We start from the raw sequence: 48,177 nt of genomic DNA on the forward strand, positions 1-48,177 counted from the left end.
ATCATGATTCGCTTAGTTTTGAAATATCGAGAGAGATATTTCAAAACTTATTGACAAAAGGCTTGGGTTAGGGCTAGAATCGAGCTGTATTAATTTTTAAATATGAATACGAATATTTAAAAACTTATATGCAGAATAGGTTACTTGATACGGAGGGACTATTTTATGAGAATATTGGTGTATGGGGCCGGAGTTTTGGGAAGTTATTTAGCCCATGTGCTGGTGCGCGGAGGCAACAATGTGACCATGCTGGCCAGAGGAGGGCGGCTGGATGAATTGCAAAAGAACGGGAATGTCATCCGGCATTATTTCCAATTCCGTACCACGGCTGATAAGGTAAATGTGATCAGTGAATTGCAGCCAGAGGATATCTACGACCTTGTTTTTGTAGTGATGAAATATCCGGATTTCCGAGCGGTACTGCCTGCTCTTGCAGCGAACCATAGCAGTCATATAGTCCTCGTAGGGAATAATGCCAGCCCCTCAGAGATGCGCGATTATCTGGAAACCCACAGTTCGGTGAAGAAACAGGTTGCCTTCGGGTTTCAGTTGAGTGCTGGCTGGAGGGAGAACGGCCGGGTGAACTGCGTACGAGCTCCAAAGGTGCAAATGACCATTGGCGGTTTAGGTGAGGAGCTTTCTTGGCGGGCGGTGATTGACCAAGCTTTTGTGAACACGAAATATAAATTAGTCTACCATAACCATATGGATGAATGGCTGAAAAGCCACTTTGTGATGATCCTGCCTCTGAATTTCATTGCCCCTTCTTATAATGGGGACTTACGCAAGGCTATAAAAGACAACATGCTGCTTCATCATGTCATAGCTGCTGTAGATGAGGGCCATCAAGTCTTGGAGAAGCTCGGATATACTGTTGCACCTGCGAGTCAAATCAAATTGGCCCGGGAACAACGGAAAATGTTCTATATCCTGCTGAAGCTTATGCTGTCCACCCCTGTCGGCAAAATTCTCCTGGGTGATAAAGCAGTGTCCGCTGACGAGATGTCTGCATTATATCAAGCCTTCAATGATTTAAAGAGCAGAGCGAACATTCCCACACCTCATTGGGATACGCTCGAAAATTATTCTCCGCTCCCGCAGAGGTAACCCTTCCGCAACAAAAATCCCCTTCAAGCTCACTCTTCCACATACTGATGTATGGGTTTGAAGGAGTGACTGCTTGAAGGGGATATTATCCAGCCTTACTGGCCTTATACGTAAACTGTATAATCGTGGTGCTGCAGCAGAATCTTCGCCCGCTCCATATCATTCTCCTGGCGGAAGGACAGGCGCATAATGCCCGGAACATCCTCCCGGCTCTCGATAATCTGAACATTACTAAGGTTGATGCCCTGATCACCCAGTTCCGTAGCGATCCGTCCGATAATCCCGGGATGATCGGGAACATCGATATGCAGATCGAACAACGGAGTAATCATTCCTTTGCGCCGTTCCGGCAGTTGGCTGCGGAAACCACCTGCTTCAAGGAATGCTTCTTCAATGCCTTCCCCATCCGCATTCTCCAGCAATTGAACGAATGACGAAACCTCATCATTCCAATCCCTCAGCAGCCGAAGCATAACTGAGCGGTTGTTCAGCAGAATATCACGCCAGATGATTGGATCACTGGACGCAATTCTTGTAATATCACGGAAGCCCCCTGCCGCCAAAGTGCTGTACAGGGAATCAGTATCGTCATATGCGCGGATCTGATTCACCAGCGCAACTGCAATAATATGCGGCAAATGGCTGATGGCCCCGACAATCTCATCATGGCGCTCGGGATTAAGCCGGACAATCTGCGCTTTGGTATGTAGAAGCAAAGCTTCAAGGGCCTGATACGCTTCCTCCGGCACTCCCGGCGGTGGTGTCAGGACATAATAGGCATTCTCGAACAACAGTGAAGATGCAGCCTCCACACCGGAGCGTTCCGACCCGGCCATTGGATGCCCGCCAATAAAATGCACCCCGGGCAGGTTCAGTGAAACCGCACAGGCGGCAATCGTGGCCTTGGTGCTGCCAACATCTGTAATGATACAACCGGGCTTCAAAGGAAGCTTACTAAGCCGTTGCAAGTAATCTTCTAGCATGCCTACAGGCACGCACAAAAAAATGAAATCAGCGTCCAGCGCCGCTTCCTCAAGAGAAAGTGTGGCTTGATCGACCACGCCTCTGCTGACGTACTTTTTTGCCGATTCAGGACGGTGGGCATGGCCCGTAACGGTCAGACCCTCCTTGCCTTTGAAGCAAAGGGCCAGTGAGCCTCCGATCAGACCGACACCGAAAATTGCTATTTTTGTCGTCATGTTCTTTGAACTACCCGCCTTCTGTAGATTCGTCTTGTCAGTTGGTCCTTAGACCTGTACTCCCTGTTCCTGGAGCGCCTGTTCCAGCGCAGTAATGAACGCCTTATTCTGTTCCGCCGAACCGACGGTGACACGAATATAGGTAGGGTACAGCTTTTGTCCTGCTCTGACAATGATTCCCTGCCGCAGCAATGCATCAAAAACACCATCAGCCGGTTTCCGTACATCCACCATAATGAAATTCCCATGTGCCGGGAAGAATGCAAGGTCCAGCCGTTTGAATTCAGCTTGGAGCTGTACGATACCTGCACTGTTAAGACGGCGGCACTCCTGTACATACTCCTGATCAGCCAGTGCAGCCAATGCTCCGACCTGAGCCAGACGTGTAGTATTAAACGGCTCCCGAACCTTGTTAATCAACGAAATAATCGTCGGACTCGCCACCCCATAGCCGATACGAAGTGCAGCCAGGCCATAAATCTTGGAGAATGTCCGGAGTACAACCAGGTTCGGATAGGATTCAAGCAGCTTGATTCCATTGGAATACGAAAGATCGGTCACATATTCAAAATATGCCTCATCCAGAACAACCATCACCCCTGCCGGTACAGCATTCAGGAAAGTGACAAGCGCTTCCTCCGGTACAATCGTTCCGGTTGGATTATTGGGATTGCAGATCCAGATAATTTTGGTGCGCTCTGTAATGCGGGCCAGCATGGCGTCCAAATCATGTGTACCATTTACCAGAGGCACTTCAATGGAGACGGCGCCTTCAATATCAGCATTGCTTTTATATACGGAAAAGGTCTGATCTGCCATAATCGTCTCGTCTCCCGGCAGGAAAAACGCACGGGCAATCAAGGCGATAATCTCATCGGAGCCGCAGCCAAAGATGATATTATTGCTCTGAACACCAAGATGATCAGCCAGTGCAGCGGTCAATTCGGCCGCCGAGCCGTCAGGATAGAGATTCAGATGATCAAGCTCTGCCATGATCGCTGCTCTTGCACTTGGTGAGGAACCATACGGGTTCTCGTTCGAAGCCAGCTTAATGACATCGTTTAAACCAAGCTCTTTCTTTACTTCCTCAATAGGCTTTCCCGGTTTGTACACAGGAAGGTTAACGATATTCGGTTTCGGGTTCATGAAAGGTCCTCGCTCTCCATAAATATTACAACGGGTACAGGTCTGCCAGCAGACGTTATGGTTTCAATTGTGCCACAAATTCACGAATTTGCAACAGGCCATCACTTCGGGTAGCCGGATTATCCAGAAGCGGTATGACATCCTCGACCTTGCGGACAATAGCACTGCCTACTACTACTCCATCACAGATGCGGGCAAACCGCGCCACCTGCTCGGCGGTCGATATACCAAAACCTACCGCCACAGGAAGATCAGTAGCTTGACGGACAGATGCTATGAATTCATCCACTCCGGTATGAAAAGAAGAACGTTCTCCTGTGACTCCAAGCGAGGAAACGCAGTAGACGAAACCACTGGCCCCGGAGACAATACGGGCAATCCGTTCGCTGGAGGTAGGTGCTACAAGCGGAATCAGATTTACTCCGGCAGTCCGGCTCCGCTCACGCATGTCCGCTGACTCTTCAACCGGGAGATCAGGAATAATCAGACCACTGATCTCATGGGCATCAAGCAGAGAGAAAAAGTTGTCCAGTCCCATTTGCATGACCGGATTGTAATAAGTAAAAAGGATAAATGGCAGTTTGCTTCCAGCCTGGCGTGCTTTTAACGCGGTTTCCATGCAGGTGCGAAGATGTATATTGCCGCGCAGCGCTCTGGAAGAGGCCCGCTGGATCACCGGACCGTCCGCCAGCGGATCAGAATAAGGCACACCCAGCTCCAGGATATCTGCGCCTGCCGCTTCCAGCTCAGCGATGATCGCAAGCGTCGTCTCCAGATCCGGATCGCCTACAGTCAAGAAAGGAATTAGCGCCGTCCGGCCCTCCTCTTTCAGCTTACGGAAGGTCAAATCCATCCGGTTCGTTGTTTCGGTTGTCATCACTTACCCGCTCCTTCTGTGTAGGCCATAATCGACTCAACGTCTTTATCGCCGCGTCCCGACAAACAGATTACCACGATATCGTCCTTGGTCAGAGTCGGTCCGAGCTTCGTTACATGCGCGATAGCATGGGCAGATTCAAGAGCCGGAATAATACCTTCTGTTACGCAAAGCAGCTTGAGGGCTTCCAGGGCTTCATCATCCGTAACCGGCACATATTGCGCCCGATGAACATCCTTAAGATAGGAATGCTCAGGGCCTACTCCCGGATAGTCCAGTCCGGCCGAGATCGAATGTGCCTCCTGTACCTGTCCATGTTCATCCTGAAGCAAATAACTAAGTGAACCCTGGAACACCCCTTGGGTACCTTTACTCATGGTAGCCGCGTGGAACGGAGTATCAACGCCTTTGCCGGCAGCTTCCACCCCGATCATCCCCACCTGCTCATCCTCCATGAACGGGTAGAACATACCGATCGCGTTGCTGCCTCCTCCTACTGCCGCTACCAGAAGATCCGGCAGCCTTCCTTCGGCCTCCAGAATCTGCCGCCGCGTCTCATCGCCGATAATCCGCTGGAAATTGCGGACCATCATCGGGTATGGATGAGGGCCTACAGCAGAACCCAGCACGTAGAAGGTGTCCTCAACGTTGCTCACCCAGTAGCGAAGCGCTTCATTCCCAGCGTCCTTGAGTGTCCGCGAACCGGAGGTCACAGGAATGACTTCTGCCCCTAGCAGCTTCATACGGAACACGTTCAAAGCCTGACGGCGAGTGTCCTCTTCACCCATGAACACCTTGCATTCCATCCCTAGCAGAGCCGCTACTGTGGCCGTGGCAACCCCATGCTGGCCTGCTCCGGTCTCGGCGATCACTTTGGTTTTACCCATCAATTTGGCAAGGATGCCCTGGCCAATTGCATTGTTGATTTTGTGTGCTCCGGTATGGTTAAGGTCTTCACGTTTTAAATATATTTTAGCCTCTCCCAGATGCTTACTGAAGCGCTCAGCATAATACAGAGGGGTCTCACGTCCAGAGTATTGCTTGAGCAGATAATCTACTTCCTTCTGAAAAGCCGGATCTGCGGAAAACCTGTTGTAGGCCTCCTCCAGCTCGATCAGTGCATTCATCAACGTTTCAGGAACGAAGCGGCCTCCAAAAGAACCAAAACGTCCATTCTTGTCCGGTACTTGTATCATGATTGCTTCACCCTTTCCACAAAAGCTGTTATTTTAACGATGTCCTTCATTCCATCGCTCTCTACTCCGCTTGAAACATCCACACCATATGGAGCATAGCCATTCAACAGTTCACGCACATTATCCGGATGCAGTCCACCCGCTACAAATAAGGGCAGACCATATTCAGAAGCTTTCTGTTGATACGCTGGAATCCTCTCCCACTCAAACGTTCGACCCAAGCCGCCGCTGCCGGCCGGGTCATATGTATCCAGCAGGAGGGCATCTATCGTACCGGCATATTGCTGCAAAGTATGAGGGCCGTTCCCGGCAGAGTTAGCTTCACTATCGGCTACAGAAAGAGCCTTCCATACCTGCACCTGCGGAAAAGCTGCTTTGACGGCCCGGCAATAGTCTGCACTCTCCTGGCCATGCAGCTGAACAACATCCAGTGGCACCGTAGAAAGTATTGAGGCTAGCTCATCAAGTGAAGGATTCACAAACACTCCAGCCGCAAGGGGGGGCTTCCCGTTCTCCCATCCAGCAAGTTCAGCTATGAGCTCTGATGCATGCTCAGGACTGACCTTGCGACGGCTCTCAGCAAACACAAATCCCACATAATCCAGAGGTAATCGCTTCATAGATTTTAGCACTTCAACGTCCTGAAGTCCACAGATTTTTACCACCGCCTCAGCCATGTGCGGCACGTTCCTTTCCTTCCGGCAGCGAACCCAGCAGTTCGTTCACTGCTTGTTCCACATCCGGCTGGCGCATCAGATACTCTCCCACCAGAACACCGATCGCTCCTGTAGTCTTCAGATAATCGATATCAGCAGGTCCGGCTATTCCACTCTCGCTGATCACAGGAACTGTGGCGGGAAGAAGCGCAGCAAGTTCCGCTGTTGTGGCTAATGCGGTTTCGAATGTTCGCAAATTCCGGTTGTTGATGCCTAGCAGAACCCCCGGATGTTCTACCTTTCCGGTCGCCAGAACCATTTCCAATTCGCTCCGGTCATGAACCTCAATCAGTATATCAAGTCCCAGCTCCGCCGCTATGTCGGTGAAGGAAATTAGTTGTTCTGGTGTCAGAATCGCTGCTATCAGCAATATGGCATCCGCCCCCAGGAGACGCGCTTCGTAGATCTGACGTTCGTCAATGATGAAATCCTTGCGCAGCAGTGGAAGATTTACGGCTTCCCTTGCCTGCTGAAGATATGCGCTGCTGCCCTGAAAATAGTCTTTATCCGTAAGGACTGATAAACAATCCGCTCCTCCCGCTGCATAGCCCTGAGCTATGGATACCGGATCGAAATCCGCCCGGATCAGTCCTTTGGAAGGCGAAGCCTTCTTCACCTCGGCAATTAGCCCCATAGATCGGTTCCGCGATTTTGTAAGCGCGTTGCGGAACCCTCTCGTTGGTGGCAGTACTGCAATCTGCCGCTTGGCCTCTTCTATAGAGAACGTCTTACTTAAGGCTTCTACTTCCTTGACTTTGGTGGCGACAATCCGTTCAAGATACATAATCAAGCTCCTTCGTCATGGCTTTAAGCTGCTCCAGCTTCAGCAGCGCAGCACCGGAATCCACTACAGTTCTAGCCTTATCTACACCTTCTTTTAACGTATCTGCAAGTCCAGCTACATAAATGCAGGCACCTGCATTGGCAAGAACAATATCACGGTATGGATTCAGTCCGCCTTGCAGCACTCCGGTGATTATAGCCGCATTCTCCGCCGCGTCACCGCCAAGCACATCCTCCAGCGGATGCGTGCTTAATCCCAGTTCCTGTGGATTGATCTCATACGTGGTTACTACACCATTCTTCAGTTCGGACACCTGGGTGGGTGCTGAAATACTGATCTCATCCAGACCATCCAGACTGCTCACAATCATCGCCCGTTTGGACCCCAGCTCTTTCAGGACATTAGCTACAATTTCTGTTTTGTCCCGGTCGTAGATACCCATCAGCTGACGGTCAGCCCCTGCCGGATTGGTTAGCGGCCCCAACATATTGAACACCGTGCGGAACCCGAGTTCTTTTCGGGGGGCTGCGGCATGCTTCATCGATGGATGATAGATTTGGGCAAACAGGAAACAAATACCTATACTTTCCAAACACTGAACGGCCTGATCTGCATTTAGATGAATATTGACTCCAAGCGCCTCAAGCACATCGGCGCTGCCCGCTCTGCCCGATGCGGAACGGTTTCCGTGCTTGGCTACTCGGACGGAAGCTGCGGAAGATATTATCGCCGAGGCCGTGGATATATTGAACTTATGAATGCCGGAGCCTCCGGTTCCGCACGTATCCAGAAGCTGTGAGCGTTCTGTAAGCACATGTGTGCTGAATCCCCGCATCGCTTCCGCGAAGCCGGTGATCTCTTCAACTGTTTCCCCCTTGATCCGCAGCGCGGTCAGCAGAGAGCCTATCTGTACCGGTGAGGCCGATCCTTCCATAATTGTACCCATAATCTCGCGCGCCTGCACGCGGTTCAGATTCCGGCCCTCGATCAGAGCGGCTATTCCTGCTTGAATCAATTGGCTTGCATCCATCGTTATCTCCTCCTCATCATTATCCTTTAGATTCTATATTGGGTCATCCCTGATTTTAGATTCTATATTGGGTCATCCCTGATTAAGGGGTATATTCATACATGTAATCCTGGTTGATAACCTGCTTTTCTTTGATCTCTGACGGGAACATAGCCTCTGCCATCCGAATGGCCTTCAGCATCCCTTTAGCTTTGTTGACCGTCTCTTCATATTCCTTCTCCGGTACAGAATCCCAGACAATTCCCGCCCCAGCCTGAACATAAGCACGTCCTTTACGGAAAATAATGGTACGGATTGTGATACAGGAGTCCATGTTTCCGGAAAATCCAAGATACCCTATAGCTCCGGCGTATGCACCTCTTGCTTCCTGTTCCAGCTCTGCGATAATTTCCATCGCCCGCAGCTTCGGCGCACCGGAAACCGTGCCTGCCGGCAGACAGGAGAGGAAAGCATCGAAGAAATTCTTACCCTCGTCAAGTGTGCCTGACACATTGGAGACCATATGCATCACATGCGAGTATTTCTCTATTTCCATGAAGGAATCGCATTTCACCGTACCAAATTTTGAAACCCTCCCGAGGTCATTACGGCCGAGATCCACCAGCATCAGGTGTTCCGCCCGTTCCTTCTCATCCTCAAGCAGTTCAGCGGTCAGGGCCCGGTCCTGTTCTTCATTCTCCCCGCGGGGCCGGGTTCCGGCAATCGGACGGGTCTCTACACGGTTTCCATCGACTTTGACCAAGGCCTCGGGTGAAGTGCCCACGATAATTTCCTCATCCATTTTCAGATAATACATATAAGGCGAAGGGTTGAGCGTACGCAGCATCCGGTAGACATGCAGGGGTGATACTTCAGTTTCAATATGCAGCCGCTGGGACAGCACTACCTGAAAAATATCCCCGGCCCGGATGTATTCCTTCGCCTGTTCCACATTGCTGATATATTGTTCTTTGGTAAGATTAGAATGAATCTCACCAAGTTCGATGTCGTGGGGAATGCTGCGCCGGTTAACGTTCTCTTTGGGACCTTCCTTCTGCAGCTCTTCAGCCATATCCTCTAAGCGGCGGCTCAGCTCCTCATATCCGGCTCGGATATCGGAGTCTGTATCGCCATCCTTGATGTGCAGGTTTCCCACCAGCAGAATTTGCTGCTTCACATGATCGAACACAATAATACGGTCGCAGAACATGAACCGGATATCATCCATGTTCAAATCGTCCACTGCATGGGACGACAGCTTTTCATAATACTGCAGCAAGTCATATCCGAAGAATCCAATAGCACCGCCGGTAAAAGGAGGCATCCCTTCCAGCTTGGGACTGCGGTAGGAGCGAAGCAGTGCTTTCAGTTCTTCAACAGGTTTGCCGAGCACCTGTCTCTTCTCTCCGCCGACCTCAACATGGATCACGCCCTTTTTACCGGAAATCATCAGGAAGGGCTCACTGCCGATAAAAGAATACCGCGCCCATTGGATCCCGCCCTCTACACTTTCCAGCAAAAATGCCCGGTCCTGCTCGGCAAAACGCGAGAATAACCGGATGGGTGTCTCCATATCGGCGAGCAGCCTTTTCACTACAGGAATCAAATTATATTCCCGCGACAGAGACAGCACTTCTTCTACTTTTGGATGGGTCACTTGGGATACCTCCTTGGGATGTTGGTTTATATTGTCCGAAATACAGAAAAACCTCTACCGAAGTAGAGGTTTGTGTAAGTAAGTATATGAAAAAGCGCAAAGGACCGGCATAAAACCATCTGAATGGTTGCACTACTCTCATTAATGAATACAACTATAGTGCAAAATTAGCACCAAAGGGTACCCAAAAAAGAGATCTGCAAACAAACGGTATGCCTGTACTCAACTAAAATCCTGCACTCTGCTCAACTATACTCATCTCATCTAAACTAAACTCTGCTTCACTCGGCTAACTACACTATACATGATGACTTTGGTCTATGGCAACCCCGTACAGATAATTTGTTACTTCTTCTGTTAGAGATCCGGACGGAGCCTCTGGGCTTCATTTAGATAGACATGGCGGATATCCCGTTGTGACTTGTCCGTGTTCACCTGTACCATCAACCGGATGCACATAGGCAGGCCGCCTTTGACGGGTATTTCCACGGAGCACATCAAAGGCACCAGATCCCAGCCTTCAATTTCACGAATAGCACGTGCCGGAAAGGTAGCATCCAGATCACCGGTGACAGTAATCCATACACTACAGATATCTTCCGCAATGACATCATTACGCTCTACAATTTCGCGCAGCAGTACAACCGTTTCACGCAAAATCTCGTTTTCCTCATTATTGGATACGGTCGTTGCACCGCGAATACCCCGGTTCACCATGGGCTTCCCTCCTCCTTAAGCTGCGAGATAACCTCACGGACGGCACTTTGCTGCACATCATTTACGATACTGACAACGCCGATTGAATCCGGTACGATAAAAGTCATCTTGCCTTCCTTGAATTTCTTATCATGCATCATTGCTTCCATTAATTCATCCTCACTGTACTCCGCAGGCAGTCTTACAGGCAGCCCCAGTGCGGACAGCATCGAAACGGTATCCTCATAAATGGCTTGATCCCGGCCTAGCTTGGCAGCTAAAAGCGCAGACCCGGCCATTCCGATAGCGATGGCTTCACCGTGGAGAAATACTCCATATCCACCTACCGCTTCTATAGCGTGCCCGATCGTATGTCCTAGATTCAGAATCGCTCTTTGCCCATGCTCGCGCTCGTCATTACCAACAACTTCAGCCTTGATTGCACACCCTCGTTCCAGAGCGTAACCCAGCGCCTCTGCATTTAGAGCAAGGAGCGCAGAAGCATGCTCACGGCACCAGTAAGCAAACTCACGGTCCAGAATCAGACCATGCTTCACCACTTCGGCTAATCCGGAAGAGACTTGGCGCGGCGGTAGTGTACTCAGGGTATCCAGATCATAGACTACCATCGTGGGCTGATAAAAAGCTCCGATCATGTTTTTCGCCAGGGGATGGTTAACCGCTACCTTCCCACCCACACTGCTGTCGTGAGCCAGAATGGTAGTAGGAATCTGAACGAACCCTATTCCCCGCATGTAGGATGCGGCGACAAAGCCCGCCAAATCCCCAACTACACCGCCACCCAGTGCAAGTACCGCCGAACTGCGGTCCAGACCGGCCTGAATTGCCGTAGTAATAACATCTTCATACACAGCCAGGGATTTGGACGCTTCACCAGCTTCAATAACGTGGCTAACTACAGAATATCCCTGTTCCCGCAGGGAGGCCTCCACCACCGGAAGGTAACGTGGAGCCACTTCACTGTCACTGACGACGAGCAGTGGACTTCGGAGCGGGAATCCAGCCTGAACACATTGCCGCCCGATGTCCCGAAGGAGTCCGCTGCCAATATGGATCGGATAGGAACGTTCACCTAAGTCTACCGTAATGCTGCGCACCATCAGTAGCTCTCCAGTTGCGCCTGGTAGCTATTATAATTGGCTCTGATTTCCTCGATGGAATCGCCACCAAACTTATCCAGAAATGCCTTGGCGATTTCCCAGGCAACCACATTCTCAAGAACTACACAAGCAGCTGGTACAGCACAAGCATCGGAACGTTCCACCTGAGCAGTGAATGGCTCTTTGGTATCAATATCTACACTCTGCAGCGGCTTATACAGCGTCGGAATGGGCTTCATGACTCCGCGGACCACAACCGGCATTCCGTTAGTCATTCCGCCTTCAAAGCCGCCCAGACGATTGCTTGCCCGGTAGTATCCCCGGGAAGCTTCATACATGATCTCATCATGAACCTGGGAGCCCCGCAGCTTGCCTGCTTCAAAGCCAATGCCGATTTCAACACCTTTGAAGGCATTGATGGACATTACTGCTCCCGCTATGGCACTATCCAGCTTACGGTCATACTGCACATAGCTGCCCAGACCAACAGGCAGGCCCTCGACGATACATTCCACAATACCGCCAATGGAGTCGCCTTCCTCCTTGATCTTGTCTATGTAAGCTTCCATCTTCTGCTCAGTCTCTTTATCCACCACTCTCACAGAAGAAGCTTCAGTCTGCTCAATCAACTCATCAATAGGCAGATCATTGGCAGGCGCCTCAATCTCACCGATACGGATGACCTGTCCTGCGATCTTTACTCCGAACGCTGCGAGTAGCTGACGGGCCACTGCCCCAACTGCTACTCTTGCTGCCGTTTCACGGGCACTGGAGCGCTCCAGAACATTACGCAGGTCAGTCAGGTTATACTTCAATCCGCCATTCAGGTCCGCATGTCCAGGACGAGGACGGTTGACGCGTCGCTTCTCTTCATCGCTGCCAGGGATAGGTTCGATATTCATAATATTCTTCCAGTGAGTCCAATCCTTATTCTCAACCACCAGAGCCACCGGGGCACCTGTTGTATTACCATGGCGCACACCGCCGACGATTTCTGCAGTATCCTTCTCAATCTGCATCCGGCGTCCACGCCCGTACCCTTTTTGCCGCCGCTGCAGTTGAAAATTGAGCTCTTCAAAATTAAGTGTCAAATTGCTGGGCAGTCCTTCAATAATGGCTGTTAGCTGGGGGCCGTGCGTTTCCCCCGCTGTTAAATAGCGTAAACTCATGCTGCGTTCCCCCTTCACACTTTTAAACTGTAAACCGCTAAAATGTTAAATGTCTTTGCTCATTATAGTATAGGGAATCCGCTTTGACAAGAAAGGGATACGTCCGGCATACCCTCTATCAGCACGAAAAAGAACAGCGCCGTCCCCACTCTTGCGAGTAAAGACGACGCTGTATTCTAACCTGACCGGCCCCTGTATCAGCTGCCGATTTTGCGGACGGACGGCATGCATGCTGACTTGCCCTCTTCGAGCATGAGCAGACTTTGCAGCTGCCGCTCTTCGACACCAAGAATTTGCCCGCATTCACGGACGGTCAGGAAGCCGCGTCTGTAGGCATCAATGACCTTGCTTTTATCCATTGGAATGAACGACCTTTCGTATGGCGCACGTAATCATTTCTACTATCCAGTATCACTGAAACCATGCGAAAGTATACGTATTCATAATGAAAGCCTAACCTGGCCGTTACAGCGGGTTTATTTCTTGCGGTAAAAGAACGTCTCCGTCGACTCGAATCCGTATTGTGCCGGTGTGAAAATCTGTTCTGTACTGCCCACGAATAAATATCCGCCCGGGCGCAGGCTTGCCGAGAACTTGTGGTACAGCTTATTTTTGGCCTCTTCCGTAAAATAAATCATAACATTGCGGCAGATAATCAAATCGAAGCCTTCATCAAACTTGTCCAGCAGCAGGTTCTGCTTGCGGAAGTCTATATTTTTTTTGAGACCTTCACTGACCTTGAACACAGGCCCTTCCGGTGTAAAATAGCGGCCGGTTACATCCTTCGGCACATCCTTCAGCGAACGCTCCAGATAAATGCCCTGCTTTGCTTTGGCCAGCGCACCGTCATCAATGTCCGTCGCCAGAATTCCAGTCTGGGCCAGAATATTTTTATCCGAGAGGATCATGGCCAGTGTGTAAGGCTCTTCACCAGTTGAGCAGGCGGCACTCCATAGTTTCAGTCTGCGGCCCGAACGCTGCAGCTCAGGCAGAATGGTATCCCGCAGAACCTCCCAGCGGTTAGGATTGCGCCAGAATTCCGAGACATTGATGGTCATACGGTCCAGAAATTCATAGAACAGTGCTTTATCCTTCATCATTGCTGCAAAGAAATCACTAAAAGACGGATAGCCATTCTTCGTACGCAGCGTGGTCAGACGACGTTTCATCTGCGCTTCCTTGTACTGGGCCAGATCAATACCGGTGCTCTGCTTGACATTATGAATAAAACCAGAGTAATCCCGGTCTTCTGCAGTTGATGTTTCTTCTCGTTCAGCCATTCATTTCCCCTGCCTCCCGCCTGAAACTACATCCAGGCTGCGATGTCTTTAGTGTAATCTGCCAGCTCAGCCGGAGCAAAGAAGTTGGCAATTTCACGCTTTGCGCTTTCCGGTGAATCCGAACCATGAATCAGGTTCAGAGGGGTATGACTGGCAAAATCCCCACGGATCGTACCCGGCAGAGCTTCCCCAACCTTGGTTTTACCGATCATGATACGGGATAACGCTACTACATCATCGCCTTCCCATACCATGGCGAATACAGGCCCAGAGGTGATAAAACGTACCAATTCAGGAAAAAAGTCTTTCCCTTCATGTTCTGCATAGTGCTTCTTCGCCTGCTCTTCCGTAACGGAAATCAGCTTACCGGCAACCAGCTTAAATCCCTTATCCTCCAGTCGGGCCACAATTCGCCCGATCAGTCCGCGTTGTACTCCATCCGGCTTAATCATCAGATACGTTTGCTCCATAGAGTCACTCTCCATTTTCTGTTATTCCGAAAAAAAATTAGCTGTTTTTTTGATAGTATCAGAAAGCACGCCATCTGTGAACGCTTAATATTTTTAGCATTTCAATTAGTAAGCTCTGCCTGTCACAAAAAAAGCGATATCCTTCAGGTTCCGCTTTGTTCTGTTGCTTGGAAGTTGATCCAGCGCCGCAAGAGCCTTGGAAATGTAGCGGGATGCCAGCTCCTCTGCTCTGGATATGCCTTCGCCTGACAGAATCAGATCTATGGCGCGTCCGACACCGCTATGTCCTTCACGGATAGATGCCAGTTCTGTAAGCAGTGCACCGCGAATCCGATGGTCCTCCAGGCTGTATATCACCGGCAGGGTGATATTGCCCTGCCGCATATCACTGCCCGGCGGTTTGCCAATTTGTTTTTCCGTCCCGGAAAGATCGAGCAGATCGTCACGGATCTGGAACGCCATACCAACGTTATATCCGTAATCGTAGAGCAGTTTAGCCGTATCCGGCTCGGCATCGGCGGCTAAAGCCCCCAGCTGGCAGCTGATGGCAATCAGCAGGGCAGTCTTGCGGCGGATGCGCCGGAGATAATGGCGTACACTCTGCTCGCTGTTGAAGAAGTCACGGATCTGCTCCATCTCTCCGATAGACATTTCCACCATCGCTCTGGAGAGGATTTGGTGTATTCTCGGATTACTCAACTCTGAGGTCATCACTAGCGCTTTCGCATAAATGTAGTCCCCGGTGTACATGGCAATTTTGTCGCCCCATTTTGCTTTGACTGTCAGTTCCCCGCGCCGCAGCTCTGCATCATCAATCACATCATCATGTACGAGCGAAGCGCTGTGGATCAGCTCCAGAGGAATGGCAACCCGCTTCAGCTTCTCCAGATCATATTGTCCGAATTTGCCGCCCATCAGCACAAAGACAGGGCGCAGCCTTTTGCCGCCTGCCTTCAACAGATGCAGGGATGTCTCTGCCAGCAGTTCATCGTCGCCCTGCACGCTGCGGTAGAGTTCCTTTTCTATCTGATCCATATCTTTGTTCAGCAGTCCAAACATTTGAATTCGTTTCATTCTTTCACCCGTGTCAGCAGATTATGGCTCCAAATCTCCATCTTCACTTCCCGCGGCAATAAGCCCAGCTCATAGGCGTAACGGAAATAGAGACTCAGACCCTCCTGTTGCCTTTCCCCAAAGTCATAACTCAAATTACGGAAGTAACCGTCCCAAAAGGCTGCTGTCCCCCCGATAGCTGTGCATGCCTCACGGATAATGGGTGCGAGGTTCCGCTGGCCGAGTGTCTTACTCTCCACAAAGGCTTCGGCTATTTCAGCAATCGCCTTAGGCCTCGTTTCGGCTGCCTCCCGGTTAACAGCCCAGACGGCAAAGGTCATGCCCAGTCCGGTCCATTCCTTCCACAGCTCTCCAAGATCCGTAACGATATAGCCCTGATCCTGCCAAGAAGCCCTGATTGCATTGTCGCCAATGAGCAGGCTGGCATCAGCCTGTGCCATCATCTTGTCCAGATCAGGGACAGCACTAATATATTCCGGCTTGCCGCCCATCGCTTTCTGCAGCAGGATTTTTAGCAAATTGACCGATGTAGCGGAGGTGTTAGTAACGGCAATTGTTCCCGAAGCAATCTGCGCAATCGGCACCCGTGAGAACAGCAGGATGGATTTTACTGGACCATCAGAACTTACAGACAGATCCGGCAGCAGCAGCAGACGTTCGCTTGCGGCTGCATATGCGAAGGATGAGAGTGCTCCTACTTGGATGTTTCCGCTGGCCATACCCTGATTAAGAATGGCTGGTACCTCACTCACCATCTCTGCGGAGAAGCTTAACCTCGATGGGTGAAAATTATGAAATACCGGCCATGAGTTCGTATAGCTGATTTTACCGATAACGGTAGGTTTCGGATGACTCATCCTTCATCCCCCCATCTGCGAAATAATGAATGCTCAATGTTCAAGCTATCGAGCACCTTGCCCACCATAAAGTTAATCAGATCCTCTATGGTTGTGGGGCCATAATAAAATGCGGGCATCGCTGGAATCATTTTCACCCCAAGGCGGGACAGCTTCAGCATATTTTCCAGATGTATCGCATGCAGCGGAGTTTCCCGGGGTACAAGTACAAGTGGACGCCCTTCCTTCAGCATGACATCTGCAGCCCGGGTCATCAAATTATCAGAACTGCCCTGAGCTACAGCAGACAGTGTTCCCATGGAACAAGGCATAATAATCATGGCTTCGGTTCGGAAGGAGCCACTGGCAATAGAAGCGCCGATATCGGCAATCGGGTGATAATGCAGAGAACCGGGATAGTCTCCGAACTGTTCGTTCAGAAACCCTTCCCGGTCTGAGGCGGCAAAGCCGAGCTCTTCCTTAAATACACGCCACCCGGCGTTGCTTACCACCAAATGGACCGAGTGCCCCAGCGAAAGCAGGACCTTGGTCAACTGGACGCCATAAATTCCGCCGCTCGCTCCCGTAATGCCCACGACAAAGTTTTTCGCTTTAAGCTCATTCATTTGTAAAACTGCACCACCAAGTCAATCAGAGTAAATGAAAATACTACGATGCTCAGTACACCATTCATGGTGAAGAATGCCGTCTGCAACCGGCTAAGGTCGCTCGGAGACACAATAAGATGCTCATAAAATAGAATAATGTAGGCAATAAGCATCCCTGCTACATACCACCAGCTTAAGTCGGTAATGAACAGCAGCGACACAAAACCAGCACCCGTAAGAATATGAAACACCTTCGCAATGGTCAGTGCTCTGGGTACGCCGAAACGGACAGGAATAGAGTACAGTCCTTCGCTCTTATCAAATTCAACATCCTGACAGGAGTAAATGATATCAAATCCAGCCGTCCAGAATACAATCGTGAAGTAGAATACCATGGAAGTCCAATCCACCGTACCGGTAACGGCAACCCAGCCCCCAAGAGGAGCCAGAGCGATCGTCAGGCCTAGAATCAGATGGCATGCCCAGGTGAAACGCTTGGTGAACGAATAAAAAACAAGAAGGAATACGGCGATAGGCAGCAGCTTGGCCGACAAAGGATTCAGCTTAAATGCGGCCCAGAACAGCAAAAAGAATGAGAACGCAATAAACAGGGTCACCTCGCCAACCTTGAGCAGCCCGGCAGGAATGGCTCTTCCGGCTGTACGGGGATTTTTGGCGTCACTAATCCGGTCAATTAACCGGTTCAGTCCCATAGCTGCACTGCGTGCGCCGAACATTGCAATAACAATCCAGCCGATTTGCCCCCAGGAAGGCAAGACCCCGAACATCACTACCGAACCAAGCAACGCGCCCATGAAGGCGAAGGGTAAAGCAAATACGGTATGTTCAAATTTAATCATTTGTAAAAAAATGCCGATTTTCTTAAGCATTACAATTCTCCTTGAGCCCAATATGTAGTGCAGCGATGCCTCCGGTCAAGGGGAAGGATTCCACTTTTTGCAGTCCGGTTTCACGGAAAATCACTTCTAGTTGCATTCTGTCCGGGAACAAGGCGAGTGATTCAGGAAGCCATTTGTATTGTTCATATCTCTTCGCAAAGAGTTTGCCAAGGAGTGGAAGAACACGCTGGAAATAAAAATAATAGATGCCTTTGAACGGCTGCTTCATCGGTTTGGACAATTCCAGACATACTACCATGCCTCCCGGTTTTACCACACGTTTCATTTCGTTCAAGACCTGAACCGGATCTGGAACATTGCGGAGTCCAAAGCCTATCGTTGCATAATCAAACGAGTTATCGCCGAAAGGAAGCTCCATGGCATTGCCCTGTACCAGTGAAATCTGGTTCTGAAGATGACGCGCTTCCACTTTACGCCGGCCCACTTCCAGCATCCCCGCACTAAAATCAAGCCCCATAACAGAACCGTTCCCGCTGGCTTCTGCGAGCGCGATGCTCCAGTCACAGGTGCCGCAGCACAGATCAACCGCAGAGTCTCCGGGCTTCATCCCCATCTTACGCATGGTGAACTTACGCCAAGCCTTGTGCCTGCGGAAGCTCAATATGTCATTCATCAAATCATATTTACCAGCAATGCTCTCAAAGACGGAATGCACAAACTGTTCCTTGGGTTTGGTGCCTTGATCACTGAGTGTGGTCGTTTTCTCTATTGTCATTCCCTAACCCTCCACGGCAGCTTGACCGGAAATTTTCATATGCAGAAGAAGGCGGTCAAGCGCAGCACTGAGTTCGCTGAACAGGCTTTCGTCCTTGACACCCTGCAGCAACCCCTGAATGGACTGGACCGACCCATGCAGCTTGTCCGTCAGCAACGAGTCACATTTGTATTTCATCTTGAGCTTTTTCCAATCCTTAAGGTCTATATCTTTCTCGAGCAGCCGCCGCCGTTCATCTTCTGCTGCAGACTCCAATACCTTCAAGTAGCAATAGCCATCCACAGCATTTTCCGTATCATCCCCACGGCGTAACTCCAGCAGGACGGTCTCATATTGGCTAAACTCGGCAAGCAGTCTCTCCCACAACTCTTTAAACGGTTCCTCAATCATCGGTGTAAAAGAAAGAAACAGCCTCATATTGAGCTGTACCGTGTGTCGCAAATATTGTTCCGCGGAAAGGATCATGGATTTCATCTTGCTGTACAGATTGGCCTTCATCACGTTAACATCCGCAACGGCCGTACTTAAAATACCCACCATTTCAATCTGCTCACGCTTGGCCAGCAGATGATAAAACCAGCTGCTGAAGTAATCACCGGCCAGTACCTTAAGCTGCCGGGATCGCATGAGGTCTCTGTCAGGCTCCTCCTGTGTACGATCAATCGACTCATGGGTATCCAGCCCCAGCTGAACCAGTCCGGTTACGAGCGTGAACAGTTCTACGCCCTTCAGATCGGCAGGTGAACCGTGACTTAAAAAAATATATAACAAATGACCACGCCCGTCTGAAAACGGCGGCAAATCCGTATGCCGCTGAATCATGTCGTAGTCTGTGTAAGGTTTAGCCAGTTGCGGTATGCGGTACGGTTTCATTTCAGCCTCCGGAGCCATTGACGTTATGACAATCTTTGTTCACAATCTTGTCTATTATATCACATGTTTTTTGGTCACGCACTGTGGGCCCGTCTAGTTTATTTTACCCAGATCAGGGATAAATGAACTGCCTCTTCCATAGCTCACTCTCGCTGATACGCAGCCCGCTCTTAAGGGATTCCGGCAGTGGACGGCCTGCGGCTGTCTGGAGAGCTTCCTGCAGTCCGGGTGACCATTCGTTGCGCCGGATATCTCCAGCGAGCAGTAGACGACGGCTCTCAAGCCATTTGTCCTCGGCAACAATCCGAAGCAGCAACTGATCCACATTTACTGTCTCCTGAAAGGCAAAAGAAATGGCCAAGGCCATATTCTGATAAATTTCCTGCGGTTCAGATTCATTGCCAGTCACCTTCAGATCCAGAGAGAGAACTCTTCCCTTCCAACCCACACGGTCAATGGAGAGGGTAAGAGGAAGCTCCCCAAGTAAATCTACAAGGTTATTGCTCCCCAGAACCGTGCCCTCTTCGCCGAAGACCTCCACTGCTCCGTATTTATGCTGTAAGGAAGGCTCAAGCGAGGCCAGCTGCGGAAGAAGAAGCACGGTAGCCGCAGATATGATCAATGCTGTTCCAATTAGCCAGCTCCTGTTCATGACAAGCCCCCTTATCATTCATAGTTGCCGCCTCCTGGAACGAATATTCGGGAATTGAGACATGGCTATCTTTAGTTATATTTTGAAAAAAAGCAGGCTATGCCTGCTTTTCAGCTTTCACTTTCCAATTGTCCGTGTTTGCTCCATATTTCGGCTTTGCCGCGGATTTTCATAGCTGAGGTATGATCCGTGAATTGGGCAATGAGCACTTCGCCCTTGTCCAGCTTTTCTGTATGATGAAACCGTGTATCCAATCCTCGGGTAAGCCCAATAACCTGTACACCGTTCTCTTTGGCTTTGATTACAATGTAGTCGCTGCCTGCCGGGGCGGGATTTACGCCATTATTCTTTTCGGTCATGTAGAACCCTCCTAAAAGTTTTTGTGAGCATATACCCTTTCAACAACAAATGCCGCCTTGGAGGGCGGCATCGTTATTACTCAGAAAGACTATGGGATAGATATGTAGAAATCTCTATTTGATTCCGTCTTTAAGAGCTTTACCCGGTTTAAATGCCGGCACCTTGCTCGAAGGAATTTCGATTTCTTCACCAGTCTGCGGGTTACGGCCTTTACGTGCGGAACGTTCGCGCACTTCAAAGTTTCCGAATCCAACCAGCTGTACTTTATCTCCGCTTTGCAGAGCTCCTGTGATCGCTTCAAAAACGGCATCTACCGCTTTAGTAGCATCTTTCTTGGGAAGTTCAGTTGCTTCTGTAACTACGTTGATCAAATCTGATTTGTTCATGTCTTCTCACCTCCCTGGGCAAATTTCCGGTATCATACACTGTTTCCGTTTCAACGCAAAATATACGTGATAATCCCGTTATGACTAGATATCGGCGCTACTCTTCCTAGAAGCGCAACAAACTTATAGTAATACAGCCCACTAAGAATTTCAAGGCGTTAGTCAAAAAAGGAGAAGAAAGTAGCATATTTGTTCTCTAAATGCTTAATTCTCTTAATTATTTCAAGTAGAAACGGCTACGCTATCCTTAAAAGGATGGTATCCGTTTCAGGGAGAAAGATAAGGATTATTTATTGCGCGAAGCTATAGATTCTTATCTTTGCACAAAAAACAGAGCAGGATTTCTCCCGCTCTGTTCACTTTGAGCCCAATGATTTTTTACAGAATGATCGCAATCAGTCCACCAGAGCCTTCATTGATGATCCGGCCCAGTGTTTCCTGCAGCTTATAGCGGGCGTTATCCGGCATCATAGCGATTTTCCCTTGAATGCCTTCACGCACGATGGAGTGCAGCGACCGGCCAAAAATATCGGATTCCCATATCTTAATCGGATCGTTCTCGAAATCCTGCATCAGATAGCGCACCAGCTCTTCACTCTGCTTCTCTGTACCGATAATCGGCGAGAATTCAGATTCAACATCCACCCGAATCATATGAATGGATGGGGCTGTTGCCTTCAGCCGGACTCCGAAGCGCGAGCCTTGGCGAATCAGTTCTGGCTCATCCAGCGCCATTTCGGCGAGTGATGGAGCAGCGATCCCATAGCCTGTGGTTTTTACCATTTCCAGCGCTTCCGAGAAGCGGTCATATTCACGTTTGGCATGTGAGAAATCCTGCATCAGCTGCAGAAGGTGGTCTTTCCCGCGGATTTCAACACCTACAATCTCCATCAGAACCTGGTCATAGAGTTCCTCAGGCGCATACAAGTCGATCTCCGCCACACCCTGACCCATATTCATGCCGCTGAGTCCGGCCCTGTCAATGAAGTCATATTCCGTGAACTGTGCCACCAGCCGGTCAACATCACGCAACCGGCGGATATCCTTCACCGTATCACGGACAGAATTCTCGTAACTGGTGCGCAGCCAGTGGTTCTCGCCAAGTACCATTACCCAGCTTGGAAGATTCACATTCACCTCGTGAACCGGGAATTCATAAAGGACTTCACGCAGGACGCCTGTTACATCATCTTCCGTCATATTCGCTGCACTGAGCGTCATGACCGGAATATCATATTTGGCGGCCAGCTCACTGCGGAGCTGCTGCGCTTCATCACTGCGCGGCCGGGTCGAGTTGATCACCAGCACAAACGGCTTGCCAACCTCTTTCAGCTCAGCGATTACACGCTCTTCGGAATCCACATAGGAGTGACGCGGAATTTCAGCTATGGTACCATCTGTAGTCACCACTACACCCAGTGTGGAATGCTCCTGAATGACCTTGCGGGTGCCAATTTCCGCTGCTTCCTGAAAAGGAATCGGCTCCTCAAACCAAGGAGTGGAAATCATCCGAGGACCGTTTTCATCCTCATAGCCTTTAGCACCTTCAACCGCATACCCTACACAATCTACCAGCCGGACATTGACCTCCAGCCCTTCCGCCACCTTAATCTGCACCGCATTGTTCGGCACAAATTTCGGCTCTGTTGTCATGATTGTTTTCCCTGCCGCGCTTTGCGGAAGCTCATCCACCGCTCTAACCCGATCCGCCTCATTCGTAATGTTTGGCAAGACGATCGTTTCCATAAAGCGTTTGATGAATGTTGATTTCCCTGTGCGAACCGCACCGACGACGCCAAGATAAATGTCTCCGCCGGTACGCTCGGCAATGTCCTTGAAAATATCCACTTTTTCCAAAAGAGATCCCCTCCTCATATTACTCCGAAGAAAAAATGCCTGAAGAGCATCGACTTCGCGTTCCGCCGGCTTTTCTGACCTTTGCAGGACACCCACCGGACTGACATTGTCCGCCATGGAGCCTAGCTGCTGACTTAAGGGCGGAACCTGCATTGCCCCACGCTTAACTCCGAATGCTCGGACATGCATTTGGACTAGTATCATCATATGTATCCAGAACGGATTTATGACCCGCTACCCGCGCAATTTAAATCGGAATTTCGTAAAAATCAGCCACTGCGCCTGCAGAGCGTCATGACGCCCGGAAGCCTTCTCAGCTAGCATATGAGGGAAAGTAGAGGGATAGAACTCTTTTTGGAAGAGAGCCTGTTAGTGTCTTTAGAGTAACGGAGACTGGGGGACTGGCTGACCGCCCACCCAGAAATAAGGCAAGGATTTGACAGGTACATAATAAGAAGCCTGCTCCAGTTGAAGACGCAGGTCCGTATGATCTTTAGGAGAAGCGGAGTTTTGGTGTATCGCCGACAGAATATCAACACCGTAATCTACATATACAGTGCCTTTCTTATCCATGAAAAATGGCAGCGGCTGGCCGGAATAGATGCTGCTCAGCGTGATCAAATCCGTGCCCGCCTGCCGGGCATCAATCGCGAACAAACCCGGATAGATCTCCTCCCCTGCCGGGAGGCTTCCTCCATGAGCAGACTTATACCGGTTGATAAGGCGCTGGACATCATTCACCTTTTGAACAGTAACCAAGTCCATCAATTTTACCTCTGGATCGCTCTCTTCATTCAATATAAGAAAGTAGGCGCTGCCACCCTTCTCAAAGGCTGCTGCCGGAATTTCATCCAGATATCCCGTTTGCTGCAGCTTCTCCAGATCAATCAAAAATTTCTCATATCTCGGTGTGGCCTCATCTGCATTAAGTATGGGCAGTAATCCTTCTTTTTGCTGGTAATCATTCACTGCAGCCTGCACCCGCATTACGCTTCCGCGGTAGCTGCTTCCCGCCCTCTCCTTCTCAGGATACATACAGCCAGCAAGCGAGCATACCCAAAGAATGGACACCGCCCATAGAACTCCTCTTATGTTGGGTCTATACTTCTTGTCACGCCTTATGCAGCTCTCCATGCCCGTATCCCTCCGTTTCTTACGGTTGTCGTAAAAGTGCTACCAGAGTTCATCTTCTTCCCCGCGACGGGCAGCTTCAAGCTTGCGCCTTACAGCTGCTTTGAGCGGGTCCTCGGGAGTATATACGCTCAAATCGTTCCATACCGCCGCTTGACAGGCCAGACGAATACCTTCGTCCAGCAGGCCGCCCAGTTTTCGCTGCTCGGCATCACCGGGAGGCCTTAGCCCAGATGTATATTCTTCGGAAACCTTAACTTTACACATCAGACAGCCGGCCTTTCCACCGCAACGGGTAGTAATGGAGACCCCTGCTTTACGTGATGCCTCCAGCAGAGAAGTTCCATGCGTGACAACAGCTGTTCGGCCTTCCGGCTGAAACGTGACAGTCCATCCCTTTTGCCGTTTCATGATGCAGCTTCCTTCCTTCACATGATGTTATGTTAATGAATCCACCTGAAAAGCCTGACAGTTGCGCAGCTTCAACTGAATGTAAATGCTTACATAATCGAAGCAGCTCCACCCAGCAAGCCTATAATCATAATGACAAAAGCGATTACAGACAAAATCCCCCTTAAAAGCCCTTTGGTCTTACTGCGGGCAAAGGTAATCAGAAACACGGACAATCCCATGATCAGGATTGCGATAAGGGACAACCACATTTTCGTCATCGGGTCCATATCCAGCGCTCCCCCATTCGGCTATTTTGGATTGCGAATATTATAGCATGAAACTCTACCCATTTCTGCAAGAAGAAATGGCCGGAAATGACAACCTGGCTATGAGATATCCTTATTATTTCAGCCGAAATAAGAGCAGAGATTCACGGAATTTGGAGGATTCCGGAACTTCTGCTCTTTGGTTTGAAGCGCCAACCTATTTTTTCATCATCATTTTCATTAAAGACTCCATTGTGCCTGAATTCGCGCCGCCTTTTTTGACAGCATTAATAATATCCTGCACAGTAGCTTCACTAACTGGCACCTTGGCCATTGCTGACACCTGTTTGATCAACTGGCGGAGCTGGGCTTCATTCTGCGTTGTTCCCGGCTTGACCGTACTGGCCAGCTTCTTCACGGCGCCTTCCGTAATGTTCTTTCCCGCTTTTTTGTTAATAGCGTTCAAAGCATCCTTGGAAAAATCTCTGCTCATTCTTCATCCCTCCTCCGTCAATCCCCATTTACAACATATGAGAATTTCCGGCAAAAGGTGAACGTTCCTCAGGAATGCCATTGCTCCCAGGTTTCCTGGGATATAGCTTCCATTTCTGTCTTGCGGTCTCTGCCCATTAAGGCTTCTACCGCCTTACGTGGGGATCTGCCTTTGAACAACACATGGTAAATCTGATCCGTAATTGGCATTTGCACTTTAAGCTTAAGCGAAATCGCAAAGGCAGCTTCCGTTGTACGAATTCCTTCGACCACCATACCCATGGATTCTAGCACCTCCGCTAGAGGTTTACCCTGACCCAACATTGAGCCCGCCCGCCAGTTGCGGCTGTGCTTGCTCGTAGCTGTTACAACCAGGTCGCCGAGCCCTGCCAGGCCGGAGAACGTAAGGGGATTTGCGCCAAGCTCAACGCCAACACGGGAGATTTCAGCCAGTCCACGGGTAAGCAGCGCGGCCTTGGCATTGTCTCCGAAGCCCAGACCGTCAGACAAGCCTGCACCTAGTGCAATAATATTCTTCAACGCTCCGGCCAACTCAACGCCAACCTGGTCCCGGTTCGTATATACCCGGAAATCATTATTGATGAAAAGCTCCTGAGCAGCGGCTGCGCGACCTTCATCTGGCGAAGCCACAACGACTGTGGTCGGACATAGACGGACAACCTCTTCCGCGTGACTAGGACCTGAGAGAACCACAATCTCACCTTCATTACAGCCAAGCTCCTCAGAGATTACTGTAGACATCCGTTTCATCGTTTCTGTCTCGAAGCCTTTGGTGGCATGAATACAGAGCATTTCTTTCTTCCAGAAGGGTTTCAGCGCATGTGTAACCTGACGCATCCCAGAGGAAGGCGCAACAATAACTACCGCCCTGGAATCCTTAACGGCAGTTTCCATATCCGTAGTGGCAATAATATTCACAGGCAGCGTAATTTCGGGAAGATAATGCTGGTTTGTATGTGAATGATTGATCTCGTCAGCTTGTTCAGGTTTCCGTGTCCACAGATAAACTTCCGAGTGGTTAGCCGCCAGCACAGATGCCAGCGCAGTTCCCCAACTGCCCGCGACCAGCACGGTTACTTTATCAGACAACCCGGTTCCCCTCCTTGACTTTTGAACCAATTTTATTCTCCCGCCCCTGGCTGATCTTCACGATATTACTCCGGTGCCGCCAAAAAGCGAAGAGGGCAATAATAAGACTTCCCCATAATTCAGGTGCCGTAAAATCGGTAAAAATTAAAATCACCGGGGTCAGCGCCACGAACAGAAGAGATCCCAGAGATACATATTTGGTAATCACAATTGCCACAATGGCAACTATACCGGCGATCAGCGCAGGCCAAAAACAAAGCGTAGCCATGACGCCTATGGTAGTCGCAATTCCTTTTCCTCCACGAAAATGAAAGTATAGGGGCCAGTTGTGTCCAATAATGGCTGCGATCCCGCAGGCAACAGCGACCCATGTCCCCCAGCCACCGGCCCAGGTTCCAAGCCAGACTGCCGCAATTCCTTTCAATACGTCCAGTACCAGAACAAGAATCGCCGGCCCTTTCCCCATCACCCGCAATGTATTGGTAGCACCGGCATTTCCACTGCCATATTGCCGGATATCCACACCCTTGAGCAGGCGGACCAAAAGCACACTGAAGCTGACAGAGCCAAGCAAATAACTTACTACGATAACCAGAAGTTCAAACGCCACTGTTTTCTCCCCTAACCTTCGTTCTCGGATTTGCGCCGTGTAAAGAGTCGGATTGGTGTGCCCTCGAAATTGAACGCTGCGCGGATCTTGTTCTCCAGATACCGTTCATAGGAGAAGTGCATCAGCGAAGGATCATTTACAAACACCACTATTGTCGGCGGCTTCACAGCTACCTGGGTTACATAGTTGATGCGCAGGCGACGACCTTTATCCGTTGGCGGAGGATTGATGGCGACCGCATCAGACACCACATCATTGACAAGATGCGTAGTAATCCGCAGCGCATGCTGTTGAGCCACGTGCTGAACCACCGGAAGCAGCTTCTGGAGACGCTGTTTCGTGAGTGCAGATAAAAAGACAACAGGCGCATAGCTCATAAACAGGAAGTGATCGCGGATGTTGGTCTCAAAGTTCTGCATCGTCTTGTCGTCCTTCTCGACGGCATCCCATTTGTTAACCACAAAAATCGAAGCCTTACCGGCATCATGGGCATAACCTGCAATATGCTTGTCCTGGTCGATGATGCCTTCCTCACCGTTGATGACTACAAGCACAACATCAGCTCTCTCAATCGCACGCATAGCCCGCATCACACTGTATTTCTCAGTTGTTTCATAGACCTTGCCGCGTTTGCGCATCCCCGCAGTATCAATCAGCACATATCTCTGCCCATCGCGTTCGAACGGTGTATCAATAGCATCCCTAGTCGTACCGGCAACGTCGCTGACAATTACACGTTCTTCGCCCAAAATGGCATTTACGAGAGAAGATTTGCCTACATTCGGACGACCGATGAGAGCTACACGAATAACATCCTCATCATATTCCTCTTCGGTCAGCTCTGGCAGACGCTCGGTTACCGCATCGAGCAGATCCCCGATACCTGTACCATGGCTGCCTGAGATCCCGATGGGATCGCCAATTCCAAGGCTGTAAAATTCATAAATATCCTCTGTACGCTTCATGTTGTCAACTTTATTAATAGCTAAGACAATCGGCTTTCCGGAACGGAAGAGAATTTGTGCTACCTCTTCATCCGAATTGGTTAGACCGGTTTTTGCCTCGCACATAAAGACGATGACATCTGCTTCTTCAATGGCCAGTTCCGCTTGAACGCGGATGGACTTCAGAATAGCATCCTCACCGTCAATTTCAATTCCTCCGGTATCAATGACACTGAAGGATTTGCCGTTCCAATCGGAAACGCCATATATCCGGTCACGTGTGATCCCCGGTTTATCTTCTACAATGGCCAGTCTATCGCCAATCAGCCTGTTAAAAATCGTCGATTTACCGACGTTAGGCCTCCCAACAATGGCCACAACGGGTCTTGCCATATTCATTCCTCCTGTCATCCTTACGCTACTCATCATAGCAAAAAACGCTTCAATTGGCTAACATACTTACTGCTAATCTTTCCATTTCAGCGGTCTATAAAACATAATCGGCGAACCCCCGTATCGAGGGTTCGCCGATTACTATACCCATATATATGTGTAAATACGAAGGGATTAGTTATTGCCCTTGAATTTGTCCAGCTTGTCGCCGAAACGTTCAGCCAAAGTAAAGCTGAGGCCTTCATTGCTGAGCGACACGTTAGGGTTGTTCAGCACTTCTTTAGGCGCTCTGTCTCTGCTGTTGCTGCGTTCTGGTCTAGCCGTAGGAGCCGGAGCTTCTTCGGTTTCCTTGATGCTGAGGCTTACACGCTTCTCAGATGGGTTGAAGTCCAGAACTTTCACCTGCACTTCTTGTCCTTCCTTAAGCACTTCATGCGGAGTACCGATGTGCTTGTGGGAAATTTGCGAGATGTGTACAAGACCTTCTACACCTGGAAGAAGTTCAACAAACGCACCGAAGTTCACAAGGCGTTTAACTTCGCCTGTTACCACGTCACCAATGTTGATTTTTCCGGCTGCGGAATCCCAAGGGCCAGGAGCAGCTGCTTTGATGCTGAGGCTGATTTTTCCTTTTTCAGGGTCAACCTTAAGTACTTTAACCTTAACTTTTTCGCCTTCGGATACAACGTCAGAAGGTTTCTCAACATGGTTCCAGGCAATCTCGGATACGTGAACCAGACCATCAACGCCGCCTACATCAACAAATGCGCCGAATTGAGTCAGGCGTTGCACTGTACCTTCGATGATTTGTCCTTCGGACAGCTCAGACATAATTTTCTGTTTATTGGCTTCAAATTCTTCTTCCAGAACTTCTTTGGCAGAAAGAATAACCTTGCTGTTCTCACGGTCCAGTTCTTTCACTTTCACACGCAATGTGCGGCCTTTGTAGTCGCTGAAATCTTCAACGAAGTGACGTTCAACCATGGAAGCTGGAATAAATCCGCGCGCGCCAACATCAGCCACGAGGCCGCCTTTGACAACGTCAGCTACAGTAACTTCGAAAGCTTCTTGGGAAGCAAAATACTTTTCGAGATCTTCCCATGATTTTTCGCTGTCAACTGCACGTTTGGAAAGCACCAGGCTTTCCTTGTTATCGTTGATGCTGACAACCTTGCATTCCACTTCTTGTCCAACTTCAACCGCTGCTGCAGCGTTGTCCAGTTGTACAGAAGACAATTCGCGAATAGGAATAACGCCGTCGTATTTATATCCAATGCTTACATAAGCTTGGTTATCTTCGATTTTGACGATTGTTCCTTTCACGGTATCGCCTTTTTTCAGAGAAATGATTTCCAAACCTTCTTGGCTAGTCACTTCTTCTTCGTTACTTGCAACTGCTTCTGTAGCACCGTTGTTCTCTTCTGCTGCGGCTTCCACAGTTTCCGTTGCTTCTACGGCTTCATTGTTGTCAACGTTGGCCGCAGTTTCCTGATTTCTAGTTTCTTCAGACATGTGATTACCCTCCTCGATTCAAAACCCCATTTATTTAAACCCGCGTAGAGCAGAGTTCAAAACAAGCAATGCAGATATCACTTACACTTTCACGTTAGTATGTTCCAAAAATTAGCGGTTATGCCGTTATTCTAATCAGCGGAACATCCGTACGTCTGCCTGCACTTAATTCACTGTAGGCTTACCGTTCTTTGTCATCTCATGTATGCGTCCCATAATAACATCAGTGACTTCTTCAAGAGATTCGCTGCCCGCCCCGGCAAATGAACTGAGATCGATGGGAGCCCCATAAATAACGGTCATCCGGCGAAAAGGCTTGTAAGAACCGATAATAGCGGCAGGAACAACCGCTGCACCGCTGCGAAGCGCAAAACTTGCTGCGCCCTTTTTTGCCACACCGGAGTCAGAGTTTCGTGTCCCTTCCGGAAAGATGCCCATAACATTTCCGCTGCGAAGCGTATTAAGGGCCGTTTTGATGGATTCTTTGCTCACGCCGCCACGTTTGACAGGAAAAGCGCCCAGTTTGTTAATGAGCCAGCCTAGCACAGGAACCTTGAATAGCTCTGCTTTGGCCATATACTTGACCTGACGGTTCAGCTTGATCCCAATAGTCATCGGATCCAGCAAGCTGATATGATTGGCGCACAGCAACACTCCGCCTTCCTCCGGCACATTCTCTTTCCCAATAATCTTAAGCGGAAACAAAATGGCGTAAATCAAGCGAAGTAATCCACGGCAAATGACATAAATCATAAATGATTTCTCTCCCCGTCCACATAAGATCTGCAGCGGGATACAATTGCTTCCACGGCTTGAAGGATATCCATATGCGTCGTATCTAAAAGAATAGCATCCTCTGCACGGCGCAGCGGTGAAATCTCCCGTCCTTCATCCAGACGGTCCCGCGCGGCAATATCGCATTCAAGCTGCTGGAGCGTCACTGTTTCCGCATCTTTCAGTTCCTTGTAGCGGCGTAGAGCCCGTTCTTCCACACTCGCCGTCATAAAAATCTTCACTTCGGCGTCCGGCAGCACGGTCGTACCGATATCGCGGCCATCCATCACTACTCCCTTGCGGAGCGCCATCTGGCGCTGCAAATGGCTCAGCCTGGTTCTTACGCCCTCGATCTTCGAATACTGCGACACTTGGCCGCTAACCTGAAGACTTCGGATATGCGGAGTCACGTCCTCCCCATTGATCAGCACCTTCTGCACATCCGGTTCCGGGATCAGTTCGATCACCATATCGCGGACCCTTTGATCCACCTGAAGATTATCTTCAGCCGGTATGCCTTCACGGATCATATACCAGGTAATCGCCCGGTACATCGCTCCAGTATCGACATAAATGTACGAGAGCTTCTGGGCTACCAATCGGGCTACAGTGCTCTTGCCTGCCCCGGCAGGTCCGTCGATGGCGACGTTAATTCTGTCGTAAGTATGTGTACCCTGCCTATCCAACGGGGCATTCCTCCTCAAACACTCTTTCAGTCAAGAAAAAACAAGCTTGCTGGTATTATCAAGAAAAAAGCAGGCATTGCCTGCGACTTATAAAATTATACCACAGTTTAACCCCCAGTGCAAAATGACACTGAGGTATTTGTATAGAAAAAAGTGTCTATTTATACCTTTTTCCCGCCCTTCTCATCGGTTACGGAAATCGAACTGGCGCTCAAAGCAGTACCGGATAATTTTTTGCCGCTCTGAATCAGTAATCGCTGCGAACTTCACCATCACCAGATTACGCCCTGTTTCCAATGTCTTGATCCGGACGATCTCACCTTCAAAGTTCACATGCTCTGTGCTTCCGTTCCGGTAAGGGACAAGCAGCCAGCAGAACAGCTTTCCTCCCACTTCGGGGTGCACTTTGGAGTCGCTCAGGAAAGAGGTCCCTCCCCCTCCGATATCTTCAGTACGAACCAAGTAGCGGCTGCCCAGCGAGTCTTTCACAGCAAGCTCAAGCTCTGCGTTTACACGTAAGAAGCTCCGGCGCTGGATCTTGAAGATGGATTCGACTGCCGGCTTCCGTATACGTACCATGCGGATCACTTCTTCCTTGAAGCCGACCACATGTGTATTAAAGTAATTTTTGATACCGCCCTCCGACAAGAAATATACGGACAGCTCGTCCCCGATAAAAAGCCTTTTCAGCCTCCCGTTATTTTCTTGAATGGGAATTTCAATCAAAAAAGCCTCGTCTTCCGTCTCTGCTATTCTCGATCTATATTCCACTTCTGCCTCTCCAGCATCGCTTGAAGCAACCTGTATGTATAGATATTCGTTGATTTTGGGATACAAGCCTGTCACCGCCACATGATTAGTATTTATTCTAGAATTAATTATAGCATGGAGATTTATTGCCCGGTGAGAAATATTATTCTGATTTTGAAAGGACAAAAAGGTGCATTTCCACATGGGAACTGCACCTATCAGGCAAGATATTGCCTTTCCGCTGAAAGATTATTTACCCTGTGCGCCAGAGGATTTCCTGACTTCTTCAACAGCTTCCTCGTGACCGTCATCAGCGTTTAAGTAAATCCGGTACTGTGAGCCGTTGATTTTGCCTCCGAACTCATAGGTCAGTACCTCTTCGGCATCCTCATTCTTAATCCAGGCCAGCCGGTTGTACAGTTCCTTATATTCCGGATTAAGCATTTTTCTGGCTTCAACCAAAGTCAGACCCGGCTTGGAGATCACCCGCTTCTCCTGACGCTCACGCACATAGTCACTTGCCTGAAATCCTGTCGGTTCCCCGGTATCCAATCCAACGCGAACTGTCATTTTTTCCGGGTAGATCAGGATGCCGTTTCGGCTGGTGACGAAGGTTAAGTTGCCCATATTATCGTAACGGTCCGCACTGACTGCAGTCATATCCGGATATCCTTTATCCTTAAGGAATTCCCCGGCTTTGGTAACAGCCTGATTCATCGACACCTTGGCAGGACCCACGTTCCGGTTATCATTGTAGGAGATCAGTAGCCCGCCCTCTACAGTAAAATCCATACTAACCGGCTCTTTATGATCCTTACTTGTTACTACAGCAGTATAGGATGCCCATTCGGTTCCCTTGCCGTTTTCCCTAACATCTACAGTCGGATTCCCACCGATGTCCGCAAATTTGACGGCTTTGCGTTTCACATCTTCCACGGTAACCGGTTTGCCACCCAGCTTCTTCACAGAGCGTTTATTATAAATGCTGGCCACAGAAGGCCCATAATCGAGCTCAGGATAAGCGGCTACCCGTTTGTCTACTGTTTTGAATCCATCGATAATCGTGTTGTCCTCAGCCTTATCCTCTGTTGCCAGCGCAGATTCAACATCCATCCAACGCAGCCTGTTCGTGATTACCTTGTTCTGAACCTCCTGCAGATCCTTGGAAATTTCACCCGAGTTCTTATATAGCGCTTTTAAATTACCCATTTCATTGTCCGAAAGAGGTTTTTTGGTAAAATCACGTACAGCCGCCTTGTAAGAGAAGTTGGAGATTTTGGACAAAAACTCTTCAGTCTCACTGAATGGAAGCAGGGTAAGGGGCAATTGATTGATCTCATTCTGCGCTTCACTGGTCAGCCTCCAGACATTCACAAGCCCCTTGCGGTGCATGCCACTTGAAGTATGGTTGACCGCCAGGGTATTCCCAAGCTCACCGTGAAGCTGTTCCATGTGATAAGAGAGATCATGAAAAGCTCGCTGGTATTGGTTCTCTGCTTTGATTAGAATCGAGTTCTTCTCCTGATTCTCCTGATACCCCCACACTAACGCACCAATCAGCAACAGTGTGGTAATCGGGAACATTAAGGCACTTAATCTTTTGTACATAGGCCTACAAGACTCCTTTCAGTTGCTTATTGCCGTTAGTTTGACAATAACTGAGAAGTCTTATGCACCCAAATGATCTGATATCAAAAAAGAGAATTCTTTCAAAAGGCTACTAAGCCCGCTCCTCAATTTCAAAACCGCTGCTGCAGTTGCACAGACATTGTTTGAATCCGGTCTGAATAACTCCCTGCTCTTTATTTCCTCTTAAGATGTAGCTTTCTCCACACTGCTTGCATACAATCCTAATTTTTACACGCAAAAAAAGACACCTCGCTCCTTTCTGGAATCCCTTGCTAACGGAACTACCTTTCAGGATAAGTGTGTCCATCTCTACTAGAGATTAATCTCTTCTTCACGCTTCAGGAACCGGAACGGGGAACGGCTGTTGGCCCGTGCCACCTTGCCCATGCCTCCATACCATAATACAGCCATCAGTGGCACAATAAACCAGATCCAGGTATTAGTCATGGTAGTCAGGATAAAGTCATATATCCCGTGCCACAGCCAAGGCAGAAGCAGGGACATGATTAATATCCCTCTTGTTTTGACACCACCTGAGAACTTGGCCCTGCCCATGTGGTAACCCATAATGACGCCGAACATAGCATGCCCCGATACCGGAAGCAGCGCCCGCATAAACATGGAACCGATTGAAGCGTGGCTGTACCAGGCATACATTACATTCTCCAAAGTTGCGAAGCCGAGCGAAATCGCTACGGCATATAGTATTCCATCGTATGGCTCGTCAAATTCGGTATGATTGTAGATCATATGGTACAGCACAAACCACTTCAGGCATTCTTCCACGCCGGAGGATATCAAAAAAGCATCTGCATAGGGCCCGCCGTCCAGTCCAAGCACAAGGCCCCTTTGGATGATCATAATAGGAAAAACAATCAAAATCCCCAGCAGAAACACCTTCAGAACCATAAATAGCGGCTCTTGGTCATACTTGTCCTTTAGATAGAAAAAAGTCAGCAGCGCAAGTCCAGGTGCCACTGCTGACGAAATGACCGATAACAAAAGCACCGATTATCCTCCCTGCGCTCTATGACTTTATGTCTTCATATACAGAATTCGATAAGTAAAGGAAGGGCCAAAGATGACTTTGTTCCCCTCCACACCGTCATTGCTGGCGTTTGAAATGAGTGCAGATCAATTCAATCGCATTCTCTGGCATAACCGTCTTACCGTATTCGGCCAGAACAGCTTCAGTTACTGGCGACGAATCCCCGAACTCGGAGAGAACTCCTACAAGCCCGGACAATGCAGTTTCCTCAAATTCCTTCGGATCGAAGTAGAGATACCATATATCATTATAAGAATACAGCTTTCCTTGAGAAGTAATACTGCCGAGGAGCACATGAGCCGCTTCAACCAAAGCCTCAAAGTCGCGGAATGCATATACAATGGAGTCGCTTTGTTCTAGAGTAACTTCCATTTCGTAAATCTCTTCGGGCATATCTTCTTCACCGGACGCACCGTACTGATGGTGATCATATTTTCCTCTAGTCACTATAACGACCATACCTTGCGCGGGCAATGCGAATACTTCCACGGCAAGCGGACCGGTAGCGTCAAAACCGAGTTCACTGTACGCCTGATCCATCATTTCCGTAAACAAGTCATGCACCTTGGGAACTTCCTGCCACATATCTTCCTTCTGGATGCCCCGCTCGCTCAGGTCGTCAAAAGTGAGGAAAATCCGTATCTTATCTTGACTTAATCGCTCTATTCTCATGACAGGATCCTCCTTTTGCAAGCTCATTTATTATAATGTATGATGAGTCCCGAGTAATGAGCCAAAAATGGTTACTATGTATGTATGTTATCATTTTGGCACAGCAAATGCACGTAAATAAAAAATTATTTCTTTCCAAATATAAAGAGTTTTATACCACTCTTATTTGAAAAAAAGAATCATTTTGCGGATGTCTAGTCCCCAAAATGATTCTGCATCAGCTTTTTGCGTTTACAATCCCGGTATGGAGCTATGTGTATCCTTAAGAATCTGCTCTACTTCATGTTTCACCTCAGGATTGCTGCGGATGAAATCCTTCAGCATTTTGAGATTGGCTTCTTTGGATTTAACCGCAGACTCCCCCTTGTGTTCGTTATTACTATGGGAGACATGTGTGGTGTTATCAGTATGACTGCCAGCATTTGTGTTTCCAGTTGCTGTATTTCCAGCTGTAGCGTTACCAGAAGCTGTACTGCCAAAACCAGTCATGGCCATGCCCATGATTTTGTCCTTTGCTTTTTCACCTGCCCCATTCATCTGACCGTTCGGCTGAAGCAGACTGGATATCATGGCTCCGCGTTTTTTGGACATAATCATACTAATTGCAGCACCCATCAGTACTCCTGTCAAAAATGACGAAGTATTCATATCTCTAACCTCCTTGTATGGTAAAATCATGCTTAGTGTTCGCGGAAAGAATCCAGCTCATACAGCCAAACCAAAAGAAAGCGAGATGAAAAAAGTGGTTAAAGCAACATCAGCGCTGCTGCTGTCCGTCTTACTGCTGTCTGCGTGCAGTAACAGCGGCAATGGTAATGCAGGGCCAGATACGACAGCGCAGCCTACAGCGGCTACAACCCAAGCAGCACCGGAACCTACTGCGCAGGCAAGCACCAGTGCTGCAGCAAGCATGACCCCTGAAACGGTACCATCAGAGGCTCCATCGGCAAGCTCAACGCCGCAGTCGTCAGCAGATAATGGAACTGACACCAGTAAAACAACAGTTGACAATGCTGCTGCAGAGATACCGCTGCTCTATCACATGAACAAAAATTATGACATTATTCCGAACAAGGATGGCATAAGCAAAAAAGTGGTACTGCTAACCTTTGATGATGGCCCAAAGAATGCAGATATGATTAATCCACTAATGGATACGCTCGACAAGCACCATGCCAAAGCCATTTTCTTCGTGAACGGGTACCGGGTTAAAGAACATCCTGAGCTTCTCAAGCTCATTCAGACCCGGGGTGGCATTATCGGCAATCACAGCTGGGACCATATCGTACTGAAGGATAAATCCTATGCTGAGGTGAAAAAGCAAATTGAGGATGTTCAGGATATCGTCAAAAAGGTTACTGGCGAAACCCCACAGTTTTTCCGTCCCCCCCATGGCGCAGGCGGTGATGTCGGCAAGAAGATTGCAGCCGAGAACGGCCTGCTCTATATGACCTGGTCTGTAGGTTCACTGGATTGGGAAATGAAAGAGAAGGAAACCGGCAAAACTGCGAAACTGATCAAGAACGTCACAGACCAGCTTCACTCCGGCAGCAACATCCTGATGCACGAACTTCCTTGGACTGTAGAAGCACTGGACACTCTATTGACTACACTTGAAGGCAAAGGCTACAGCTTCGTCGATCCACGCAGCATTGAGTTGAAGATGCGTTAAGCTATTAATACAGCGATGGATGTAACAAAAAAAGGTATTCCTTGCCTAATACGCAAGGAATACCTTTTTAGCATAACTGGAAATTGATTTACACTTGTAGCCTGCTTTTGTTAGTCAGCCATTGTATCTCGGCTTGCGCCTCTGCGAAGCGTGAGAATATGCATCTCAGATGGACTCCCCCAGCGCAGGGGAAGATGTGCTGTGCCAAACCCACGGCTAATCAGCATTTTGGCTTCGGTTTTAGAACCGTCTTTTCTCGGAAGCACAAAATGACCTGCGTTATACACCTGATAGAATGGATCAACATGACGGTGGCCGACAAAAGGTAGCACTACCTGGCCTCCGTGCGTATGACCGGCCAGCACCAAATCCGCAGGAATCTCCGATTGCTGCGACAGCCATAACGGATCATGTACAAGAATGATTCTGCAGAGTGAAGCATCCGGGTCCGCTAGTGGTGTTAATGGTTGATAGGCCTTTTTACCCCCCTTCCGCGGAAAGTCCACACCTGTCAGCAGCAGTCTGCTCCCATTTTTTTCAATTGTGATGCTCTCGTCCTGTAACAAAATCGCTCCGCTCCCGCGTATGATGTTGTCCACCAGCGAAAAATTCGCCCTGTAATCATGATTGCCATGCACAGCATAGACCGGTGCCAGTCCAGCCACCAGTGTCATATTATCGCAGAGACGGTTTAAGGAGCCGCCTTTTTCCGTCAGATCCCCTCCAAGGAAAACGGCATCTACTTTCCCCTTCAGTGGATTTAGCAGCTTTATCGGAAGGCGCCTCCGGTGAATATCTGATATAAAAAGAATGCGGAAGCCTTCCAAAGCCTCCGGCAAAGCTTCAAGAAATATTTCCTCGGCAATAATCCGGTTTCTGAATGCTGCCACCAGCATCATAGCTATAAACACTGCAAGCAGCAGCATAATGATTGACAGAATGTCCAGCAGCAAGGAGGTTACCATAATGTATTCAAGTCCGGGGCTCCAATAAGTCCCCAATACAAAAGGAAAATCAGAAGAAGCAAAAATATTACAATTAGTGAATTGATGAACATTTTGCTAAAACGCAGCCGCTCCGACGGATAACTTTCCGCACGTGAAGGTGTAGAGCTTTCCTCATCCACTGGTCTTTCTTCCCGCTTCACTTTTTTTCCGGGTTGAGCTAAGGAGTGGCGGTTTTTTCTTGACAGGGTTCCCGCAACTGCTGCAGGAGAATCGTTAATGATTGGCGGGACTGATAAGGTCCGCGATCCAGTTCTCTTTCTGACAACAGCAGGCTGTTCAGCTTTATTTGGTTTTTTACGGGACTTCACCCGGCTAAGTTCCTCGCTCATGACTCCCTCCTGTAACGGATCACAAGACCCGAGAACACATCAATGATAAAGTGGCATAGAATGGGTGCCCAAAGTGTTCCTGTGTGTATGTATATATATCCCAGCCCGTAGCTGCTGAGGAATACCCACCCTGTAGGAATCCAGTGCCGCAAATAGCGCACATGAATTACAGCAAATAAAATACTTGTCCAATAAGGCCCAAATGAATGCTGAACTGCTCCCCGGAACAACAGCTCCTCGCAAACCGATACAATGGCTGCGATGACAAGGATATGCCACACTGGCCTTTTACCAAAGAGCAGCTCGTTAATTCCCCCATCATCCATGCTGTCTTCTGGAACAATATGGGTTAGCAAGAAGTCTACCACAAGCATAATTGCAGCCAGTCCAAGCCCCCAAAACACAAATTGTGCGTTTTCCGGAAAATTTAATATGTGAATGGGGTTTCTTTTCTGTAATAATATCCATATCAAACCGATAATTAAGGTAAGACCCTGAGTGATATACAAATTAACTAAAAGAAGCTTATCGGTTAACTGCTGAGGATCGGCTTTTTTAATCCTGATTTCGCCAAATTTGAATTTTTTCATTGTAACCTGCCTGTTCTATATTGTTTTTACATAAGATAATTTCCCTAGAAGAAGGAGCATTAATTATGAACAGCCGTACCTCCCGCACTCAAATGTTATACACACTAGGTTTTCTGCTTTTTCTGATATCCGCATTCGCCGCTTTTTTTACGGGAGTGAAGGTTGGGGCAGACAAAACAGAAGCCAAATACGAACACCTCAATAATAAAGATACCGCAGAGGAATACTCCGGCTCCTACCAGCAGCAGGATCTTGTTACGTTCTATCATAACGTATTTTTGCCCTATCGGGAATTCAAGCGCAATTGGAACAGCCAGCTGGACAACCTGGCACGCAGCACAGATGCGCGTGAGAATGCAGCAACCCTGAAGAATCTGAGCATTCTTGCAGACAAGCAGTATGACAAGGTCACTCAGGATTCGATCTTCACGGGCTCTCCTATGCTCTATGAATCCCAATTAAATATTTTGAAGAGCCTGACTTTGTTCTCCCAGGCCTCCAGTAAAGTCAATGCAGGTGCATCAGGGACTGAAACAGCCAAGGTGCTAAAAAGCGATAAATTCACAGCCAGTGCTGTAAAATTCGGATTGCTAGCTCAAAAAAACTTCTATGACTCCATGCTCAAATGGGGCTCAAAAGACAACAGCAAAATCCCTTCGGAAGCCGCTGAGCTGAAGACTCTCTCTTTTATCCAGTGGAAGAAAATGCCTCTCCTGCTTAAGAACGCATCCATAGCTGATATGATGTTGAACCGCTCCATCTATGCAGGCTATGACCCACAGGATATTACGGCCAAAATTGACGATATGATCTATTCTGGTACGGCTAGTTCACTGAACTTAAAGGATATTCAATCCGCCGTCACCCTGTTAATTTCCACAGGAGCGGTGCAGGAACAAGATTTCATGAAGTGGCGTGAACAGTATTACGGCAAGGAAACCATGCCACAGCTCCCGTTTTTTTATGAGTAGAACCAGCTATTGCATCATAACGAAAAATGAGAGCCACTTCAAGGCGGCTCATCTTCAACTAGACTATTGACACATCTGGCATTGCCATGTTACATTATGAAAAATTAATCAAGCAAAACCGATGATGGAACAAAGATTCTGCAAGTCTTCAGAGAGCCGGTGGGTGGTGTAAACCGGTGACGGACAGAACTCTTTAGCGCTCCTGAGATATTGTGTCGAACCTTACAGTAGGCACAATCGGATCATCTCCGTTACCAGTGTGGCCTTTGCGGGCCAATGAGGCTGCTTCTTCATACGTTGCAGTGAATTAGGGTGGTACCACGACAACTCTCGTCCCTTACTACGGCAGTAGTATGGGGTTGAGAGTTTTTTTGTTATTTAATTTCCAGTTCCAGGCCATTATATGGGCCCTCTTTTCAGGATTTTCCGGTCTGCTGCACACTCTTTCTTTTATGCGACAGCGCGTTCCCCCGTTATTCTGACATATTTTTCACTAGTTATTTTGGCTTCTGGTACTGTGGACTGCCTCTTCAGGGCATCCTTGGGCATATATAGCTTTCCAAATTTAAGGAGGACAAGAAACCATGTTTAAAGTACTAGTATCGGATCCGATCAGCGATTTGGGCATTCAGCAATTAATGGACGCAAGTGATGTGACTGTAGACAAAAAGACTGGACTTAGCGAAGACGAGCTTATCGCCATCATTGGCGAATATGATGGCCTGCTCGTACGCAGCCAGACGACTGTAACTGAGAAGATTATTGCTGCAGGCACCAACTTGAAGGTCATTGGCCGCGCTGGAGTCGGCGTTGACAATATCAAGCTGGAGGCTGCCACACAGCGTGGTGTCGTTGTTATCAACGCCCCGGACGGCAATACAATCACAACCTGCGAGCATGCTTTTGCTATGATGATGGCACTGGCCCGTCATATTCCGCAGGCTTACGCCAAAACGATCTCTGGTGTGTGGGACAAGAAAACATTCCTCGGGGTAGAGCTGCGCGGCAAAACGCTGGGTGTTCTCGGTATGGGCCGGATCGGGAGCGAAGTAGCCAAGCGTGCCAAAGCCTTTGGCATGAACATTCTTGCCTATGACCCCTTCCTGACCGCTGACCGTGCGGAAAAGCTGGAAGTGAAGCTGGCTTCAGTAGACGATATCGTACGCGGCGCGGATTTCATCACTGTGCATACTCCGCTCACTCCGGAAACCCGCCACATGATTTCTGGGCCGCAGTTCGAAGTCATGAAAAAAGGCATGCGTATCATCAACTGTGCACGTGGCGGGGTAATTGATGAAATGGCGCTGGTTGAAGCCATCAACAGCGGCATTGTTGCCGGAGCAGCCTTTGACGTATTCGAAAAGGAACCGCCGCAAGCTGATCATCCATTCCTCTCCCATCCCAAAATCATCGTAACGCCTCATCTTGGCGCTTCCACCGTAGAAGCCCAGGAGAATGTTGCTATAGATGTATCGGAGCAGGTGCTGCATATTCTGCGCAACGAGCCGTTCATTAACGCTGTGAACATCCCTCCTGTTGCTCCAAGTGTGATGAACAAGCTTCAGCCTTACTTCACACTCGGCGAAAAGCTGGGCAGCTTCGCAACACAGCTTACCGATGGCGCGATCAGAGAAATCCAAGTAGAATATGCCGGTGACCTATCCGATGTAGATACACAGCCACTGACCCGCTATATCGTCAAGGGCGTACTTTCCCGTCACTTTGGGACAGATGTGAACATCGTCAATTCGATGCATTTGGCCAAAACCCGTGATGTGAATGTAATTGTGACTAAGGCTTCCAAAACCAAGGGATTTACCAACCTTATCACCGTCACCCTGAAGGCAGATCCTGACGAAGAACGTCTGGTTGCGGGAACGCTGCTGCAGGGCTACGGAGAACGGATCGTGCAGGTCAACAAGTTCCCGGTCGATATTGCTCCGGAAGGCCATCAGATTGTAATTTCGCATAACGACAAACCGGGTATCATCGGTGCTGTCGGTACACTGCTTGGGGAGAACGATGTCAATATCGCCTCCATGCAGGTAGGACGTAAAATCGTTGGCGGCGCTGCGATCATGCTGCTCACCGTCGATAAGGCGGTTCCTCAAGCTGTTCTGGTGAAACTGGCAGGACTGCCGGAAATCAATACCGCGGAAGAAATTGTGTTACTGTAAAAAAGTAGCCCTGAACAAACGCTCTTTGGAGAGCGGGCATCCGCCTGCTGTTCCAATGAGCGTTTTTCTATATCGGATGTCACATCCTCTGAGCCTGAAGCACTAGTGAAATGTATCTTCTCCAAATTGAACCATACCACCGTGCTATGTATGAAGAGATTCACACAAAATTCATGCCCGAAAGACCTATTTGAGCATTTTTATGTCAATTCTTACAATAGACCTCTCCCTCTGAAAACGCCTATAATATTACAATACACAACATTATTTTAGGGGGAACTTTTTATGATGGACTGGATGAACAAGCTTCCGTTAAAACAGAGAATTAGAGCCGGTTGTTACTTGGTTGCCGCTTTATTCGCTGTCCCTGTACTAATCACACTTGTAGTGATGGGCAAGATGATTATCGGCATTATAATGGTTGCGGTATTGGCTGCACTGACCTTCCCACTCGCACGCTTCATTGAGAGAACGCTTACATCTTCATTCGATGATATCTCCAACGTAACCCACACGATTGCCAAAGGTGACTTTACAACCCGGGCAGATGAGAATGGTTCCATGGGGGAAGTCAGCCGCTCCTTCAATACAATGATCGATAAGCTGAAGAAAATACTAACCGAAGCATCTCAGATTACCCGCCATGTCATGGATGCCAGCCGCGGAATCGAGGACAAAAATCAGAATCTGAAAGTCGTAATGGCCCAGGTCTCCTCTTCTTCCAATGAACTGGCTCTCGGCGCAAATGAAATCTCCGTGGACATCGCCGATATGACCGATTCCATCAAAGACATTGAAACCAAGGTTTCGAATTACACAAGCTCTACCAAAGAAATGAACAGACGTTCCATACATACGCTAGAATTAGTTGAGAAAGGCCGCCAATCCGTAGATACTCAAGCAGAAGGCATGCGCAAGAATATACAAGCTACCCAGAAGGTCGCCGACACGATTGAAGCACTATCACATAATGCCCGGGGGATCACGATGATCACCAAAACCATTACAGAAATCGCCGAGCAGACCAACCTGCTCTCACTCAATGCATCGATCGAAGCAGCACGCGCCGGTGAACATGGTCGTGGTTTCGCTGTTGTAGCCCAGGAAGTCCGCAAGCTTGCTGAGGAATCTACAGCCTCCACCAAAGAAGTATTCGGTCTGGTGCGCAGTATTGAGAACGATATCAAGGAAGCGATTGAGAATATTGCCATTAATGAGGAAGTCGTCCAAGTTCAAAATGAAATGATCATTGAAACCGCGAATATTTTCGCCCAGATTGTGCAAAGCGTTCAGTACATCACCGAGCAAATTGCTTCTTTCTCGTCTGAGAGTGACCTCATGTTGGAGAGCGCGTTAAAAATTTCTGGAGCTATCGAAAATATCTCTGCGATTACAGAAGAAACTGCGGCCGGAACCCAAGAGGTATCCGCAGCAATGAACGAACAAATAAATGCCCTGCAGTCTGTTGCTGAAGAAACAGAGAAAATGACACAAGCAGTATTCCAACTCCAGAAAACGATCCATATTTTCAAATTTTAATCTCCATTTTCATAGACCGTTTCATATGAAGCGGTCTTTTTTTGTTCACAAAATAATCAATGTTATTTTATGAAAATTCAGTTTTTTGGCAGCAGCAAGTATCGTTATTTCTTTTGCACTTCTCTCCGCTATTTTTAATGGAAATAATATAATGAATACAATTGGATCTGAAGGGTGTTTCGTTCATTAGCCTTATTAATCCAGATAAAAAATGGGTACACCCCATTATTCCAGTCTAATCATCCATTTCCATACAAAGGAATAGTTCAATATACCTGATATATTTCTGTTTCAATGTTTCTTCACAATTTGTATTATTAAGACTTTTTTGCATTAAATTTTTTTTGGATTCGCCCTGTTTTCCAACTCAACTGGACCATTTCTTGCAATTGACATTGTTCGTTAATTTCGTCAAAAACTGAGCTTTTCAGCACAAATATATTGACAAGAGAGGAGTTAGAAATATATTGTAAAGTAAAAATATGCATTTTTTCCAATACATCATAACGGCAAAATTCACCGAAAGGGAATGACGCAAAGCCATGGATCTACAGTCTCATTTTTATGGGACCATGACAGCCAGGTTGCTGAACAACCGAAGCTCTGGGGAAACCTCGTTCTATACGGTTATTCATTGCAGCCGACCTGTACTCTCGTGAGTGCAGGTTTTCTATTTCTGCTAAAAAAAAACATTGGGTGGGTGGATTATCTGAAAACAGTCGCAGATTATATGGCTGAGGCACTACGAAACCTCGGCGTAACACATTCCTTTGGTATCATCGGCAAGTCTATTTGTCCCGTAGTTCTTAAGATGGTCGATTACGGGATTGAATTTATTCCTGGCAGACATGAGTCCAGCTCCGGGTTCGAAGCAGCAGGCTATGCTCTCAAAACCGGCAGGCTGGGTGTAGCTTTTGGGACTTCAGGTCCAGGCGGAACCAATCTTCTTACTGCTGCAGCACATGCTAAAGCGAACAACCTGCCTGTGCTGTTCATTACAGGTCATCAATCTATTAAGGAGCTGGGAATTCCCCAGTGCCAGGATTCTTCGTCATATCTGGCTGACCTGGCGGACATGTTCAGACCGGCTACACTCTTCAGTAAACTGGTGGAGCGAGGTGATCATTTCAGCACCTTATTTAACCATGCTATTTCTATTGCTTTGGGCGGACAGCGCGGGCCGGTCCATTTATGTATCCCGTTTGATGTGCAGACGGAAATGCTGGAAGAATGCCGGATAGTGATTCCTGAGCGTGAACATCTCGTAAGCACTGCTAATTTCGAACGTGTGATTTCAGCTATTAATGCCTCCAGCCATCCTCTTATTATTGCCGGCAAAGGGGTTAACCGTTCTATTGCACACCAAGAGCTCATTCAGCTGGCTGAAACTTTTAACATCCCTGTCGTTACTTCACCGGGAGGAAAAGGTGCGATCCCTTGGGATCACCCGTTGTATCATGGACCAATTGGTGTTGGCGGCTGCAAGCATGGTGATGATTTATTGAACCGCAGTGATTTGTTCATTGTGCTTGGATCACGTCTGAGTGACATGACCATCTGCAATCTAAAGGCTGAAAATCACCCGAAAACACTTATCCAATTTGACGTAGACCCTACCTTCGTAGGTAAAATTTTATCTTCACAGACCATCGCTATAGGCGGGGATTTACGGGACAATTTGGCTTTTTATCTAAAGAATATAGATACAGCTGCTATAAAGAAACATATAACAGAAACCGATGTTCATTATGCGGAAGAGTTGCCTGTTCTCTCCAAGCTGTCACTAGCTTCGGTCATGAGCACCTTGAGCGATTTGATTCCTTACAACAACACCGTTTTTGTAGATGACGGCAGCCATGGCTTCAACGCCGTGAAATGGTACAACGTGAAAAAACCGGGCAGTTTTGTCTTTGATGCTTATTTTGCCTGTATGGGCAACTCCATTGGAATGGCTATTGGGGCTAAGGTGGCTTCCCCTGAAGAAACCATTTTCTGCCTAACCGGTGATGGCTGCTTCATGATGCTTGGTGCTGAAATCAACACTGCAGTCTGCAAGAATATTCCGGTAATCTTTATCGTAGTGAACAACATGCAGCTGGATATGGCGCTTAAGGGGATGGAGAAAACCACAGGCAGAATTGACGGTACGATCTACGAGGTACCTATGGATGCCGTGAAATTCGCTGAGTCACTCGGAGCCACAGGCTACAAATGCGAAACCGCGGAGCAATTCAACGTTGCTGTACAAGCCGCAGTCGAGTCAAACCGTGTAGCTGTCATTGAATTGTTGACAGACCGTGACGAAGTGCCTCCAACGGCCCATAGGACGTTGAATCTCAACTAAGTAGCAGAGGTAAGAATCAAGCTTCACATGACCGGTCCTTGCCACTCATCAAAATTCAGGAGGCATCTTTGTGGAAAACACCAGTTACAGCGGTCTAAAGCATTTTACCAACCTGTCCGGCGACTATGGAGCCAAAGCACTAGCTCCAATCAAAGAGCATTTCCCCGAACTGGCCGAGTACATTATGGGCAACGCTTATGGGGATCTTTTTCAGCGCACAACAATTGGCTCCGATTGGAAAGAAATTGCTGTTATTTCGTCTTTGATTACTATGGGACAATTTGAGCAGCTCGGGGTCCATTATGTGATGGCGCTCCGCGTCGGAATAACTGTAGAACAGATCAAAGGAATCTTATTGCATCTGGTGCCTTGTATCGGTGCTCCAAGAGTCATTTCAGCTTTTAATGTGCTGCTTGCAACGCTTGAGGAAATCCAATAAATCCTTCTTCAACAATTTTATACACAATTCGACTTTTTTCTTGCTTATTTGAGAAATATATGATTATATTAGAGGGAAAATATCCCAAAACTATAGTTTTTGTATCGAATCAAGGCGTAAAACCAAAAGTTATTTGGATATATTCTATGACTGAACAACAACGTACAGTCAACATTTCCGTTATACGTTTCACACATTTAATTTTGGGAGAGATGAGCACATGGGTAAATTTATTTTGAAAACCGATTCTGTTAACAAGGTCATTAATATTGAATTAGAAGGCACTTTCTCCAATGAGGATGGTCTCAAATCGATTCAAGCTTATCAGCAGACCGTTAACCCGATCACACCTTCAGAATATGCTCTGCAGATTGACTGCAGAAAACTAAATGTTACTGCTCCTGATGTTGTGCCTCTGCTGGAGGGCTGCTTCATCATGTTCAAAGCAGATGGTTTTGAAAAAGTAAGCCTGACCCTTGAAAATAACCCCATCCTTAAAATGCAGCTCGCGCGCCTCGGCCGCAAGGCTGGACTTGAAAACCTGGAGATCACTTCGACAGTTCAATCTTAAGTATTGTTTCAAGGCTCACCAGCCTGAATGATGGTTGAGAAGCAAGTTTTATACAAAACTTGAGGGCGGGAAGAATCGCTCATTAACTTTTAGGAGGATTACCATGGCCGGGATACGGATAAAGGACATTGATATCTATCATCCAAGCAAAAAGATTGGCAACGACTTTTTCATACAGCATTTTGACGAAAAAGGTATTGATATCCGTGGCCTCCTGGCTACTCTTGGCCGTAATAACCGCTATAGCATCGACAGCAATGAAGAGAATTCACTGACCATGGCTTTTGAGGCGGCAAGCAACGTACTGGACAAGACCGGGCTTACCGGGGCTGACATCGACCTGATTGCTTATGCCAGTCAGACTCCTGAATACATCTTCCCGACGAACTCACTTATGATTCATCGTTTAATCGGTGGCGCTTCCCACACCATTTGCATCGACAGTAATGCCAACTGTGCAGGTATGACCGCCTCGGTGGAACAGGTAAGCCGTCAGATGATGGCCAATCCAAGAATCCGCCGCGCGCTGGTGATCGGCTCAGACCACGTTGCTCCGCATGCGGATAAAAACGATCCTGTCTACTATGCCAACTTTGGAGATGCTGCCGCTGCCGTTATTCTGGAGCGGGATGAGAATTCGGTAGGCTTCATTGATTCTATTTACCAGACAGACACATGTGTCTATGGGAACTCGATGTTTCCTGTGGATGGCTTAGCCAACCTTGGACGTGGTGGTGTTGGTGCCGGAGAGTTCAATGTGAAGTTCATTCCATTTGATGACTCCATTTGTGTGGATGCAGCCTCGGAATCGATCAATACATTGCTGAGCAATAATGAGATTGCTCCCGAGTCAATCAAGGCCGCCTGTTTTTCACAGCTGTCCCTCCCAAATATTCTTGCCGTATCCGACAAAACAGGCATCGACACCGATGTAGCGGTCTATATCGGCGATGAATTCGGGTATACTTCGACAAGCAGTCCTTTTGTAGCCCTGCACAAAGCAGTGACTACTGGAATGATTGAACGCGGTGACAAAGTGCTCTTCTGGACCGTTGGCGCAGGCTGGCAAAATGTAGCTTTTGTAATGGAATACTAAACATTCATTCGCGCTTACCTCAAATGGGGCTGTCTCATAAGTAGATTTTCAAAAAAAAGAAACAGCCCATATGTATTCAAGAGGCAGTAAAAAGACAGCAAGGCCGCGATTCTCCTGTTATTGGAGAATCGCGGCCTTGCGTTTTTGGTCCACCGTGGCTTGCTTCAGCATATTATGGGCAAGCGAAAGCCAACCGACCTCAAGCGTCACTTTTTCCATGCCGCGAAGCAGAAAGCGCCGGAAGCCCCGGTTATTCTTCAGTTGTCCAAATACGCTTTCCGGTTCCGTCATTCGGCGTACGGCCAGGGCATAACCTTCCTCGCT

General features: G+C 48.5%; 52 protein-coding genes, 1 riboswitch and 1 other annotated feature. Of the genes, 9 read left to right on the forward strand and 43 right to left on the reverse strand.

Features of this window, described 5'->3' with window-relative positions; genetic code table 11:
• The first annotated feature begins 165 nt into the window (after positions 1 to 165).
• Positions 166 to 1,107: a ketopantoate reductase family protein gene (locus A3842_RS20455; RefSeq protein ID WP_074102566.1), complete on the forward strand. Its 942-nt coding sequence runs from the start codon at positions 166 to 168 to the stop codon at positions 1,105 to 1,107.
• Positions 1,108 to 1,211: 104 nt separating this feature from the next.
• On the opposite strand, the gene A3842_RS20460 is transcribed toward A3842_RS20455, so the two are convergent.
• From A3842_RS20460 to A3842_RS20645, 39 genes are all read right to left on the reverse strand, one after another.
• Positions 1,212 to 2,306, reverse strand: coding sequence for a prephenate dehydrogenase (locus tag A3842_RS20460; protein WP_074102567.1), 1,095 nt, complete (start codon positions 2,304 to 2,306; stop codon positions 1,212 to 1,214).
• Between the two features lie 48 nt (positions 2,307 to 2,354).
• Positions 2,355 to 3,452 carry a histidinol-phosphate transaminase gene (gene hisC / locus A3842_RS20465; RefSeq protein WP_074102568.1) on the reverse strand — a complete coding sequence of 366 codons (1,098 nt, stop codon included), beginning with the start codon at positions 3,450 to 3,452 and terminating at the stop codon, positions 2,355 to 2,357.
• A gap of 55 nt (positions 3,453 to 3,507) precedes the next feature.
• Positions 3,508 to 4,329 carry a tryptophan synthase subunit alpha gene (gene trpA / locus A3842_RS20470; protein WP_074102569.1) on the reverse strand — a complete coding sequence of 274 codons (822 nt, stop codon included), beginning with the start codon at positions 4,327 to 4,329 and terminating at the stop codon, positions 3,508 to 3,510.
• Positions 4,329 to 5,525, reverse strand: a complete 1,197-nt coding sequence (gene trpB / locus A3842_RS20475) for a tryptophan synthase subunit beta (RefSeq protein WP_074102570.1) — start codon at positions 5,523 to 5,525, stop codon at positions 4,329 to 4,331. The genes trpA and trpB overlap by 1 nt, the downstream gene beginning before the upstream one ends.
• Positions 5,522 to 6,202, reverse strand: coding sequence for a phosphoribosylanthranilate isomerase (locus A3842_RS20480; RefSeq protein ID WP_074102571.1), 681 nt, complete (start codon positions 6,200 to 6,202; stop codon positions 5,522 to 5,524). Before A3842_RS20480 ends, trpB begins: the two co-directional genes overlap by 4 nt.
• The gene (gene trpC / locus A3842_RS20485) at positions 6,195 to 7,025 is read right to left on the reverse strand and encodes an indole-3-glycerol phosphate synthase TrpC (RefSeq protein WP_074102572.1); all 831 of its coding nucleotides are present in this window, start codon (positions 7,023 to 7,025) and stop codon (positions 6,195 to 6,197) included. The genes A3842_RS20480 and trpC overlap by 8 nt, the downstream gene beginning before the upstream one ends.
• Positions 7,015 to 8,055: an anthranilate phosphoribosyltransferase gene (gene trpD, locus A3842_RS20490; protein ID WP_074087624.1), complete on the reverse strand. Its 1,041-nt coding sequence runs from the start codon at positions 8,053 to 8,055 to the stop codon at positions 7,015 to 7,017. Before trpD ends, trpC begins: the two co-directional genes overlap by 11 nt.
• Before the next feature lie 82 nt (positions 8,056 to 8,137).
• Entirely contained in the window at positions 8,138 to 9,691 is a 1,554-nt protein-coding gene (trpE, locus tag A3842_RS20495; RefSeq protein WP_074102573.1) for an anthranilate synthase component I, read from the reverse strand.
• A 357-nt stretch (positions 9,692 to 10,048) separates the two neighbouring features.
• Positions 10,049 to 10,408, reverse strand: coding sequence for a chorismate mutase (gene aroH / locus A3842_RS20500; RefSeq protein WP_074087622.1), 360 nt, complete (start codon positions 10,406 to 10,408; stop codon positions 10,049 to 10,051).
• Positions 10,402 to 11,508: a 3-dehydroquinate synthase gene (gene aroB, locus A3842_RS20505; protein WP_371916013.1), complete on the reverse strand. Its 1,107-nt coding sequence runs from the start codon at positions 11,506 to 11,508 to the stop codon at positions 10,402 to 10,404. The genes aroH and aroB overlap by 7 nt, the downstream gene beginning before the upstream one ends.
• A complete protein-coding gene (gene aroC, locus A3842_RS20510) occupies positions 11,508 to 12,677 on the reverse strand; it encodes a chorismate synthase (protein ID WP_074102574.1) in 1,170 nt (389 codons plus the stop codon). The genes aroB and aroC overlap by 1 nt, the downstream gene beginning before the upstream one ends.
• Before the next feature lie 197 nt (positions 12,678 to 12,874).
• Positions 12,875 to 13,036, reverse strand: coding sequence for a hypothetical protein (locus A3842_RS32630; protein ID WP_167374672.1), 162 nt, complete (start codon positions 13,034 to 13,036; stop codon positions 12,875 to 12,877).
• A gap of 117 nt (positions 13,037 to 13,153) precedes the next feature.
• Positions 13,154 to 13,957, reverse strand: coding sequence for a CheR family methyltransferase (locus tag A3842_RS20515; RefSeq protein ID WP_074102575.1), 804 nt, complete (start codon positions 13,955 to 13,957; stop codon positions 13,154 to 13,156).
• Positions 13,958 to 13,983: 26 nt separating this feature from the next.
• The gene (gene ndk / locus A3842_RS20520; RefSeq protein WP_074087619.1) at positions 13,984 to 14,427 is read right to left on the reverse strand and encodes a nucleoside-diphosphate kinase; all 444 of its coding nucleotides are present in this window, start codon (positions 14,425 to 14,427) and stop codon (positions 13,984 to 13,986) included.
• A 105-nt stretch (positions 14,428 to 14,532) separates the two neighbouring features.
• Positions 14,533 to 15,501, reverse strand: coding sequence for a polyprenyl synthetase family protein (locus tag A3842_RS20525; RefSeq protein WP_074102576.1), 969 nt, complete (start codon positions 15,499 to 15,501; stop codon positions 14,533 to 14,535).
• On the reverse strand, positions 15,498 to 16,358 hold the full coding sequence (locus A3842_RS20530) for a menaquinone biosynthesis protein (protein ID WP_074102577.1): 861 nt from the start codon (positions 16,356 to 16,358) through the stop codon (positions 15,498 to 15,500). The genes A3842_RS20525 and A3842_RS20530 overlap by 4 nt, the downstream gene beginning before the upstream one ends.
• Positions 16,355 to 16,963, reverse strand: coding sequence for a UbiX family flavin prenyltransferase (locus tag A3842_RS20535; protein WP_074102578.1), 609 nt, complete (start codon positions 16,961 to 16,963; stop codon positions 16,355 to 16,357). The genes A3842_RS20530 and A3842_RS20535 overlap by 4 nt, the downstream gene beginning before the upstream one ends.
• Positions 16,960 to 17,835 (reverse strand): UbiA-like polyprenyltransferase, encoded by an 876-nt coding sequence (locus A3842_RS20540; protein WP_074102579.1) that lies wholly within the window; start codon positions 17,833 to 17,835, stop codon positions 16,960 to 16,962. Before A3842_RS20540 ends, A3842_RS20535 begins: the two co-directional genes overlap by 4 nt.
• Entirely contained in the window at positions 17,828 to 18,580 is a 753-nt protein-coding gene (locus A3842_RS20545) for a demethylmenaquinone methyltransferase (protein WP_074102580.1), read from the reverse strand. Before A3842_RS20545 ends, A3842_RS20540 begins: the two co-directional genes overlap by 8 nt.
• Positions 18,581 to 18,583: 3 nt before the next feature.
• A complete protein-coding gene (locus A3842_RS20550; RefSeq protein WP_074087613.1) occupies positions 18,584 to 19,453 on the reverse strand; it encodes a heptaprenyl diphosphate synthase component 1 in 870 nt (289 codons plus the stop codon).
• 112 nt (positions 19,454 to 19,565) lie between these two features.
• The gene (locus A3842_RS20555) at positions 19,566 to 20,105 is read right to left on the reverse strand and encodes a hypothetical protein (RefSeq protein ID WP_074087612.1); all 540 of its coding nucleotides are present in this window, start codon (positions 20,103 to 20,105) and stop codon (positions 19,566 to 19,568) included.
• A gap of 110 nt (positions 20,106 to 20,215) precedes the next feature.
• A complete protein-coding gene (mtrB, locus tag A3842_RS20560; protein ID WP_025709321.1) occupies positions 20,216 to 20,464 on the reverse strand; it encodes a trp RNA-binding attenuation protein MtrB in 249 nt (82 codons plus the stop codon).
• A gap of 114 nt (positions 20,465 to 20,578) precedes the next feature.
• Positions 20,579 to 20,851: an HU family DNA-binding protein gene (locus tag A3842_RS20565; protein WP_019909963.1), complete on the reverse strand. Its 273-nt coding sequence runs from the start codon at positions 20,849 to 20,851 to the stop codon at positions 20,579 to 20,581.
• Positions 20,852 to 21,229: 378 nt separating this feature from the next.
• A complete protein-coding gene (gene spoIVA, locus A3842_RS20570) occupies positions 21,230 to 22,708 on the reverse strand; it encodes a stage IV sporulation protein A (RefSeq protein ID WP_074087611.1) in 1,479 nt (492 codons plus the stop codon).
• Between the two features lie 378 nt (positions 22,709 to 23,086).
• Positions 23,087 to 23,779 carry a DUF3939 domain-containing protein gene (locus A3842_RS20575; RefSeq protein ID WP_256701784.1) on the reverse strand — a complete coding sequence of 231 codons (693 nt, stop codon included), beginning with the start codon at positions 23,777 to 23,779 and terminating at the stop codon, positions 23,087 to 23,089.
• A gap of 102 nt (positions 23,780 to 23,881) precedes the next feature.
• On the reverse strand, positions 23,882 to 24,250 hold the full coding sequence (locus A3842_RS20580; protein ID WP_074102582.1) for a 2Fe-2S iron-sulfur cluster-binding protein: 369 nt from the start codon (positions 24,248 to 24,250) through the stop codon (positions 23,882 to 23,884).
• Positions 24,251 to 24,339: 89 nt separating this feature from the next.
• A complete protein-coding gene (locus tag A3842_RS20585; RefSeq protein WP_074102583.1) occupies positions 24,340 to 24,519 on the reverse strand; it encodes a DUF2768 family protein in 180 nt (59 codons plus the stop codon).
• A 196-nt stretch (positions 24,520 to 24,715) separates the two neighbouring features.
• Positions 24,716 to 24,991 (reverse strand): stage VI sporulation protein F, encoded by a 276-nt coding sequence (locus A3842_RS20590; protein ID WP_074087607.1) that lies wholly within the window; start codon positions 24,989 to 24,991, stop codon positions 24,716 to 24,718.
• Positions 24,992 to 25,059: 68 nt separating this feature from the next.
• Complete coding sequence (locus tag A3842_RS20595) at positions 25,060 to 26,100, reverse strand: NAD(P)H-dependent glycerol-3-phosphate dehydrogenase (protein WP_074087606.1); 1,041 nt, start codon at positions 26,098 to 26,100, stop codon at positions 25,060 to 25,062.
• The gene (gene plsY, locus A3842_RS20600; protein ID WP_074087605.1) at positions 26,093 to 26,710 is read right to left on the reverse strand and encodes a glycerol-3-phosphate 1-O-acyltransferase PlsY; all 618 of its coding nucleotides are present in this window, start codon (positions 26,708 to 26,710) and stop codon (positions 26,093 to 26,095) included. The genes A3842_RS20595 and plsY overlap by 8 nt, the downstream gene beginning before the upstream one ends.
• A gap of 11 nt (positions 26,711 to 26,721) precedes the next feature.
• Positions 26,722 to 28,047: a ribosome biogenesis GTPase Der gene (der, locus tag A3842_RS20605; RefSeq protein WP_074087604.1), complete on the reverse strand. Its 1,326-nt coding sequence runs from the start codon at positions 28,045 to 28,047 to the stop codon at positions 26,722 to 26,724.
• Positions 28,048 to 28,221: 174 nt separating this feature from the next.
• Complete coding sequence (gene rpsA / locus A3842_RS20610) at positions 28,222 to 29,559, reverse strand: 30S ribosomal protein S1 (protein ID WP_244169760.1); 1,338 nt, start codon at positions 29,557 to 29,559, stop codon at positions 28,222 to 28,224.
• Positions 29,560 to 29,724: 165 nt separating this feature from the next.
• Positions 29,725 to 30,312, reverse strand: coding sequence for a lysophospholipid acyltransferase family protein (locus A3842_RS20615; RefSeq protein WP_074102584.1), 588 nt, complete (start codon positions 30,310 to 30,312; stop codon positions 29,725 to 29,727).
• A complete protein-coding gene (gene cmk / locus A3842_RS20620) occupies positions 30,309 to 31,019 on the reverse strand; it encodes a (d)CMP kinase (RefSeq protein WP_074102585.1) in 711 nt (236 codons plus the stop codon). Before cmk ends, A3842_RS20615 begins: the two co-directional genes overlap by 4 nt.
• 183 nt (positions 31,020 to 31,202) lie before the next feature.
• On the reverse strand, positions 31,203 to 31,856 hold the full coding sequence (locus tag A3842_RS20625) for a flagellar brake protein (protein WP_074102586.1): 654 nt from the start codon (positions 31,854 to 31,856) through the stop codon (positions 31,203 to 31,205).
• Positions 31,857 to 32,018: 162 nt separating this feature from the next.
• Entirely contained in the window at positions 32,019 to 33,377 is a 1,359-nt protein-coding gene (gene ypeB / locus A3842_RS20630) for a germination protein YpeB (protein ID WP_074102587.1), read from the reverse strand.
• Positions 33,378 to 33,710: 333 nt separating this feature from the next.
• Positions 33,711 to 34,406 carry a glutamic-type intramembrane protease PrsW gene (prsW, locus tag A3842_RS20635; RefSeq protein WP_074087599.1) on the reverse strand — a complete coding sequence of 232 codons (696 nt, stop codon included), beginning with the start codon at positions 34,404 to 34,406 and terminating at the stop codon, positions 33,711 to 33,713.
• 97 nt (positions 34,407 to 34,503) lie between these two features.
• The gene (locus tag A3842_RS20640) at positions 34,504 to 35,118 is read right to left on the reverse strand and encodes a genetic competence negative regulator (RefSeq protein WP_074102588.1); all 615 of its coding nucleotides are present in this window, start codon (positions 35,116 to 35,118) and stop codon (positions 34,504 to 34,506) included.
• Between the two features lie 231 nt (positions 35,119 to 35,349).
• The gene (locus A3842_RS20645) at positions 35,350 to 35,766 is read right to left on the reverse strand and encodes a hypothetical protein (protein ID WP_074087597.1); all 417 of its coding nucleotides are present in this window, start codon (positions 35,764 to 35,766) and stop codon (positions 35,350 to 35,352) included.
• 85 nt (positions 35,767 to 35,851) lie between these two features.
• On the opposite strand from A3842_RS20645, the gene A3842_RS20650 reads away from it, so the two are divergent.
• Positions 35,852 to 36,790 carry a polysaccharide deacetylase family protein gene (locus A3842_RS20650; protein WP_074102589.1) on the forward strand — a complete coding sequence of 313 codons (939 nt, stop codon included), beginning with the start codon at positions 35,852 to 35,854 and terminating at the stop codon, positions 36,788 to 36,790.
• A gap of 110 nt (positions 36,791 to 36,900) precedes the next feature.
• Here A3842_RS20650 and A3842_RS20655 read toward each other — a convergent pair whose 3' ends face one another.
• Genes A3842_RS20655 through A3842_RS20665 form a run of 3 tightly spaced genes read right to left on the reverse strand, consistent with a single transcriptional unit; the run spans position 36,901 to position 38,716 of the window.
• Entirely contained in the window at positions 36,901 to 37,755 is an 855-nt protein-coding gene (locus tag A3842_RS20655; protein WP_074102590.1) for a metallophosphoesterase, read from the reverse strand.
• Positions 37,749 to 38,126, reverse strand: coding sequence for a hypothetical protein (locus tag A3842_RS20660; RefSeq protein ID WP_074087594.1), 378 nt, complete (start codon positions 38,124 to 38,126; stop codon positions 37,749 to 37,751). The genes A3842_RS20655 and A3842_RS20660 overlap by 7 nt, the downstream gene beginning before the upstream one ends.
• Positions 38,123 to 38,716, reverse strand: coding sequence for a CPBP family intramembrane glutamic endopeptidase (locus A3842_RS20665; protein WP_074087593.1), 594 nt, complete (start codon positions 38,714 to 38,716; stop codon positions 38,123 to 38,125). The genes A3842_RS20660 and A3842_RS20665 overlap by 4 nt, the downstream gene beginning before the upstream one ends.
• A gap of 65 nt (positions 38,717 to 38,781) precedes the next feature.
• Here A3842_RS20665 and A3842_RS20670 point away from each other — a divergent pair, with 65 nt between their 5' ends.
• From A3842_RS20670 to A3842_RS20700, 7 genes are all read left to right on the forward strand, one after another.
• Positions 38,782 to 39,687 (forward strand): hypothetical protein, encoded by a 906-nt coding sequence (locus tag A3842_RS20670; RefSeq protein WP_074087592.1) that lies wholly within the window; start codon positions 38,782 to 38,784, stop codon positions 39,685 to 39,687.
• Between the two features lie 112 nt (positions 39,688 to 39,799).
• Positions 39,800 to 40,028: a binding site (T-box leader), on the forward strand.
• 243 nt (positions 40,029 to 40,271) lie between these two features.
• Positions 40,272 to 41,864: a phosphoglycerate dehydrogenase gene (gene serA, locus A3842_RS20675; RefSeq protein WP_074087591.1), complete on the forward strand. Its 1,593-nt coding sequence runs from the start codon at positions 40,272 to 40,274 to the stop codon at positions 41,862 to 41,864.
• 288 nt (positions 41,865 to 42,152) lie between these two features.
• Complete coding sequence (locus A3842_RS20680) at positions 42,153 to 43,403, forward strand: methyl-accepting chemotaxis protein (RefSeq protein WP_074102594.1); 1,251 nt, start codon at positions 42,153 to 42,155, stop codon at positions 43,401 to 43,403.
• Between the two features lie 498 nt (positions 43,404 to 43,901).
• A riboswitch (cyclic di-GMP riboswitch) is annotated at positions 43,902 to 43,995 on the forward strand.
• Positions 43,996 to 44,133: 138 nt separating this feature from the next.
• Complete coding sequence (locus A3842_RS20685) at positions 44,134 to 45,747, forward strand: thiamine pyrophosphate-binding protein (RefSeq protein ID WP_371916014.1); 1,614 nt, start codon at positions 44,134 to 44,136, stop codon at positions 45,745 to 45,747.
• 70 nt (positions 45,748 to 45,817) lie between these two features.
• Positions 45,818 to 46,186, forward strand: a complete 369-nt coding sequence (locus tag A3842_RS20690; protein WP_074087590.1) for a carboxymuconolactone decarboxylase family protein — start codon at positions 45,818 to 45,820, stop codon at positions 46,184 to 46,186.
• A gap of 220 nt (positions 46,187 to 46,406) precedes the next feature.
• On the forward strand, positions 46,407 to 46,757 hold the full coding sequence (locus A3842_RS20695) for a hypothetical protein (RefSeq protein ID WP_074102591.1): 351 nt from the start codon (positions 46,407 to 46,409) through the stop codon (positions 46,755 to 46,757).
• A 103-nt stretch (positions 46,758 to 46,860) separates the two neighbouring features.
• On the forward strand, positions 46,861 to 47,853 hold the full coding sequence (locus A3842_RS20700; RefSeq protein WP_074102592.1) for a 3-oxoacyl-[acyl-carrier-protein] synthase III C-terminal domain-containing protein: 993 nt from the start codon (positions 46,861 to 46,863) through the stop codon (positions 47,851 to 47,853).
• Between the two features lie 117 nt (positions 47,854 to 47,970).
• Here the strand turns inward: A3842_RS20700 and A3842_RS20705 are convergent.
• On the reverse strand, positions 47,971 to 48,177 hold a 207-nt coding region (locus A3842_RS20705; protein WP_074100791.1), incomplete at its 5' end, for a transposase.

Origin of the sequence: Paenibacillus sp. P3E (assembly GCF_001909045.1) — a bacterium.
Classification (GTDB): Bacteria; Bacillota; Bacilli; order Paenibacillales; family Paenibacillaceae; genus Paenibacillus_AQ; species Paenibacillus_AQ helianthi.

What these genes read in the sequence shown, in the direction of transcription:
- A3842_RS20455 (WP_074102566.1), top strand. Translation starts at nt 166, where the DNA reads ATGAGAATATTGGTGTATGGGGCCGGAGTTTTGGGAAGTTATTTAGCC.
- A3842_RS20460 (WP_074102567.1), bottom strand. Translation starts at nt 2,306, where the DNA reads ATGACGACAAAAATAGCAATTTTCGGTGTCGGTCTGATCGGAGGCTCA.
- hisC (WP_074102568.1), bottom strand. Translation starts at nt 3,452, where the DNA reads ATGAACCCGAAACCGAATATCGTTAACCTTCCTGTGTACAAACCGGGA.
- trpA (WP_074102569.1), bottom strand. Translation starts at nt 4,329, where the DNA reads ATGACAACCGAAACAACGAACCGGATGGATTTGACCTTCCGTAAGCTG.
- trpB (WP_074102570.1), bottom strand. Translation starts at nt 5,525, where the DNA reads ATGATACAAGTACCGGACAAGAATGGACGTTTTGGTTCTTTTGGAGGC.
- A3842_RS20480 (WP_074102571.1), bottom strand. Translation starts at nt 6,202, where the DNA reads ATGGCTGAGGCGGTGGTAAAAATCTGTGGACTTCAGGACGTTGAAGTG.
- trpC (WP_074102572.1), bottom strand. Translation starts at nt 7,025, where the DNA reads ATGTATCTTGAACGGATTGTCGCCACCAAAGTCAAGGAAGTAGAAGCC.
- trpD (WP_074087624.1), bottom strand. Translation starts at nt 8,055, where the DNA reads ATGGATGCAAGCCAATTGATTCAAGCAGGAATAGCCGCTCTGATCGAG.
- aroH (WP_074087622.1), bottom strand. Translation starts at nt 10,408, where the DNA reads ATGGTGAACCGGGGTATTCGCGGTGCAACGACCGTATCCAATAATGAG.
- aroB (WP_371916013.1), bottom strand. Translation starts at nt 11,508, where the DNA reads ATGGTGCGCAGCATTACGGTAGACTTAGGTGAACGTTCCTATCCGATC.
- aroC (WP_074102574.1), bottom strand. Translation starts at nt 12,677, where the DNA reads ATGAGTTTACGCTATTTAACAGCGGGGGAAACGCACGGCCCCCAGCTA.
- A3842_RS32630 (WP_167374672.1), bottom strand. Translation starts at nt 13,036, where the DNA reads ATGGATAAAAGCAAGGTCATTGATGCCTACAGACGCGGCTTCCTGACC.
- A3842_RS20515 (WP_074102575.1), bottom strand. Translation starts at nt 13,957, where the DNA reads ATGGCTGAACGAGAAGAAACATCAACTGCAGAAGACCGGGATTACTCT.
- ndk (WP_074087619.1), bottom strand. Translation starts at nt 14,427, where the DNA reads ATGGAGCAAACGTATCTGATGATTAAGCCGGATGGAGTACAACGCGGA.
- A3842_RS20525 (WP_074102576.1), bottom strand. Translation starts at nt 15,501, where the DNA reads ATGAAACGAATTCAAATGTTTGGACTGCTGAACAAAGATATGGATCAG.
- A3842_RS20530 (WP_074102577.1), bottom strand. Translation starts at nt 16,358, where the DNA reads ATGAGTCATCCGAAACCTACCGTTATCGGTAAAATCAGCTATACGAAC.
- A3842_RS20535 (WP_074102578.1), bottom strand. Translation starts at nt 16,963, where the DNA reads ATGAATGAGCTTAAAGCGAAAAACTTTGTCGTGGGCATTACGGGAGCG.
- A3842_RS20540 (WP_074102579.1), bottom strand. Translation starts at nt 17,835, where the DNA reads ATGCTTAAGAAAATCGGCATTTTTTTACAAATGATTAAATTTGAACAT.
- A3842_RS20545 (WP_074102580.1), bottom strand. Translation starts at nt 18,580, where the DNA reads ATGACAATAGAGAAAACGACCACACTCAGTGATCAAGGCACCAAACCC.
- A3842_RS20550 (WP_074087613.1), bottom strand. Translation starts at nt 19,453, where the DNA reads ATGAAACCGTACCGCATACCGCAACTGGCTAAACCTTACACAGACTAC.
- A3842_RS20555 (WP_074087612.1), bottom strand. Translation starts at nt 20,105, where the DNA reads ATGAACAGGAGCTGGCTAATTGGAACAGCATTGATCATATCTGCGGCT.
- mtrB (WP_025709321.1), bottom strand. Translation starts at nt 20,464, where the DNA reads ATGACCGAAAAGAATAATGGCGTAAATCCCGCCCCGGCAGGCAGCGAC.
- A3842_RS20565 (WP_019909963.1), bottom strand. Translation starts at nt 20,851, where the DNA reads ATGAACAAATCAGATTTGATCAACGTAGTTACAGAAGCAACTGAACTT.
- A3842_RS20580 (WP_074102582.1), bottom strand. Translation starts at nt 24,250, where the DNA reads ATGAAACGGCAAAAGGGATGGACTGTCACGTTTCAGCCGGAAGGCCGA.
- A3842_RS20585 (WP_074102583.1), bottom strand. Translation starts at nt 24,519, where the DNA reads ATGGACCCGATGACGAAAATGTGGTTGTCCCTTATCGCAATCCTGATC.
- A3842_RS20590 (WP_074087607.1), bottom strand. Translation starts at nt 24,991, where the DNA reads ATGAGCAGAGATTTTTCCAAGGATGCTTTGAACGCTATTAACAAAAAA.
- der (WP_074087604.1), bottom strand. Translation starts at nt 28,047, where the DNA reads ATGGCAAGACCCGTTGTGGCCATTGTTGGGAGGCCTAACGTCGGTAAA.
- rpsA (WP_244169760.1), bottom strand. Translation starts at nt 29,559, where the DNA reads ATGTCTGAAGAAACTAGAAATCAGGAAACTGCGGCCAACGTTGACAAC.
- A3842_RS20615 (WP_074102584.1), bottom strand. Translation starts at nt 30,312, where the DNA reads ATGATTTATGTCATTTGCCGTGGATTACTTCGCTTGATTTACGCCATT.
- ypeB (WP_074102587.1), bottom strand. Translation starts at nt 33,377, where the DNA reads ATGTACAAAAGATTAAGTGCCTTAATGTTCCCGATTACCACACTGTTG.
- A3842_RS20640 (WP_074102588.1), bottom strand. Translation starts at nt 35,118, where the DNA reads ATGAGAATAGAGCGATTAAGTCAAGATAAGATACGGATTTTCCTCACT.
- A3842_RS20645 (WP_074087597.1), bottom strand. Translation starts at nt 35,766, where the DNA reads ATGAATACTTCGTCATTTTTGACAGGAGTACTGATGGGTGCTGCAATT.
- A3842_RS20650 (WP_074102589.1), top strand. Translation starts at nt 35,852, where the DNA reads ATGAAAAAAGTGGTTAAAGCAACATCAGCGCTGCTGCTGTCCGTCTTA.
- A3842_RS20655 (WP_074102590.1), bottom strand. Translation starts at nt 37,755, where the DNA reads ATGGTAACCTCCTTGCTGCTGGACATTCTGTCAATCATTATGCTGCTG.
- A3842_RS20660 (WP_074087594.1), bottom strand. Translation starts at nt 38,126, where the DNA reads ATGAGCGAGGAACTTAGCCGGGTGAAGTCCCGTAAAAAACCAAATAAA.
- A3842_RS20665 (WP_074087593.1), bottom strand. Translation starts at nt 38,716, where the DNA reads ATGAAAAAATTCAAATTTGGCGAAATCAGGATTAAAAAAGCCGATCCT.
- A3842_RS20670 (WP_074087592.1), top strand. Translation starts at nt 38,782, where the DNA reads ATGAACAGCCGTACCTCCCGCACTCAAATGTTATACACACTAGGTTTT.
- serA (WP_074087591.1), top strand. Translation starts at nt 40,272, where the DNA reads ATGTTTAAAGTACTAGTATCGGATCCGATCAGCGATTTGGGCATTCAG.
- A3842_RS20680 (WP_074102594.1), top strand. Translation starts at nt 42,153, where the DNA reads ATGGACTGGATGAACAAGCTTCCGTTAAAACAGAGAATTAGAGCCGGT.
- A3842_RS20685 (WP_371916014.1), top strand. Translation starts at nt 44,134, where the DNA reads ATGGCTGAGGCACTACGAAACCTCGGCGTAACACATTCCTTTGGTATC.
- A3842_RS20695 (WP_074102591.1), top strand. Translation starts at nt 46,407, where the DNA reads ATGGGTAAATTTATTTTGAAAACCGATTCTGTTAACAAGGTCATTAAT.
- A3842_RS20700 (WP_074102592.1), top strand. Translation starts at nt 46,861, where the DNA reads ATGGCCGGGATACGGATAAAGGACATTGATATCTATCATCCAAGCAAA.